58 protein-coding genes, 1 tRNA gene and 1 pseudogene (1 of these 60 cut by a window edge) are annotated in these 54,067 nt (G+C 69.0%); 26 read left to right on the top strand and 34 right to left on the bottom strand.

Annotated elements, in window-relative coordinates:
- The 4 genes and pseudogenes from OXS49_RS04745 to OXS49_RS04760 form a co-directional block, all read right to left on the bottom strand.
- Positions 1-552 (bottom strand): annotated as a pseudogene (locus OXS49_RS04745) (glycosyltransferase family 2 protein); the annotation flags it as partial.
- Positions 549-2,663, bottom strand: coding sequence for a glycosyltransferase family 2 protein (locus tag OXS49_RS04750; RefSeq protein ID WP_267422289.1), 2,115 nt, complete (start codon positions 2,661-2,663; stop codon positions 549-551). The pseudogene OXS49_RS04745 and the gene OXS49_RS04750, both read right to left, overlap by 4 nt.
- Positions 2,569-3,240, bottom strand: coding sequence for a hypothetical protein (locus tag OXS49_RS04755; protein ID WP_267422290.1), 672 nt, complete (start codon positions 3,238-3,240; stop codon positions 2,569-2,571). Before OXS49_RS04755 ends, OXS49_RS04750 begins: the two co-directional genes overlap by 95 nt.
- A gap of 23 nt (positions 3,241-3,263) precedes the next feature.
- Complete coding sequence (locus OXS49_RS04760; RefSeq protein WP_243918771.1) at positions 3,264-3,698, bottom strand: invasion associated locus B family protein; 435 nt, start codon at positions 3,696-3,698, stop codon at positions 3,264-3,266.
- 309 nt (positions 3,699-4,007) lie between these two features.
- On the opposite strand from OXS49_RS04760, the gene OXS49_RS04765 reads away from it, so the two are divergent.
- The gene (locus OXS49_RS04765; RefSeq protein WP_244000435.1) at positions 4,008-4,382 is read left to right on the top strand and encodes a hypothetical protein; all 375 of its coding nucleotides are present in this window, start codon (positions 4,008-4,010) and stop codon (positions 4,380-4,382) included.
- A gap of 12 nt (positions 4,383-4,394) precedes the next feature.
- On the opposite strand, the gene OXS49_RS04770 is transcribed toward OXS49_RS04765, so the two are convergent.
- From OXS49_RS04770 to OXS49_RS04780, 3 genes are all read right to left on the bottom strand, one after another.
- A complete protein-coding gene (locus tag OXS49_RS04770; protein WP_267422292.1) occupies positions 4,395-5,126 on the bottom strand; it encodes a SprT family zinc-dependent metalloprotease in 732 nt (243 codons plus the stop codon).
- 113 nt (positions 5,127-5,239) lie between these two features.
- Entirely contained in the window at positions 5,240-5,791 is a 552-nt protein-coding gene (locus OXS49_RS04775) for a prepilin peptidase (protein WP_244000383.1), read from the bottom strand.
- Between the two features lie 179 nt (positions 5,792-5,970).
- Complete coding sequence (locus OXS49_RS04780) at positions 5,971-6,135, bottom strand: Flp family type IVb pilin (RefSeq protein ID WP_243918734.1); 165 nt, start codon at positions 6,133-6,135, stop codon at positions 5,971-5,973.
- Between the two features lie 318 nt (positions 6,136-6,453).
- Between OXS49_RS04780 and OXS49_RS04785 the strand changes: the two genes are divergently transcribed.
- The 3 genes from OXS49_RS04785 (at position 6,454) to OXS49_RS04795 (ending at position 8,456) form a co-directional block, all read left to right on the top strand.
- Positions 6,454-6,939, top strand: a complete 486-nt coding sequence (locus tag OXS49_RS04785) for a pilus assembly protein N-terminal domain-containing protein (protein ID WP_244000385.1) — start codon at positions 6,454-6,456, stop codon at positions 6,937-6,939.
- A gap of 101 nt (positions 6,940-7,040) precedes the next feature.
- Complete coding sequence (locus OXS49_RS04790) at positions 7,041-7,688, top strand: RraA family protein (protein WP_267422295.1); 648 nt, start codon at positions 7,041-7,043, stop codon at positions 7,686-7,688.
- 93 nt (positions 7,689-7,781) lie between these two features.
- Complete coding sequence (locus OXS49_RS04795) at positions 7,782-8,456, top strand: metallophosphoesterase family protein (protein ID WP_244000389.1); 675 nt, start codon at positions 7,782-7,784, stop codon at positions 8,454-8,456.
- A gap of 319 nt (positions 8,457-8,775) precedes the next feature.
- Here OXS49_RS04795 and OXS49_RS04800 read toward each other — a convergent pair whose 3' ends face one another.
- The 8 genes from OXS49_RS04800 to hemA form a co-directional block, all read right to left on the bottom strand.
- Positions 8,776-9,153 (bottom strand): DUF423 domain-containing protein, encoded by a 378-nt coding sequence (locus OXS49_RS04800; protein WP_267422298.1) that lies wholly within the window; start codon positions 9,151-9,153, stop codon positions 8,776-8,778.
- The gene (yihA, locus tag OXS49_RS04805) at positions 9,150-9,803 is read right to left on the bottom strand and encodes a ribosome biogenesis GTP-binding protein YihA/YsxC (protein WP_267422300.1); all 654 of its coding nucleotides are present in this window, start codon (positions 9,801-9,803) and stop codon (positions 9,150-9,152) included. The genes OXS49_RS04800 and yihA overlap by 4 nt, the downstream gene beginning before the upstream one ends.
- Before the next feature lie 41 nt (positions 9,804-9,844).
- Entirely contained in the window at positions 9,845-11,701 is a 1,857-nt protein-coding gene (gene yidC / locus OXS49_RS04810; RefSeq protein WP_267422302.1) for a membrane protein insertase YidC, read from the bottom strand.
- Entirely contained in the window at positions 11,691-12,287 is a 597-nt protein-coding gene (gene rnpA / locus OXS49_RS04815; RefSeq protein ID WP_267422304.1) for a ribonuclease P protein component, read from the bottom strand. The genes yidC and rnpA overlap by 11 nt, the downstream gene beginning before the upstream one ends.
- Positions 12,288-12,348: 61 nt before the next feature.
- On the bottom strand, positions 12,349-12,483 hold the full coding sequence (gene rpmH, locus OXS49_RS04820; RefSeq protein WP_039893469.1) for a 50S ribosomal protein L34: 135 nt from the start codon (positions 12,481-12,483) through the stop codon (positions 12,349-12,351).
- A 168-nt stretch (positions 12,484-12,651) separates the two neighbouring features.
- Complete coding sequence (locus OXS49_RS04825) at positions 12,652-13,197, bottom strand: adenine phosphoribosyltransferase (protein ID WP_267422307.1); 546 nt, start codon at positions 13,195-13,197, stop codon at positions 12,652-12,654.
- 160 nt (positions 13,198-13,357) lie between these two features.
- Positions 13,358-14,155: an inositol monophosphatase family protein gene (locus tag OXS49_RS04830; RefSeq protein WP_244000401.1), complete on the bottom strand. Its 798-nt coding sequence runs from the start codon at positions 14,153-14,155 to the stop codon at positions 13,358-13,360.
- A 165-nt stretch (positions 14,156-14,320) separates the two neighbouring features.
- On the bottom strand, positions 14,321-15,616 hold the full coding sequence (hemA, locus tag OXS49_RS04835) for a 5-aminolevulinate synthase (protein ID WP_267422310.1): 1,296 nt from the start codon (positions 15,614-15,616) through the stop codon (positions 14,321-14,323).
- 314 nt (positions 15,617-15,930) lie between these two features.
- Here hemA and OXS49_RS04840 point away from each other — a divergent pair, with 314 nt between their 5' ends.
- The 4 genes from OXS49_RS04840 to OXS49_RS04855 all read left to right on the top strand — a co-directional run bounded on the left by OXS49_RS04840 (position 15,931) and on the right by OXS49_RS04855 (position 18,263).
- Complete coding sequence (locus OXS49_RS04840) at positions 15,931-16,110, top strand: hypothetical protein (RefSeq protein WP_267422313.1); 180 nt, start codon at positions 15,931-15,933, stop codon at positions 16,108-16,110.
- Positions 16,111-16,194: 84 nt separating this feature from the next.
- Positions 16,195-17,484, top strand: a complete 1,290-nt coding sequence (gene murA / locus OXS49_RS04845; RefSeq protein WP_244000407.1) for a UDP-N-acetylglucosamine 1-carboxyvinyltransferase — start codon at positions 16,195-16,197, stop codon at positions 17,482-17,484.
- 142 nt (positions 17,485-17,626) lie between these two features.
- The gene (locus tag OXS49_RS04850; protein WP_244000438.1) at positions 17,627-17,986 is read left to right on the top strand and encodes a type II toxin-antitoxin system HigB family toxin; all 360 of its coding nucleotides are present in this window, start codon (positions 17,627-17,629) and stop codon (positions 17,984-17,986) included.
- Complete coding sequence (locus OXS49_RS04855; RefSeq protein WP_276081437.1) at positions 17,868-18,263, top strand: XRE family transcriptional regulator; 396 nt, start codon at positions 17,868-17,870, stop codon at positions 18,261-18,263. The genes OXS49_RS04850 and OXS49_RS04855 overlap by 119 nt, the downstream gene beginning before the upstream one ends.
- Before the next feature lie 26 nt (positions 18,264-18,289).
- On the opposite strand, the gene OXS49_RS04860 is transcribed toward OXS49_RS04855, so the two are convergent.
- Positions 18,290-18,679 (bottom strand): hypothetical protein, encoded by a 390-nt coding sequence (locus tag OXS49_RS04860; protein WP_267422320.1) that lies wholly within the window; start codon positions 18,677-18,679, stop codon positions 18,290-18,292.
- 208 nt (positions 18,680-18,887) lie between these two features.
- Here OXS49_RS04860 and OXS49_RS04865 point away from each other — a divergent pair, with 208 nt between their 5' ends.
- From OXS49_RS04865 to OXS49_RS04880, 4 genes are read left to right on the top strand one after another with little or no spacing between them, the layout of a single operon-like run.
- Positions 18,888-19,337, top strand: a complete 450-nt coding sequence (locus OXS49_RS04865) for a DUF2948 family protein (protein WP_244000411.1) — start codon at positions 18,888-18,890, stop codon at positions 19,335-19,337.
- 19 nt (positions 19,338-19,356) lie between these two features.
- Positions 19,357-20,652, top strand: a complete 1,296-nt coding sequence (gene hisD / locus OXS49_RS04870) for a histidinol dehydrogenase (RefSeq protein WP_267422324.1) — start codon at positions 19,357-19,359, stop codon at positions 20,650-20,652.
- A gap of 10 nt (positions 20,653-20,662) precedes the next feature.
- Complete coding sequence (locus tag OXS49_RS04875; RefSeq protein WP_244000415.1) at positions 20,663-21,145, top strand: UPF0262 family protein; 483 nt, start codon at positions 20,663-20,665, stop codon at positions 21,143-21,145.
- A 23-nt stretch (positions 21,146-21,168) separates the two neighbouring features.
- Positions 21,169-21,639 (top strand): low molecular weight phosphatase family protein, encoded by a 471-nt coding sequence (locus OXS49_RS04880; protein ID WP_244000417.1) that lies wholly within the window; start codon positions 21,169-21,171, stop codon positions 21,637-21,639.
- A gap of 986 nt (positions 21,640-22,625) precedes the next feature.
- On the opposite strand, the gene OXS49_RS04885 is transcribed toward OXS49_RS04880, so the two are convergent.
- From OXS49_RS04885 to OXS49_RS04930, 10 genes are all read right to left on the bottom strand, one after another.
- Positions 22,626-22,952 carry a hypothetical protein gene (locus OXS49_RS04885; RefSeq protein ID WP_244000419.1) on the bottom strand — a complete coding sequence of 109 codons (327 nt, stop codon included), beginning with the start codon at positions 22,950-22,952 and terminating at the stop codon, positions 22,626-22,628.
- 136 nt (positions 22,953-23,088) lie between these two features.
- On the bottom strand, positions 23,089-23,700 hold the full coding sequence (locus OXS49_RS04890; protein ID WP_267422439.1) for a transglutaminase-like cysteine peptidase: 612 nt from the start codon (positions 23,698-23,700) through the stop codon (positions 23,089-23,091).
- 208 nt (positions 23,701-23,908) lie between these two features.
- Complete coding sequence (locus OXS49_RS04895; RefSeq protein ID WP_267422447.1) at positions 23,909-24,040, bottom strand: hypothetical protein; 132 nt, start codon at positions 24,038-24,040, stop codon at positions 23,909-23,911.
- Between the two features lie 179 nt (positions 24,041-24,219).
- Positions 24,220-25,953 (bottom strand): AMP-binding protein, encoded by a 1,734-nt coding sequence (locus OXS49_RS04900; protein WP_267422329.1) that lies wholly within the window; start codon positions 25,951-25,953, stop codon positions 24,220-24,222.
- A 44-nt stretch (positions 25,954-25,997) separates the two neighbouring features.
- Positions 25,998-26,435 carry a hypothetical protein gene (locus OXS49_RS04905; RefSeq protein WP_267422332.1) on the bottom strand — a complete coding sequence of 146 codons (438 nt, stop codon included), beginning with the start codon at positions 26,433-26,435 and terminating at the stop codon, positions 25,998-26,000.
- A gap of 14 nt (positions 26,436-26,449) precedes the next feature.
- Positions 26,450-27,229 (bottom strand): enoyl-CoA hydratase, encoded by a 780-nt coding sequence (locus OXS49_RS04910; protein WP_267422334.1) that lies wholly within the window; start codon positions 27,227-27,229, stop codon positions 26,450-26,452.
- Positions 27,226-28,119, bottom strand: coding sequence for a 3-hydroxyisobutyrate dehydrogenase (gene mmsB, locus OXS49_RS04915; RefSeq protein WP_267422336.1), 894 nt, complete (start codon positions 28,117-28,119; stop codon positions 27,226-27,228). The genes OXS49_RS04910 and mmsB overlap by 4 nt, the downstream gene beginning before the upstream one ends.
- A 238-nt stretch (positions 28,120-28,357) precedes the next feature.
- The gene (locus tag OXS49_RS04920) at positions 28,358-29,419 is read right to left on the bottom strand and encodes an enoyl-CoA hydratase/isomerase family protein (protein ID WP_267422339.1); all 1,062 of its coding nucleotides are present in this window, start codon (positions 29,417-29,419) and stop codon (positions 28,358-28,360) included.
- Positions 29,416-30,561: an isobutyryl-CoA dehydrogenase gene (locus OXS49_RS04925; RefSeq protein WP_267422342.1), complete on the bottom strand. Its 1,146-nt coding sequence runs from the start codon at positions 30,559-30,561 to the stop codon at positions 29,416-29,418. Before OXS49_RS04925 ends, OXS49_RS04920 begins: the two co-directional genes overlap by 4 nt.
- Positions 30,562-30,747: 186 nt before the next feature.
- Entirely contained in the window at positions 30,748-32,244 is a 1,497-nt protein-coding gene (locus tag OXS49_RS04930; RefSeq protein ID WP_267422345.1) for a CoA-acylating methylmalonate-semialdehyde dehydrogenase, read from the bottom strand.
- Positions 32,245-32,357: 113 nt separating this feature from the next.
- On the opposite strand from OXS49_RS04930, the gene OXS49_RS04935 reads away from it, so the two are divergent.
- Complete coding sequence (locus tag OXS49_RS04935) at positions 32,358-33,302, top strand: LysR family transcriptional regulator (RefSeq protein WP_267422347.1); 945 nt, start codon at positions 32,358-32,360, stop codon at positions 33,300-33,302.
- Positions 33,303-33,354: 52 nt separating this feature from the next.
- A complete protein-coding gene (locus tag OXS49_RS04940; RefSeq protein ID WP_267422349.1) occupies positions 33,355-34,518 on the top strand; it encodes an iron-containing alcohol dehydrogenase in 1,164 nt (387 codons plus the stop codon).
- 148 nt (positions 34,519-34,666) lie between these two features.
- Here OXS49_RS04940 and OXS49_RS04945 read toward each other — a convergent pair whose 3' ends face one another.
- Positions 34,667-35,851, bottom strand: a complete 1,185-nt coding sequence (locus OXS49_RS04945) for an ABC transporter substrate-binding protein (protein WP_267422441.1) — start codon at positions 35,849-35,851, stop codon at positions 34,667-34,669.
- 333 nt (positions 35,852-36,184) lie between these two features.
- On the opposite strand from OXS49_RS04945, the gene cpaB reads away from it, so the two are divergent.
- From cpaB to OXS49_RS04980, 7 genes are all read left to right on the top strand, one after another.
- Positions 36,185-36,997 (top strand): Flp pilus assembly protein CpaB, encoded by an 813-nt coding sequence (gene cpaB, locus OXS49_RS04950; protein WP_267422351.1) that lies wholly within the window; start codon positions 36,185-36,187, stop codon positions 36,995-36,997.
- 5 nt (positions 36,998-37,002) lie between these two features.
- Entirely contained in the window at positions 37,003-38,559 is a 1,557-nt protein-coding gene (locus OXS49_RS04955; protein ID WP_267422353.1) for a type II and III secretion system protein family protein, read from the top strand.
- Between the two features lie 20 nt (positions 38,560-38,579).
- Positions 38,580-39,338 carry a CpaD family pilus assembly protein gene (locus tag OXS49_RS04960; RefSeq protein WP_243997789.1) on the top strand — a complete coding sequence of 253 codons (759 nt, stop codon included), beginning with the start codon at positions 38,580-38,582 and terminating at the stop codon, positions 39,336-39,338.
- 68 nt (positions 39,339-39,406) lie between these two features.
- Positions 39,407-40,684: an AAA family ATPase gene (locus OXS49_RS04965; RefSeq protein ID WP_243997791.1), complete on the top strand. Its 1,278-nt coding sequence runs from the start codon at positions 39,407-39,409 to the stop codon at positions 40,682-40,684.
- A 30-nt stretch (positions 40,685-40,714) separates the two neighbouring features.
- A complete protein-coding gene (locus tag OXS49_RS04970; RefSeq protein ID WP_243997793.1) occupies positions 40,715-42,154 on the top strand; it encodes a CpaF family protein in 1,440 nt (479 codons plus the stop codon).
- A gap of 3 nt (positions 42,155-42,157) precedes the next feature.
- Positions 42,158-43,150, top strand: coding sequence for a type II secretion system F family protein (locus OXS49_RS04975; protein WP_243997795.1), 993 nt, complete (start codon positions 42,158-42,160; stop codon positions 43,148-43,150).
- Between the two features lie 46 nt (positions 43,151-43,196).
- Positions 43,197-44,174 carry a type II secretion system F family protein gene (locus tag OXS49_RS04980; RefSeq protein ID WP_267422361.1) on the top strand — a complete coding sequence of 326 codons (978 nt, stop codon included), beginning with the start codon at positions 43,197-43,199 and terminating at the stop codon, positions 44,172-44,174.
- A 33-nt stretch (positions 44,175-44,207) separates the two neighbouring features.
- Here the strand turns inward: OXS49_RS04980 and OXS49_RS04985 are convergent, their stop codons facing one another.
- Positions 44,208-44,441: a GcrA family cell cycle regulator gene (locus tag OXS49_RS04985; RefSeq protein ID WP_243997799.1), complete on the bottom strand. Its 234-nt coding sequence runs from the start codon at positions 44,439-44,441 to the stop codon at positions 44,208-44,210.
- Between the two features lie 387 nt (positions 44,442-44,828).
- On the opposite strand from OXS49_RS04985, the gene sseA reads away from it, so the two are divergent.
- Both sseA and OXS49_RS04995 read left to right on the top strand, forming a co-directional pair.
- Positions 44,829-45,677: a 3-mercaptopyruvate sulfurtransferase gene (gene sseA / locus OXS49_RS04990; protein ID WP_267422363.1), complete on the top strand. Its 849-nt coding sequence runs from the start codon at positions 44,829-44,831 to the stop codon at positions 45,675-45,677.
- A gap of 63 nt (positions 45,678-45,740) precedes the next feature.
- A complete protein-coding gene (locus OXS49_RS04995; RefSeq protein ID WP_267422365.1) occupies positions 45,741-46,217 on the top strand; it encodes a hypothetical protein in 477 nt (158 codons plus the stop codon).
- Between the two features lie 98 nt (positions 46,218-46,315).
- Here the strand turns inward: OXS49_RS04995 and OXS49_RS05000 are convergent, their stop codons facing one another.
- Genes OXS49_RS05000 through OXS49_RS05015 form a run of 4 tightly spaced genes read right to left on the bottom strand, consistent with a single transcriptional unit; the run spans position 46,316 to position 49,547 of the window.
- On the bottom strand, positions 46,316-47,140 hold the full coding sequence (locus OXS49_RS05000) for an FTR1 family protein (protein ID WP_243997805.1): 825 nt from the start codon (positions 47,138-47,140) through the stop codon (positions 46,316-46,318).
- 49 nt (positions 47,141-47,189) lie between these two features.
- The gene (locus OXS49_RS05005) at positions 47,190-48,623 is read right to left on the bottom strand and encodes a 4Fe-4S binding protein (protein WP_267422373.1); all 1,434 of its coding nucleotides are present in this window, start codon (positions 48,621-48,623) and stop codon (positions 47,190-47,192) included.
- A complete protein-coding gene (locus OXS49_RS05010) occupies positions 48,620-48,967 on the bottom strand; it encodes a cupredoxin domain-containing protein (RefSeq protein ID WP_267422376.1) in 348 nt (115 codons plus the stop codon). The genes OXS49_RS05005 and OXS49_RS05010 overlap by 4 nt, the downstream gene beginning before the upstream one ends.
- A gap of 16 nt (positions 48,968-48,983) precedes the next feature.
- Positions 48,984-49,547, bottom strand: a complete 564-nt coding sequence (locus tag OXS49_RS05015; RefSeq protein WP_267422378.1) for an iron transporter — start codon at positions 49,545-49,547, stop codon at positions 48,984-48,986.
- 366 nt (positions 49,548-49,913) lie between these two features.
- Here OXS49_RS05015 and OXS49_RS05020 point away from each other — a divergent pair, with 366 nt between their 5' ends.
- Complete coding sequence (locus OXS49_RS05020) at positions 49,914-52,070, top strand: carbohydrate porin (RefSeq protein ID WP_267422380.1); 2,157 nt, start codon at positions 49,914-49,916, stop codon at positions 52,068-52,070.
- Positions 52,071-52,299: 229 nt separating this feature from the next.
- On the opposite strand, the gene lipB is transcribed toward OXS49_RS05020, so the two are convergent.
- Positions 52,300-53,031: a lipoyl(octanoyl) transferase LipB gene (lipB, locus tag OXS49_RS05025; RefSeq protein ID WP_267422382.1), complete on the bottom strand. Its 732-nt coding sequence runs from the start codon at positions 53,029-53,031 to the stop codon at positions 52,300-52,302.
- 89 nt (positions 53,032-53,120) lie between these two features.
- Between lipB and OXS49_RS05030 the strand changes: the two genes are divergently transcribed.
- Positions 53,121-53,426 (top strand): FliM/FliN family flagellar motor switch protein, encoded by a 306-nt coding sequence (locus OXS49_RS05030; protein ID WP_267422443.1) that lies wholly within the window; start codon positions 53,121-53,123, stop codon positions 53,424-53,426.
- A gap of 123 nt (positions 53,427-53,549) precedes the next feature.
- A tRNA-Leu gene (locus OXS49_RS05035) sits at positions 53,550-53,634 on the top strand.
- 246 nt (positions 53,635-53,880) lie between these two features.
- Here the strand turns inward: OXS49_RS05035 and OXS49_RS05040 are convergent.
- Positions 53,881-54,067 carry the 3' portion of a hypothetical protein gene (locus OXS49_RS05040; RefSeq protein ID WP_243997822.1) on the bottom strand. Its footprint extends 86 nt past the window's final position, so the window shows 187 of its 273 coding nt (coding positions 87-273); the start codon falls outside the window, past its right edge; the stop codon is at positions 53,881-53,883.

Consider the following 54,067-nt stretch of genomic DNA (forward strand, 5'->3'; position numbering starts at 1 on the left):
CCGACGCCGAATCGATAGGATCTCCGGCAAATGGCCGATGGCCTGGGGACCGTGCCGCTCGGCGATGCGGAACGCGGCATCGGCCGGGCTCAGCGGATGGATCTCCGGATCGAGGGCGGTCCGCCGATAGGCCAGGACCGGCCCGAGATAATCGGAGGCCGCGAGACGGTCGGCATCGAAGACCGGCGGCAGGAGCGGCCAGACCGGGCCGCCCGCACGGTCCTGTGTGAGCGCGTCGCCGTAGAGCGCCTGAAGATCGGGCTCGGCGACGAAGATGGCGGCGATCCGCGCCGGGGCGCCGGCCACGAGCGCGCCGTCGCCGATCAGGCGGAGGTCGTCGCCCAATCCGGCCGGAGCCGGAAGGACGCCGTCGAGGATCCGCGCCGGCAAAGTGAGCCGATGATCGATGCCCACCAGCGCCGCCAGCCTCTGCCGGGCGCGCAGGCGCTTGCCCGTCAGTCGCGCCCAGAGGATGGCGCCGGCCTCCCGGGGATGGCCCAGAATCCGGCGCGCCGCGTCGGCGATCCCCCGCCGGGATCGGCGGCGCGTCATTCCAGATCCTCGCCGAAGGTCGTGAGCGACAAGGCCGGATGGTAGAACGGATCGTGGCGGATCACGTCGCGCCAGCGCTCGGAGAAGCGCGCCGCTTCCCGCTCGAACCGGGCGCGCTCGGCGCCAACCGAGGGGCCGCGGCTCACGGATTCGAGATGCGCGAGAGTCGCATCCGGGGTCCAGACACTCTTCCAGCCGGCAGCGCCGAGCCGCAGGCAGAAATCGACGTCGTTGAAGTCGACCGGAAAGGTTTTGGCGTCGAAGCCGCCCACCGCGAGATACTTCTCCCGCGAGACCGCCAGGCAGGCGGCCGTCACCGCGGAAACCTCGTGAGCCACGCGCAGACGCCCGAGATGGCCGGGCGTGTCGCCGGGACGCCGGCGCAGGATGTGGCCCGCCCGTCCGCCGAGCCCGACCACGACGCCGGCATGCTGCAGGGCGCCGTCCCCATAGAGGAGCTTGGCGCCCACGGCGCCGACCTCGGGCCTACAGGCCTGCCGGACCATCGCGTCGAGCCAACCGGGCTCCAGCACCGCCACGTCGTTGTTCAGCAGTACGACCACGGTGCCGGACGCCAGGGCGACGCCGGCATTGACCATCGCGGCGAAGTTGAACGGTTGCGGGTCGATCCGGATGCGCACACGCGGATCCCGGCGCAGGGTCTCGTAATGGGCCAGCACCGCGGGGGCGGTCGAGCCGTTGTCGATGATGATCACCTCGATCGGGGCGTAGGTCGTCTCGTGCAGGACGCCGCGGCAGACGCGCGTGATCAGGTCGAGCCGGTCGCGCGAGGGGATCACGATGCTGACCGTCGGCGCGGGATCCGGCAGCGGCCAGAGCAGCTGGACGGCGCCGTCCCGAAGCGCGGCGGCCGGGACCTTCTGGCATGCGTCGAGCGCCCGTGCCCGGGCGGGCGGGTCGAGGGGGTCGGCCGCATTGCGCGCGAGCGGGCGCGCGACATGAACCACCCGTGCCCGCGCCGAGACGGCGGCGACCTCCAGGGCGAGTTCCATCTGCGCCATCGAACCCAGGGGGGCCGGCAGAAACGCGGCCAGGAACGCATGCAATGCGAGCAGCGGACGGCCGGGATAGCCCGTCGCCAAGGCGAGGTCCGGGCTCCAGTCCGGCTTCAGGCGCGGCCTGCCGTCCGGACCGATGGCGTCGCCGTAGGCAAGGTCGGCGCCCTGAAGGGCGTGCGCCAGGAGCGCCAGGGCGTCGGGCTCCGGGATATCACCCGGCCGCAGCAGGCACAGGGCCTCGGACCCGGCGACGAGATCCTCCGGGCCGGCGCGTTCGTCCCAGTGCCGATGGACGGCCCGCGCATCCGGCGTGTCGGGCAGCGCGCCCTCCCAGATGACGCAGATCGCCTCCGGGCGATGCGTCTGCGCCTGAAGGGCGTCCAGCGTGGCGGCCAGGGCCGCTGTCTCGCCGGGACGCGCCAGGACGAGGCAGCGGATCCGCAGGTTCGCGGCCGACGTGGAAACCGGCCGGGTTCGGGTGGCGGCCCAGGCATCGAACCCTGCAAGCGGCGTCACCGCGCAGGTACCGCGCAGCGTGTCGCGATACCGTCGCTCCGAACCGCGGGCCCGCTGGTAGAGCGCCCCCACGAAGCGCCAGGGGCGCCGCAAAAGACATTGCGCCAGCACGCCGCCCTCACGCCGGACACCGACACGCTCGAGCGCGAAGTCGGGGCCGGCACAGAGGCGGATCTCCCGGACATCCGGCGGGATCAGGCCGAGCCAGTGCGCCACGCCCAGGGATGCCCCCGGCAGCACGAAATCCTGGGGCGCATCGTCGGAGCCGCGCAGGACACGCAGGATCGGGCGGCGCGGCGCCACCACGGCGCCGTCCCGGTAGCTCAATACGATCCAGCCGGTCCGATGGTCGGGGAGAACGAGGCGGCGGTCGAAGGCAGGGTCGTCCGCCGGCTCCAGGCGGAAGCGGGTGGCGCGGCCGAACCGGAGCCGGTCGCGCAGGCTGAGCGATGATCCCGGATCGACGCGGCGCGCCGCGGCGTCACTGGGCAGCGTCGTCGCCTCCGCCCGGGGGCGGCGCCTCGGCCACCGCCGGCTTCCGTCGGCGCGGCTTGGCGGCGGTCTTGCCGCTCGCACCCTTGGCGATCCCGCCCTTGCCCAACGCGCCGACCCCGACCGCGATATCGTAATCCGCCGTTATCGGGGCCGGAACGGCCAGCGGCTCGGCCACGATGGTCGCGAAGCCCTGCGCTTCGCCGGCCCCGACGACTAGGCCGGCGCGCTCGACGCGGTTCGAGATCACCTTGCCGTCGTGGCGAATCTGGAAGGTGACCGGCACGTCGAACCGGCCCGGCGCCCCGGCCGGACCGAGCAGGACGTTCACCTCCACGCCGATCTTCACGGTGATCGAACCATCCGGGAGCCGCGTGCACTCGCGGGCGAGGCGGCCCAGGGAGAATTGCGTGCGCACGTTCGCACCCGCCATGGTCCGCGAGGCGGCGGCATTCTCGGCGACCTCGACGGGGGGACAGTAGGGCGGATCGAGGCTCTCGGCCTTCGAGGGCGGGACCGTGGTGCCGCCGAATTTGAACAGGTTGGAGAAGACGTTGCCGTCCTCGGCCCGGGCCGGCGCCGCGGCGAGCGCGGCGGCGAAGACCAGCACCGCCGCCGCGCCCCGGCACACGCCCCCGGATACGTTCCGACTTCCGATCATCGCACGGCTCCCGAGCGGCCCCGTCATTTCAGGCTGTCGAACCCGGCCGCGAACCCCTTCATCGACAGCGGGATGCCGACGCCCTCCTCGGGCGTCTGGAACACGATGAAGGTCGCCTGCGTGCCGCTCTTGAACTGGCGGATCAGACCGTCATCCATCACCACCTCGGCGACGCAGCCGGTGGTGAGGCAACGGACGAACCCGGCCCGGCCGATATCGGTCTGGTCGATCTTCAGGCCGAGGCCCGAGGGCAGGAGCACGCCCAGCGGCGCCACGACCCGCAGCAGGTAGCCGCGGTTGTCCGCCGTCTTCAGCACGATGACCACCAGGGTCAGGTTCGGCCGGTCCTCGGCGGCGAGATACTGGACCAGCGCGCATTGCTCGGCCTTGGCGCCCGCGGGCGTCTCGCAGCGCAATTGCCAATCCTCGAAGGTCTTGCGCACCATGCCCTGCGCCATCGCGGGCCCCGTGGCGAACCCTGCTGGGGTGAGCGCCGCCGCGACGAGGGCGAGGAAGACCGGCAGCGCGGCGCGCCGGACAGCGCGCCGAAATCGAACGAGCTTCGGGTGAAGCAGCACCACCGATCCCTTCGGAACGCTCCGGCCGCGGACGGGCGGGAGCCGTATAATCGGGCGTGTTCGGACCATGGTCGGCCCCGCGCTGTCAAGCGATCCAGCCCCTGTGTTGCGCAGCAGCGCTATCCGAGAGGGAATGCGAGGCCTAGATAAGTCCCAGTCAGTCCTCAAGCGCCGGATCCTGTAGCCGTGATGCGTCCGCTCGCCCTTTCGGCCGCCTGCCTGTTGGCCGCCCTCACGCAGGCCGGGGCCCAGAGCCTGCCGGTCGGCGAGACCACCTATGTCGAGCGCTCGCTCAATCACTCCGACACGCTGGTCATCGAGCATCCGCCGGTTGCCGTGAATCCGTACGGTCGGCGCGAGGGACAGGCGGCGATCGCGGGCTACTGCCGGGACGGCGGCCTGATCCGCCGGCGCGACGCCTTCGGCAATCCGGTGATCATCCGCCAGCGCGAAATCTGCGACAGCGTCGCCCCGCGCACCCTCAATCCCGGCGAAGTCGATCCGCGGCCGACTTGGCCGGCCGACGCCGACGCCCGCGAGCGCGTGCTGCGCTCCAAGGGCTGAATTCGCGCAGGCTCAGCCGTAGCGATGCAGGCTGGAGCCGTTCCGCTTCAGCCAGGCCTCGGCGTCGTCCACGTTCGGGCAGAGCTCGCGCAGGAGCGTCCAGAACCGGGGCGAATGGTTCATCTCCCGCAGATGCGCCATCTCGTGGGCGACAAGGTAGTCGAGCACCATCGGCGGGGCCAGGATCAGGCGCCACGAGAAGTTCAGTTCGCCGCGCGCCGTGCAGGATCCCCAGCGGCTGCGGGTATCGCGCAGGGTCATGCGGACCGGCCGCTGCCCGAGGCGCGGCGCGTAGCGCTCGACCGCCTCCGCGAGGTCGAGCCGGGCTTCCCGCGTCAGGAAGTCCCGGATCCGGCGCGCCACGTGGGCGGCCTCGCAGCCGACCGCGATCACCGGCTCACCGGCGTCATGCGCGATGCGAACGCCGCCGCGGGTACCCTGCAGACTGACGCGATGCGGCTCGCCGCGCAGCGGGAGCGTCGCGCCCGGCCCGAAGATCACGCGCTCGGGCAACCGGGCGAGCCGCGCGGCGATCCAACCGGCATGGCTTACCGCGAAACGCTGCGCGGTGTTCACCGCCGTCCGGCTCGGAAGCGTGATCACCACCTCGCCGGTGGCGGCTGAGACCCGGAGGGTGATGCGGCGCGCGGTCGGGCGCCGCCGGAGCGCGATGCGGAAGCGCGCGCCCTCGTGCTGGACCTCGAGATGATCTGGATCGGGGCGACGCAGCAGCGCGAGGGGCATGCCCGACTTCTAGCGAGGGTCGAACCGGGGCTCCAGATCCCTGATCCCGGAATCGAAGCGGGCCGGAGATATCCCCCGGCCGCGGCCTCCACGGATGTCCGGCGCGCGGCGCCTCAGCCAGCGAGTGCCCGGCTCCAGACCTCCGTTTCGGGGAGGACCAGGAGGGCGGCGGCAGCCAGGGCGATACCGTAGGGAATGCCGGTCTTCGCATCGTGCAGATGCAGGGCGAACGGCATGCGCGCGATGCGCATAGGCAGCGGATGTGCGCGCGCGAACAGAATGCCCAGCGTCAGGGCGCCGCCGAGGAGCGATGCGACGAGGAGATAATCGCCCAACCCGTCGAAGCCGAGCCACAGGGCCGTCGCGGCCGCGAGCTTGGCATCGCCGCCGCCGATAATGCCGAAGGCGAACAGCGTGAAGGTCGCCACGAGGATCGCGGCCCCCGATCCCAGGTGGAAGCCGATCTCGGTCCAGCTCATCGGGCCCGTCACCGCGAGCACCGCGAAGCCCGCCACCAGGGCGAGCGAAATGCGGTTCGGGATCAGCATGGTCAGGAGATCGCTCGCTGCGGCGTAGGCCATCAGGAACGGAAACAGCACGAGCAGGCCGAAGCCCGCCAGTCCCAGACTCGCTATCGGATAACTTGCGACGCCTGCACCGATCATCTCGGGGCCAACCTACGATGCTGATTGCCGGAAATGGCACGGGGCCGGAACCACCCGACCCTCGGAAGCCGTCTCTTCCCGTGACGGCCGCGGCGGCCGGTCGAGGGAGCCCCCGCCGGCTCGCGCGCGACGGGGGCGGCTCGGACCTGCCGCAGATCGTGGCCGTAAGGTTCGACTTTTTACTGCAGGTTGCCGGAGATCTGGGTGAATTTGGCGGTCAGGTTGGTGCCGAGAGTCCGTAGAGCGGTGATGATGGCAACCGCCACCAGGGCCGCGATCATGCCGTACTCGATGGCGGTGGCGCCGGACTCGTCAGAAGCGAAACGGTTGAACAAGCTCTTCATGAGGGACGATCCTTCGATCAATTCGGTGCGACCAAAACTTACGCGATGACCGACGAAGAATTTTCAGGTCTCGATCGGCGGCTCGCACAACCTGCCGATTTCGCCTTGAAAATCGGTTAAACTCGATTTTGGTCGCACCGATATCTTCAGCCGACGCCAGCGTGGTGAAGGTTCGGTTTCGGGGATCGGCCGCGGATCCCGGCATCGCGCGTCGAACCGGGGACTTGGACGTGCTTAGCGCTTCCTTCACCCGTGTCGCGTATCCACAGGTGCCGGGCGGAGGACCGTCCACCGACCGCTTCCTCGCGAGCCTCTTCGATGCACCGCACCCTGCCGCATGCGGGCCGAGCCGGCCTCCTCCTCTTGATGATGGGCGGAGCGGCGGTGGCCGGCCAGCCCGAGCCGCTGCCGGTGGTGACCGTGCTGGTCGATAACGCCAAAGTGATCCGGCTGCCGGAGAAGACCACGACCGTGATCGTCGGAAATCCGATCATCGCGGAAGTCACGCCGCAGAAGAACGGCGTGCTCGTGCTCACCGGCAAGAGCTTCGGCTCGACCAACCTGATCGCCCTCGACAATGCCGGCGCAATGATCGCCGAAACGATGATCCGCGTGGAGGCATCGCGCGACTCGACCATCACGGTCCAGCGCGGGTTGGACCGGGAGTCCCTGTCCTGCACGCCGAACTGCCAGCCCGCCGTCCAGCTCGGTGACGCGGCGAAATACTTCGACGCTAACAGTGGCCAAGCGGATTCCCGGCGCAAGCTCGCCACGAGCAGTGCGGCGCCAGCGGGCGATCGCTGATGGCCGACGACACCACGCTCCCGTTCAGGCAGGATCGTCCGTAGAGTCGCCGGTCCCTCAAGGGTCCGGGCGGCCGGGACAGGGAAAGGAGATCCGGGCCGATGACAGCCGTGACGCACCACCCACTGCCGCATGCCGTCGATCCCGGCCTGCTCACCGCCCTGCGCGGGGTCGCCACGGCGACGATCAGCGACTGCCTCGACCGCATGCCGGTTCTGGCGGGTCTGCGGCCATTCCATCGCGGCGGCCAGCTGATCGGCACGGCCTTCACGGTGCAGGTTCGGGCGGGTGACAATCTCGCCATCCATCAGGCGCTCGAGGCGGCCCGTCGCGGGGACGTGATCGTGGTCGATGGCGGCGGGGACACGAGCCGGGCCCTCGTGGGTGACATCATGAAGGCGATCGCGGAGAGCCGCGGCATCGCAGGCTTCGTCATCGATGGGGCAGTGCGGGACACCGAGGCCTTCGCCAGCTCCGATTTCCCCTGCTACGCCCGCACCGCGACGCCGCGCGGCCCGTTCAAGACGGGACCCGGCGCGACCAATCTGCCGGTCAGCATCGGCGGCTGGACGGTGACCCCGGGCGACGTGGTGGTGGGCGATGCGGACGGGGTCGTCACCTTCCCGCCCGGAATCGTCCCGAGCCTGCGCGAGGCGGTACGCGCGCAGGCGGCCCGGGAGGCGGACGTCCTCGCGCTGATCCGGTCCGGCCGCTACGACGGACGCTACGCCCGGCCCGCGAACGGCTGAGGCGGTCGGGCGGAACAGCCTGATCTTCACCGGGACATCCGGGGTTTCCGGTCCGGACTTGCCGGCCGGACCGCCCCGTTGGACGATGCCGCCATGGATTCCAGACTCCTCACCTACGCCATCGGCGACGTCCACGGCTGCTCAGCCCTGCTCGACGCGTTGCTGGAGCGGATCGCCGGCCATGCCGGCGACCGCGCTCACAAGCTCGTCTTCCTGGGGGACTACATCGACCGCGGCCCCGACAGCGCGGGGGTGCTGCGCACCCTCAGCCGCCTCTGCTGGGCCGAGCCAGAGCGCGTCACCTGCCTGATGGGCAATCACGAGCGTATGCTGCTCGATGCGCTCCACACGCCGCAGGCCGCCGAGCGATGGCTATACAATGGCGGCGACGCGACACTCGACGCGTTCGGCGCGCACGAGGTCGCCGACCTGCCGCGCGACACCCTCGACTGGATCGAGGCCCTGCCGACCCTGCACGCCGACGCGGCACGCTGGTACGTCCATGCCGGCTTCCGGCCGGGGGCCGAGATTCCGGATCCGGACGAGCACAACCGGCTCTGGATCCGCGAGCCGTTCCTGGAGGGCGACCACGACTTCGAACGGCACGTGGTGCACGGACACACGCCCCAGCGCAACGGCCGCCCGGAACGGCGCAGGTTTCGGACGAATCTCGACACCGGCGCGGTCTATGGCGGCGCACTGACGGCCGGAGTCTTTTCCGAGCTGCAGGGACCGGCGGTGGATTTTCTACAGGTGAGAGCGGCTTGATTGAGCCTTATCGGGCTGGAACCGGGCCGTGGCCGTTTTCGGGCTTCGGCTGACTGTCGGGCCGGTGGCGGACTCATGAGGTCAGCCAGACGCGCGCCGTTTCCCGGACAGGAGGAGCGACAGCGAAGCCTGGTACGAGAGCCATCATGCGAAGCGCCGCATCACAGCGGCACAGGTCGATCCAGATCGACGCTTCGCGACGTCGTGTGCTCGAATCGCGGGTCGCATTTGCTCCAAGCGCCCAAGAAAAGGGCCGTGTCAACCGACGCGACGCGATACGTCGGATCCGACCACACGACTGGACAGAGGGCCCGTCAGCTCAGGCCCGCACCGGCACCAGCGCGCACAGCATCCCCGCGAGCCAACCGCCCATCAGCGCGAAACCGCCGGTGGGGGCCGCCATCGGGAAGAGCGGATGCTGGAGCCACATGCGCACCGCGAGGTCGCCGCATAATAGGATCAGGCCGAGGACCATCAGCGCCGCCGCAACTCTGGCAAGACCCGGCCGCGCCAGCCCGGCGGCGGCGAGACCGATCAGCGCCAGGATCGCGGGGGCGTGGAACAGCAGGAACTGCGCCGCCGTCTTCAGGGAATCGGCCCCGGGGATGTGCGCGGCGGCGGCGCTGAGCGCGACCCCGAGCAGACCGGCGAGGCAGGCGAGCGCAACGAGCGCGCGGTCGATCCCCGAAGGCCTCACGCGCCGCGCTCCACCAGAAGCTTGGCGATCGCCGCTCGCAGCTCCGGCACGCCGGCATCGTCTCGGCTCGACGTCAGGATCACCTGCGGATAAGCGGCCGGGCGCTTGGCGAGCCCCGCCTCGATCCCGGCGATGCGGGCGGCGATTTCGCCCTTCTTGAGGGAGTCCCCCTTGGTCAGCACGACCTGATAGCTCACCGCGGCCTTGTCGAGCCCGTCGAGCACGTCGGTGTCGATCGACTTGAAGCCGTGCCGGGCGTCGATCAGCATGAACACCCGGGCAAGGTTGGCCCGACCTTTCAGGTAGGCATGGATCAGCCGGGTCCAGGCCTCGACCTTGGCCTTCTCGACCGCCGCGTAGCCGTAGCCGGGCATGTCCACCAGCGACAGGCGCTCGCCGATCCGGAAGAAGTTGAGCTGCTGCGTCCGCCCCGGCGTGTGCGAGGTCCGTGCCAGGGTGTTCCGCCCGGTGAGCGCGTTGATCAGGCTCGATTTGCCGACATTCGAGCGGCCCGCGAAGGCGATCTCAACACCCTCCATCGGCGGCAGCCGATCGAGAATCTGGGCGGCCGCGTAGAAGTCGGCGGCGCCGGCAAACAGCAGGCGGCCGGCCTCGGTGAGGTCGACCGCGTCGTCGTTTGGTTCGGTCACGATGTGTCGTCCGTCAGCTGTTGCCGGTCAGCCCTGGCCCGTCAGCTCTTCGTCGCAGCTGTCTTGGTGCCACCGCGCCGGAACGTTGATCGCAGGTTGTCCCACAACTCAACCTTCACGCCGTTGCGGCGCATGATGATGTATTGCTGCGTCACCGACAGGGTGTTGTTCCAGGCCCAGTAGATCACGAGGCCGGCGGGGAACGAGCCCAGCATGAAGGTGAACACGATCGGCATGAAGGTGAAGATCTGCGCCTGGACCGGGTCCGGCGGCGCGGGATTCATCTTCATCTGCACGAACATGGTCACGCCCATGATCAGCGGCCAGACGCCCAGATGGACGAAGTCGGGCGCCGGGAAGGGCAGCAGGCCGAACAGGTTGACGATGCTCGTCGGATCCGGCGCTGCGAGATCGTGGATCCAGCCGAAGAACGGCGCGTGGCGCATCTCGATGGTGATGAACAGCACCTTGTAGAGCGCGAAGAAGACCGGGATCTGGATCAGCACCGGCCAGCAGCCAGCGACTGGGTTGATCTTCTCCTTCTTGTACAGCTCCATTGTGGCCTGTTGCTGCTTCATGCGGTCGTCCTTGTACCGCTCGCGGATGGCGGCCATCTCCGGCTGCACGGCCTTCATCTTGGCCATGGAGACGTAGGACCGGTTCGCGATCGGCAGGAACAGCAGCTTCAGGCAGAAGGTCACCACCAGGATCGAGACGCCGAAATTGCCGAACAGGTGGTAGAAGAAGTCCAGCGCCCGGAACATCGGCTTGGTGATGAAGAAGAACCAGCCCCAATCGATCATCAGATCGAAGTGCTTGATGCCGAGGTCCTTCTCGTAGCCGTTGATGACGTTGACTTCCTTGGCGCCGGCGAACAGCCGCTGCGTCGCGGTCGCCGAGGCGCCGGCCGCGAGGTTCACGGCGTCGCCGCGCACGCTGGCCTGATAGACGTTGGTGGTGCCGTCGGTCCGGTCGGTGAAGGCACCGGTATAGTGCGTGTCCTGATCGGGGATCGCGGCCGCCGCCCAGTACTTGTCGGTGATGCCGACGAAGCCGCCGCTCACGCCGGTCCAGGCCTTGCCTTTGGTGTTGGCGCCACCGTAGGCGCCCTCCTTGGCAAGCTTGTCGTAGGTGAGTTCCTGCAGGCCGTCATTGCCGAGATAGCCGATCATGCCCTCGTGCAGGACGTAGTAGCCCTGAGTGTGCGGCTTACCCCAGCGGGAGACGAGGCTGTACGGGTAGAGCGTGATCGCACCCGAGCCCTTGTTCTCGACCTCGTCGCGGATCGTGAACATGTACTTGTCGTCGACTGCGATGATCCGCTTGAAGACGAGGCCGGCGCCGTTGTCCCAGGTCAGGGTCACCGGCATGCCGGGGGAGAGCGTCTTGCCGTCGCTGGTCCAGAGGGTGTCGTTGGTGGGCAGCGGCCCGGCATTCGCACCGACCCAACCGAACTCGGCGTAATAGGGCGTCTCGGTCCCGGCCGGCGAGAACAGAACGATCTCGGGGCTCTTGGGATCGATGGTCTCATGGTAGTTCTTCAGCGACACGTCGTCGACGCGGCCGCCCTTGAGGGCGATCGATCCCGAGATCGCCGGGGTCTCGATGCGGATGCGCGGCGAGCGGGTCAGAGCCGCCTCACGGGAGACCGGGCCACCCTGCGCGGTCGGCAGCGTGCCGGGGACCGGCGCGGCCGGGCCGCCCTCCTTCGGGGATGGCGAGGGCACGCCGTCCGGGGTCACGCCCGGGGGCTGCTGCTGTTGCTGCGCGGCCTTGTTCTGCGCCTCGATCAGCCGCTGCTGCTCCACGCGCGGACCGGCCACGAAGTACTGCCACCCGAGCAGCACCAGCAGCGACAGGCCGATGGCCACGAACATGTTCGTCTTGTCATTGCCCATCAGGGACACCGCCGCACGCGTTCGGAGTGACGTCAGGGCGGACGCCGGTCGCATCGGACCCGCGCGCGCCTGTGATTCGAGGACCTCTGCCGCGCCCGTACGACGCGCCGATGTCGGCTTGGCCGGACGGCGCGGGCTGGCCCGCCTCGTGCGGGAGAGGTGTGGTCGTGGAAGGCCGAGTGCCGGATTTGCCGGATCGCTTGCCGCGGCCCTGGCCGGGCGGCCGGGGGGTGGCCGGGCGCGTCACCGTGGGGAGCGCGCGCCGTAGATCCTCGGCGAGGGTCTCGAACGGCGCATCCAGAGCGGGACGGCGGGCAATCAGCACGATATCGGCTGGCAGGATCGCGAGTTCGCCCGGCAGATCGGCCGCGACCAGGGCCACGACGGCGCGCAGGCGACGGCGGATGCGGTTGCGCTCCGTCGCGTGGCCGACCCGCTTCGTGATGGTGAAGCCGAGCCGGAGGCCGGGCGGTCCATCCGCTGCCCGGAGACGGCCCTGGGCGCTCATCCGCTCGGTGTGGAAGCGGCGCCCCTCGGCCGCCGCCAGGAAGTCGGGTCGTTTCGTCAGCCGCTCGATCGTCGCCATCGATGGTCCGATCCCGGCCAATCCCATCCTCCGCGGCACGGCCGCGGAGGGCTATCCCGCCTTAGGCCGACAGCTTCTTGCGGCCGTGGGCGCGGCGGCGCGCGATCACCTTGCGGCCACCGGCGGTGGCCATGCGCGCGCGGAAACCGTGGCGGCGCTTACGAACGAGCTTGCTCGGCTGGTAGGTTCTCTTCATGGCACAGAGCCTTCAAAGGTCGAGGCGCGCTCGCGGGCAGCCGATGCTGCACTCGACCTTCACGCGTCCTGGTTGTTTAAAAACACGAAGGGCGCCCAGGCGGGGCGCCACGTCGCGAGTGGCGGGCTTATGGCGGATGGGTCCGGCGAAGTCAACGTTTGGCGGGGCTCAATGACCCTCGAATTGCATGAGGGTGCGCACCTCGACGCCCATGTCGCGCAGGCGTTGCGCGCCGCCGATCTCGGGCAGGTCGATCACGAAGCAGGCCGCCACGATCTCGGCGCCGATCTTCTGGAGCAGGTTCACGGCCGCGGTCGCGGTCCCACCCGTGGCGATCAGGTCGTCGACCAGCAACACCTTGTCGCCGGGCTTCACGGCATCGACGTGAACCTCGATCTCGTCGGTGCCGTATTCCAGCGCGTAGGCGATCGAGACGGTCGTGTGCGGGAGCTTGCCCTTCTTGCGGATCGGCACGAAGCCCGAGGAGAGCTGGTGCGCGATGGCGCCACCCAGGATGAAGCCCCGCGCCTCGATGCCGGCGACCTGCTGGATCTGCCCGCCCGCATACGGATGCACCAGCGCGTCCACCGCCTGCCGGAACGCCCGCGGGTCGCTCAGCAGGGTGGTGATGTCGCGGAAGATGATGCCGGGCTTCGGATAGTCGGGAATCGAGCGGATCGACTCCTTCAGCGCGACGTGGCGGCGGGCTTCCATGCGTTCGGCCTTCCGTGAGGAACCGCGGGCTTAAAGCAGAAGCCCGACGCCCTGACCAGCGCAAGCATCATCCCGAGAGGTGGTCACCGGCTCTCGGAAAAAAGATGATGCAGCATCAGCGGTTCGGGCACCGTCCCTGGGACGACGCCCGAACTGAGACTCAGGCCGCCTGGACCTTCTTGAGGAGGGCGAGGAGCTCCCGGTGCAGGCCCTCGTTGCCGGCAGCGACTGACCGCGGCGCCAGCGGCTCGGCCGCACCGTCCGCCGAGGTCACGAAGCCACCGGCTTCACGCACCAGGATCACACCGGCGGCGAAGTCGTAGGTCTGGAGGTCGCGCTCCCAGTAGGCATCGAGGCGCCCACAGGCGACGTAGGCCAGGTCGAGGGCCGCCGAGCCCATCCGGCGGGTGCCGCCGGCCACGGCCATCACGGCGCCGAGCTCGCGCAGCAGGCGCGGATGGCTGCCGCGGCCGAGATAGGGCGTGCCGTAGCCGACCAGCGCGTCCGCCATGTCCTGGCGGCCGGAGACGCGCAGGCGCCGGTTGTTGAGATAGGCGCCCTTGCCGCGCTCGGCGACGAACAGCTCGTCCTTGATCGGATCGAAGATCACGCCGGCCACGATCTGGCCCTCGCGCTCCAGACCCACCGAGACCGCGAAATGCGGGACGCCGTGCAGGAAGTTCGAAGTCCCGTCGAGGGGATCGACGTGCCACGTGTGGCTCTTGTCGGTGCCCTCGATGATCCCGTTCTCCTCCAGCACGAGGCTGTAGCCGGGCCGCGCCTTCATCAGGGCGTCGCGCACCACCTCCTCAGCCTTGCGGTCGGCCGCCGAGACGAAGTCGCCCGGGCCTTTGCGCGAGACCTGGAGGTTCTCGACCTCGCCGAAGTCGCGGCGCAGGCCGCGGGCGGCCTTGCGCACGGCATCGACCATGACGGTCATGAGGGGTGAGGAGATCATTGGTTCGAGACTTTTCGCAGGGGAGGCTTGGCGCCGTCGTTACAGGGCGGCGCCGGAAAAGACGAGATGGGGGCGGGAGATGGGTGGGGTGCCTGCGCGAGGGCGCCGACTCACCCCCCTCCCCCGCACAGGGTGGAGGGAATGGCGCGGCAAGCCTCGAAAAAACTACTCCGCCGCCTCGACGAACACCGTCCCAGCCCGCGGCAGGTCCAGCGTCTCCCAGGTCTCGGTCAGCGCAGCCGTCAGGCGCGCGATATGCGCCGCATCGTGGAACGGCGAGGGCGTGATCCGCAGGCGCTCGGTCCCGCGCGGCACGGTCGGGTAGTTGATCGGCTGGATGTAGATACCGTGGCGCTCCAGCAGGTGGTCGGCGGCCGCCTTGCACAGCTCGGCATCGCCGACCATCACCGGCACGATGTGGGTCTCGGTCTCCAGCACCGGCAGCCCCGCCGCGCTCAGCGCCGCCTTGGTGGCCGCCGCCTGACGCTGGTGCGCCTCGCGCTCCGCTCGCGAATGCTTGAGATACCGCACCGAGGCCCGGGCCGCCGCCGCCACCGCGGGCGGCAGCGCAGTGGTAAAGATGAAGCCCGGCGCGAAGCTGCGCACCGCGTCGCAGAGCGCGGCCGAGCCCGTGATGTAGCCGCCGACGCAGCCGAACCCCTTGGCCAGCGTGCCCTCGATCACGTCGATCCGATGCATCACCCCGTCGCGCTCGGCGATGCCGGCACCGCGCTCCCCGTAAAGGCCGACCGCGTGGACCTCGTCGAGATAGGTCATCGCCCCATAGCGGTCGGCGAGGTCGCAGATCGCGCCGATCGGCGCCACGTCGCCATCCATGGAATAGACCGACTCGAACAGGATCAGCTTGGGCCGGTCGCCGGCCTCGCGCAGCAGCACCTCCAAGTGCTGGATGTCGTTATGGCGAAAGATCTTCTTCTCGCAGCCAGAGTGCCTCACGCCCTCGATCATCGAGTTGTGGTTTAAGGCGTCGGACAGGATCAAACAGTCCGGGATCAGCTTGGCGATGGTCGAGATGCCGGCTTGGTTCGATACGTAGCCCGAGGTGAAGACGAGGCCCGCTTCCTTGCCGTGCAGGTCGGCCAGTTCGCGCTCCAGATCGACCAGCGGCGAGGTGTTGCCCGCGATGTTGCGGGTGCCACCGGCGCCGACGCCGCAGCGGGCGGCGGTCTCGGTCATGGCGGCCACCACCTCCTTGTGCTGGCCCATGCCCAGATAATCGTTGGAGCACCACACGGTGATCTCGGCGGTCTTGCCGTCGGGCTGGCGCCACTTGGCGGTCGGGAACCGGCCGGAGATGCGCTCGATATCGGCGAAGACACGGTAGCGCCGCTCACCGTGGAGCTGATCGAGGGCGCCGCGGAAGTAGCGCTCGTAGCCGGACCCGGCGCGCGTCGAGCCCGTGGGGGCGAGCATCGGGCTGGGCATCCGGGTCACGGTCATCGAGCGTCCTTCGCGTGTTCGGCCGCGCGGGCAGCGCCAACCGGCGCCGGGGTCCCGCGATCAAGGTCCGGCCTCGGTCAGTCCTTCGCGTGAGGGGGCAAGATACGCGCGGATCTGGAATTGGTTCAAGGTAAGGTTCCGGCATCTCTGCCCTGCATCCGTTGAGAGGGCAGGCCGGACGCGCTAGCGTTGCACCGGTCTCGTACGCCTCAATAGGGTGCCCGTTCCTTGCGACTCTCGCTCTCGTCCTTCGCCAACGGCGTTTTTCGCCGCGCCGGGCCTCCCCCGTCTTCCCGGCGACGAAGGGTCGCGCGGTGACGAACGGCAAGAATGTCCGCGCCGAACGGCTGAAGGCCGCGCTCCGGGAGAATCTGCGGCGCCGGAAGATGCAGGGCCGGGGGCGCGCCGAGGCACAGCCGGCGGCCGACGCGGATCAGACCCACGGGAATAACGCCGATTCGAGCGGTCCTGATTCCGACAAATCCGGTCTATAGGCCACGGCCAAGTCTGGGCGCTGCGGCGCCCGCGAGGATTACGGCCGGCCGCGCGCCAGGAGGTGCGCCGCCCGAGGACACAGCATGGACCGCATCCACATCACCGGCGGCGTGCCGCTCAACGGCATCATCCCGATCTCGGGCGCCAAGAACGCGGCGCTGCCACTGATGATCGCGAGCTTGCTCACCGGCGAGACGCTGGAGCTGATCAATGTGCCGCGGCTCGCCGACATCGCGGCCCTGACGCGGATCCTCGGCAATCACGGCGTCGATCACATGGTGGTCGGAAAGCGCCCCGGGCAGACTACCGAGACCGGCCAGACCATCCGGCTCACCGCGTCCAACGTCATCGACACCACCGCCCCCTACGAGCTGGTCTCGACCATGCGGGCGAGCTTCTGGGTGATCGCACCGCTGCTCGCCCGGTTCGGCGAGGCGAAGGTCTCGCTGCCGGGCGGCTGCGCCATCGGGACCCGGCCGGTCGATCTGCTGATCATGGCGCTGGAAAAGCTCGGCGCCGAGATCGAGATCGACGCCGGCTACGTTGTCGCCCGCACCAAGAACGGCCTGCGTGGCGCCGAGATCACCTTCCCGAAGGTCACGGTGGGCGGCACCCACGTGGCGCTGATGGCCGCCGCGCTGGCCTACGGCACGACGGTGATCGAGAACGCCGCCCGGGAACCCGAGGTGGTCGACCTCGCCGAGTGCCTGAACAAGATGGGCGCCAAGATCCGCGGCGCCGGCACGCCCCATATCGAGATCGAGGGCGTGGCGCGGCTCGGTGGCGCCCGGCACGCGGTGCTGCCCGACCGGATCGAGACCGGCACCTACGCCATGGCGGTGGCGATGGCGGGCGGCGACGTGGTGCTGAAGGATACGCGGGCCGAATTGCTGCATGCGGCCCTCGACGTCCTGTCCACGACGGGCGCCGAGATCAGCTCGGTCGAGGGTGGCATCCGGGTGCGCCGCAACGGCGCCGGCATCGCGGCGGTCGATGTCACCACCGATCCGTTCCCGGGCTTCCCCACCGATCTGCAGGCGCAGTTCATGGCGCTGATGACGCTGGCCAAGGGCCAGTCGCATATCCGCGAGACGATCTTCGAGAACCGGTTCATGCACGTGCAGGAACTGGCCCGCCTCGGCGCGAAGATCCGGCTGGACGGCGACCTCGCCATCGTGGAGGGCGTCGAGCGGCTGAAGGGCGCGCCCGTGATGGCTACCGACCTGCGCGCCTCGGTCTCCCTGGTGATCGCCGGGCTCGCCGCCGAGGGCGAAACCCAGATCAACCGGGTCTACCACCTCGACCGCGGTTTCGAGGCCTTGGAGGCCAAGCTCGGCCGCTGCGGTGCGCAGATCGAGCGGGTGCGGGCTTGAAGCCGACCTGATCCCCGCCGACGACGCAACACGCCTTGAGACACGTCTTGTTTCCATTCCGGGAACACGATTGCGTTCGGGTGTGAACGTCGTGGCGCGCTCCGCCCGGGTGGCTTTCTGGAAGTGGTACCCTCGGTCGGAGGTGCCACTCAGAACGGGGTACGATCACGTTGCGAAGTCGCGCTGGACCGGCCCCGCCGACATCAAATCGGCGTTCGGCAGTTCAGTCGATTTCATCGGCGACAATCGAATCATCTTCGATATAGGCGGCAACAAACACCCTCTGATCATCAGAGTGTCTTACACGAGGCGTGCCGGATTAAGTTCATCGGCACCCACAGCGAGTACGATTCCGTCGATCCGCTCATCGTCGCGGTCAGATGATGCAGGGCATCGCGGATACGACGCAGCACGCAAAGCCGGTTGGGAATGTCAGGCCCATCCGCACGCCTGCGGATCATCGCTGGGCACTTGCGAAAGTCGATCGCTACTTCGCGCATAAGCCGGCAGTCGGGACACCAGACGGCGACCGGCTCGAGGTTCTTCTCACCCTGATCGCCGCGGCAGATCCGGTCGAGATCCTGCATGTCGCCATCACCGATCGGGGCCGCTCGCAAAGCGCGTTGGCCCACCTGCTCGGCTCGCGGGCGCGCGCATCCGAGATCCTGAACCGGAAGCGGGCGCTGAGCCTGGGCCAGATCCGGGCGATCAGCGCGGCCTGGAACCTGCCGATCGCGTTGCTGGCAGCCCCGTACCGCCTGGAGGACAACGCGGCCTGAGCGAGCGTTCAGCCGGCCGGATCCCTTCAGTCGCCGATCTGCCCGCGCTTGTAGCCGAAGCCCGGGATCTCGCAGCCGCAGGGCGCCCCGGGCGGTCTGGCCGGCGCCGGGCATGTCCCGCGGGATGTGATGCAGCTGCTGTCGTCCCACCGGCGGCGCGCGTCGGGGTCCCGATACCGGGGTCGATCGTAGGCGCCGTAGGGCGGCGGCGGGGGCGGCGGAATGTTCCAGTCATCGTCCGCCGCCGGCGGCGGCGGGGGCCGGTGGCGCGGCCTGGGCGCGTACTCGTAGCGGCCCGGCCCGGGCTCTCCGTACATGTAGACTTTCGCATCCGGCCCGACCTGAGCGCTTGCCGGGCCTGCGAGCATAGCCAGTGTCAGGGCGGCCAAGGCCGCGTGCGTGATCCGCTTGTCCATCCCATCCTGCCTCGACTCGCTGGCCGGGATCCTGCGCGCCGGTGCTGGCGCGAACCTGTGCCGCGGTGACGACGCGGCGGGATCGTGTTCATGGCTGCGGCCGTTGCCCCGGCGGGGTGGTGCCGCTACCTACGCCCTGCCGCGCAGTCCCGCTCTGCGCCCCCGCTGCCCTCCCACCCGCGCATTCCGTGTTCCCGAGGACCCTGTCATGGAGCTGCTCAGGCTCGCCGCCCTCGACGCCGAGGACCTGACCGTGATCTCCGCGCATCTTCAGGACGCGATCCTGCGGCCGGAGGATCTGACCTACCTCGCCGGCGAGCAGCGGTTCCTGATGGTCGCGCGGCGCTTCGACTGGACGCCCGACGTGCCGCCCCGGCGGCGGCTGGCCGGGCTTCACATCGAGCGCGTCCTGACCGTGAAGACGCGGGGGCTCAGCCAGGACGACGCGATGCCCATGAGCCTGCTCGCCCTGACCTTCACGCCGACCGACACGCCCTCGGGCCTGATCGATCTCGTCTTCTCCGGGGGGGCGGCGGTGCGGCTGGAGGTCGAGTGCATCGAGGTCCGGATGAAGGATCTCGGCCCGGTCTGGGAGGCAGCCACACGACCCGGTCACGATGTCGACCGGCCGGACGTGGCCCCCGGCACAGCGGCCTGAGAGGAGACGGAGAAATCTGATGGTCCGGCTCGATAGCAGCGATCCGCATTTTGCCGCCGATTTCGCGCGGCTCCTCACGGTCAAGCGCGAGATCGCCGAGGACGTGGATGAGGCCGTGCGCAGTATCATCGGTGACGTCGTCGCCCGAGGCGATGACGCCCTGGTGGATTATACGCGCCGCTTCGACCGGCGCGGCCCGGACTTCGCGGCCGCACATCTCCGGGTGACCGAAGCGGAGATCGCCGCGGCGGTCGCGGCCTGCCCGTCCGAATCCCTGGAAGCCCTACGCCTCGCCGCGGAGCGGATCGAAAGCTTCCACGCCGCCCAGAGGCCGACCGATCACTGCGCCACCGACGCGCTCGGCGTCACCGCCGGCTGGCGCTGGACGGCGCTGGAATCGGTCGGCCTCTACGTCCCGGGCGGAACGGCGAGCTATCCCTCCTCGGTGCTGATGAACGCGCTCCCGGCCCGGGTCGCCGGCGTACCGCGCGTCGTCATGGTGGTGCCGACCCCGGACGGTCAGATGAACCCGCTGGTGCTCGCCGCCGCGCAGCTCGCCGGCGTCCACGAGGTCTACCGGGTCGGCGGCGCCCAGGCGGTGGCCGCCCTTGCCTACGGCACCGCCACCATCGCGCCGGTCGCCAAGATCGTCGGCCCCGGCAATGCCTGGGTGGCGGCGGCCAAGCGCCGGGTGTTCGGTCAGGTCGGCATCGACATGATCGCCGGTCCCTCAGAGGTGCTGATCCTGGCCGACGGCCACGCCAACCCGGATTGGATCGCCGCCGACCTCCTGGCCCAGGCCGAGCACGACGTGGCAGCCCAGGCGATCCTGATCACCGACAGCACCGAGCTCGCCGGGGCCGTCGAGGGGGCCGTCGAACGGGCGCTGACCACCCTCCCCCGCCGCGAGATCGCCCGGGCGAGCTGGCGCGACTACGGCGCGATCGTTCGCGTGCGCGATCTCGAAGAAGCGGTGCCCCTCGTCGACCGGCTCGCCCCGGAGCACCTCGAAATCGAGACGCAGGATGCCGAAGCCCTGGCCGCCAAGGTCCGCAACGCAGGGGCGATCTTCCTCGGCTCGCACACGCCAGAGGCGATCGGCGATTACGTCGGCGGGCCCAATCACGTCCTGCCGACCGCGCGCTCGGCCCGGTTCTCCTCGGGGCTCGGGGTGCTGGATTTCATGAAGCGGACCACGATTCTCGCCTGCACGCCGGAGAGCTTGCGGGCGCTCGGCCCGGCGGCGATAAGCCTCGGCCGGTCGGAGGGCCTGGAGGGGCATGCCCGCTCCGTCGCGATCCGGTTGAACCTGTGAGGGGATGGGGATGGCGGAGAAGCAGCGTGGGCCGAACCGCCTCGCGAAGGTGAGCCTCGACGAGGCCTCCATCGCCCGCGGCAACCCGGATCAGGAGCACGAGCGGGCGATCGCGCTGTTCGACATCCTGGAGGACAATGTCTTCACCATCCCGGGCCGGGAGGGGCCTTATGCGCTGACGCTGGGGCTGGTGGAGAACAAGCTGTCCTTCGCGATCACCACGGTGGACGGTGAGCCGGTGATCACGCACCTCCTGTCGCTGACACCGTTCCGGCGGGTGATCCGCGACTACGAGATGATCTGCGAGAGCTACTACAACGCGATCCGCACCGCCTCGCCCTCGCAGATCGAGGCGATCGACATGGGCCGGCGGGGCCTGCACAACGAGGCGTCGGAGACGCTCAAGCAGCGCCTCGAGGGCAAGGTCGATCTCGACCACGATACGGCGCGCCGCCTGTTCACCCTGATCTTCGCCCTGCACTGGAAGGGCTAGGGCGCCTCCCGCGCCGACCGGCGATGGCGGAGTTCCCTCCCGAGACCACCCCGAAGAAGCGGCGGGTCCAGTCCGTCCTGTTCATGTGCAACTTCAACGCCGTGCGCTCCGCCGCGGCGGAGGCGATCGCGCGCGCCTATTTCGGCAAGTCCACCTATGTTCAGTCGGCCGGCGTGCGCTCGGGCGAGCCCACCGATCCCTTCATGATCGCGGCCCTCGACGAGATCGGGATCGACGCGAGCCGCCACCGGCCCCGCACCATCGAGGAGTTGGAGGACTGGGAGGGGCTGAACTTCGACCTGATCATCACCCTGGCGCCGGAGGCTCATCACCGGGCCCTTGCCCTGACCCACACGCTCGCGGCCGATGTCGAGTACTGGCCGACCCCAGACCCGACGCTGGTGCAGGAAGCCTCGCGCGAGCAAAGACTCGAGGCCTATCGGGACGTCCGCGACGGACTGACCCGGCGGATCAAGGCCCGTTTGAAAGCCTAGTGCATCGATCCAGACGGAGGCGTCAGCCGAGTCTGGAAAAATTGATGCAAACCCAAAGAACTCGTGCTCACTCGCATGAACGAAGTGAATGCGTCAGAGCACCAGCGGTGACGAGCTCGGCTGCTTGCCTTCTTCCCGAGACGTGAATGCAGGCTCTGCGGGAGGGCCGATGCCCTTGTGGCGGTCTCCGGGCTCCGGGCGATCAACCGAAAGCTCCGTGGCGGCGGCTTCCCCGCCTTGCCGGCCCCCCGAATCATCCCGCCAAGGTCTAAGTGGCCAAACTCGCGAACAACCTGTCCGCCCCGTACTCGCACGGGTGCAACCACGCAGCTTATGGTTCCTCGAAAGTGTGATAGCGTATACCCCGAGTTCGATTTACCCGGCCTTGAATTCGGTGTGCGCAATGGCAATTCTACGTCCTCTGATATTCTCACTCATACTATATGCGTCGCTCACAGAACCATCGAATTCTCAATGGAGTCCATTTGGTCGAGTACTCGACGTTACGATTACAAATGATTGCGTGAAGACCTTGGGTGAGATCGCTTTGGCGAAGCCAGATGGCATTTTTTATTGTCCGGTACGGGCTCAGGTGATCGACGCTCAGGTCGAGGATGCAAGTCACTTCTATCTCGTTCAAGCCTACGGACAGCTAGCGATCCACAACAGCTCCAGGAAGCTGGCCGATTGCTGGGCGGCCCATCAGCTCGCACGCGCTCCGAACGGCCGGCACTACATCGAACAATGGATTCGCCACTGGAAGACGTATGGGGTTTGGAACGCGACATACGGTCGACCCGAGCAGAGGATTGCCAACGTTCGAAGCTGCTGCGCCTGCGGGATTTGAACGTGTGGCGCCTTCGGCGCTGGAAACACCCGTCGCCCGAGAGCCGAGCCCAACCGCGCCGCCCTCGAGCACGGCTCAAAAACGATGGTGGGTCGCACTCTCGTCCGCGGAACCGGAAGACACTGCGGCAGAGAGCGCTTCAGCCGGGAATGCTGATCAGCCAAGCGCGGATGCGGCCAGCGAGAAGCGGCTTGGCCCGGGCGACGTCTTCCTCGTCGAGGAGCGGAGAGCCCGTCAGCGCGGCGAGATAAGCCTCCTCGGGGGTCCGGCAGGCCCGAAAGGCGGCATCCGCCGCCAGATCCCGTGCGGTGAGCGCGGACTGGATCCGGAAGTTACGGGCGAGGCAGTCGCGCCAGAGCGCGTGTCGCGTCGCGGTCTCGCCCGTCGCCCGCGCCGGGCAGGCCATCGCGACGAGGAGCACGGCCATCAGGAGCGGAACCGGCGAAAAGACGCGGGGTTGCGGCATCGATTAGGCACTCCGTCCCTGACCAGAGTGCCGTGGACGCGGTTAGCGCCCGGTTAACACGCACCCCGCTCCGACGCGGAATCGTCGTCCAAAAGCCGGCCTGGTTGGCACAGGTCGGGCCGCGTCGAGAGCCGTCTCAGCGGTTCGCGGTCGTGACCGGAGAGGTGACGCCGCCGAGCGACACCCAGGCGACCGCGTCCTGGCTCTCGCGCTTGATGAACACGTAGCCGGTCCTGTGCCAGGGCAGGATCGCGTTGGTCTTGTTGTCGAGCACCAGATCGCCCCGGTCGGTGATCAGGGTCAGCACGGCGTGGCCCTCGCCCTTCTCGTCGATCACCACGGTCATGCGCATCGCCCGGCGCGGCAGCCCGGCCTCGGCCAGGAGGTGGCGCTTGAGCAGCTGGAAGTCCTCGCAGTCGCCGATGCCGTCCTCGGCCAGGTCCCAGCGGTCGGCCACGTGCAGGTGGTCCTGATCGGTCATCGGCTCCACCGCCTTGTTGACCCGGCGGTTGACCGACACGATCGTCGCCCAGGTGGCGGGCGTGAGGCTGATGCGGGCCGGCTCGGTCCGGTCGACCGCGCACTCGGACACGTAGCCCTGGCAGAACGTCACCCAGGCCGCGATCGGCTTCGCATCACCCAGGGTGGTGGCACCGGCCTCCGTGGGCAGGCTGGCGAGGGTCTGGGCCTCGGCCGTGGCGGCGAGACCGAGCAGCGCCGCAGCACCGGCCAGCGCCCCCCGAACCATCCTGAAAAGCCCCGCGCCCATCGAACCCGTCCCCGTTGTCGAGGCCAGAATTGCGCCGCAGAGCCTCCGCGGCGCTGAAAGCGATGCGCGCAATTTTATCGATTCGCCGCAGGGCCCCGGGTCATGCGTGACAGCGTCGACGGGTGGCTTGGGAAGCTCGGCAAATCCGCGCTGTCGGCTTCGGGAAACAGAAACCTTGAGGGATCGTTCAAGGCCCCAGAAGCTTCACGAAGGCGGCGCCGGCTCCGAAGAACGCGGCTCCGGCCGCCATCCCGGCCAAGGCGACCTGCCAAGGGGCGAGCGCCCGTTCGCGCTCCAGCTTCGCTGCCTCGGCTATCAACGTCTTTTGTTCGGCGACGAATTTTTGTGACTCGTCCATCGCACGGAAAACGCGCGTGATCTGCTCGGCAAGATCGAGAGAGTCCGGCGTTGAGGTCTCGGCCGTCGGCCCTGATTCTCAAGCGTTTCGATCCTCATAATCTGAGCACTTACTGACAGGACGGCAAGGACCGGCTCCGCTCACCCCGCCGTCTGATCGAGCTTGCGCTCCGCCTCGCCCTTCAGCTCCGGGAAGTCGGCCTGCGTGTAGGCCCGGCCGCGATGGGGATCCTCGGTGATGCCCACGTGCTCCAGGCGACGCAGCTGCACCCGGCGGATCTTGCCCGAGATGGTCTTGGGCAATTCAGTGACGAATTCCAGCGCGCGCAGGCGCTTGAAGGTGGCGAGCCGCGCGTTGGTGAAGCGGAAGATGTCCAGCGCCGTCTCGGGCCCCGCGGAGGCACCCGCCACGAGCGACACGTAGGCCTTGGGGATCGTGTGGCGCATCGGGTCCGGCACCGGGACAACCGCGGCTTCCGCCACCGCCGGATGCTCGATCAGTACGCTTTCCAGTTCGAACGGGCTGATCCGATAGCCGGAGGATTTGAATACGTCGTCGGCCCGGCCCACGAAGGTGAAGCAGCCCTCCCCGTCCACGAAAGCCACGTCGCCGGTGCGGTAAAGGTCGCCCCCCGCCCCCGACAGGTGGCCCTGGCCGTCGTCATAGCCCTGCATCAGGCCCGCGGGGCGATGCGCGCCCAGTTCCAGGCAGACCTCCCCCTCGGAGGCCGGCTGGCCGTCGGCGTCGCGCACGCGCACCCGGTAGCCCGGGAGCGGCCGGCCCAACGCCCCGGGCACGACCGGCTGGCCCGGCGTGTTGGCCATCAGCGCGGTGGTCTCGGTCTGGCCGTAGCCGTCGCGGATCGTGAGGCCCCAGGCGGTCTTCACGCGCTCGATCACCTCCGGGTTCAGGGGCTCGCCGGCCGCGCAGACCTCGCGCAGGGCGAGTCGCTTCCCGGTCAGATCCTCTTGAATGATCATCCGCCAGACCGTCGGTGGCGCGCACAGGGTGGTCGCGCCGGTGCGCTCCAGCTGCGTCAGCAGCGCGGTGGCGTTGAACGGTGCTTGGTTGATCACCAGGATCGTCGCGCCCGCGTTCCAGGGCGCGAAGAACGACGACCACGCGTGCTTCGCCCAGCCCGGCGAGGAGACGTTGCAGTGGATGTCGCCGGGCTGGAGCCCGAGCCAGTACATGGTCGAGAGCGCGCCCACCGGATAGGAGCGGTGGCTGTGGCGAACCAGCTTCGGCTTCGCCGTGGTGCCGGAGGTAAAGTAGAGGAGCAGCGGGTCGTCGGCCCCGGTCGCCGCGTCCGGCGCGAAGGTGTCGGGCGACCCGAATGCGTCGTCATACGTGCTCCAGCCCTCCATCGCGGGGCCGGTGACGATGCGGATCGCATCCCCAATGTCGAGACCGACAAAGCGCGCGATCTGCTCTGGCCCGGCGACGATCGCCCGGGGGCGGCCGCGGGCGAGGCGGTCGGCGAGTTCGTCGGCGGTGAGCAGCGTGGTCGCCGGGATGACCACGGCGCCGAGCTTCATCGCCGCCAGCATGGTCTCCCAGAGGGCCGGAACGTTGCCGAGGAGCAGGAGCAGGTGGTCGCCGCGCTTCAGGCCGCGCTGACGCAGGTTATTGGCGACTTGGTTGGAGCGCCGGGCAAGCTCGCCGAAGGTCAGGCTCTGCTCGGCGCCGCTGCCAGCCTCGACGATCCGCAAAGCGGCACGGTCCCGGCTCTCGGGGCCGGCCAGCACCGCGTCGAACCAGTCGAGCGCCCAGTTGAACGGAACCGGCTCCGGCCACGCGAAGGCCGAGACGGCGGCGGCGTAATCGGTGCGGTGGGCCAGCAGCAGGTCGCGGGCCTCCTGGAAGCTCGGCATGGTCGTTCCCCCTCCTCGTCGTTGCCTCTCCTGTCCCGGCTTCTTCAGGCCGGGATCAGATCCTCGCCGGCTTCGCCGCGCCCGAGGCGCTGGACCATGGCGGCGTGGAACTCACGGATCGCCCCGGCAATGGCTCCGACGCTGCGGCCGTTGCGGGCGACGTCATCGGCGTTCAGCGCGATCAGGCCGGCCGCGTAGCCGGCTTCGTTATGCTCGAACGGGTCGGCATAGAGCCATGTCCACCAGTCCCGGGCCGGGATCAGGCTCGCACCCGGCTTGACCCGCAGGGCCGCCAGGAAGCGGAAATGGCGGGCCAGCCCCTTCCACCAGACCGCCCGCGTCTCCGGCGCCACATCGAAAGCCAGCAGCTTCACGAGGTGCTCGTTGATGGTCTCCTCGCGGCCCCGCGCCTTCTGGGCGACGATCGCGCTCGGGAAGGCCATCTCGAACCGATGTTCCGAATCGTGGTCCAGGACATCCATGGCCTTCTGCCCGTTCAGGTGTTCTCGAACCGGGGCGGCCGCTTCTCCACGAAGGCGGCCATGCCCTCCTTCTGATCCTTGGTGGCGAACATGGCATGGAACACCCGCCGCTCGAAGCGGATGCCCTCTGTCAGCGTGGTCTCGTAGGAGCGGTTGACCGCCTCCTTGGTCATCATGGCGATCGGCAGCGACATCGACGCGATCGTCGCGGCCGCCTTCAGGGATTCGTCGAGGAGCTGGTCGGCGGCGATCACCCGCGAGACGAGCCCTGAGCGCTCGGCCTCGGCGGCGTCCATCATCCGGCCGGTGAGGCACATCTCCATGGCCTTGGCCTTGCCGACGAAGCGGGTCAGCCGCTGGCTGCCGCCGATTCCCGGCATCACCCCGAGCTTGATCTCGGGCTGGCCGAATTGCGCGGTGTCGGCCGCCAGGATGATGTCGCACATCATGGCGAGTTCGCAGCCGCCGCCCAGCGCGTATCCCGCCACCGCGGCGATGATCGGCGTGCGCACGGCGACGAACCGGTCCCAGTCGGCGAACCGGTCGCCCGCGTACATCTCCGCGTAGGTGGCGTGCTGCATCTCCTTGATGTCGGCCCCGGCCGCGAAGGCCTTGGCCGAACCGGTCAGCACGATGCAGCCGATTCCCGGATCGGCATCCGCCTCGGTCGCCGCCTGGATCACCTCCCGGGTGAGCTGGAGATTGATGGCGTTGAGCGCCTTGGGCCGGTTGAGGGTGATCAACCGGACGCGCCCGCGCGTCTCGGTCAGGATCGTCTCGTATGGGTCGCTCACGACTCGCCTCCCTGCCCGCGCAGCATACGGATGATCGCGGAAAAGTCCTCGCCCCCGTGGCCGGAACTTTCGAACAACCCGTAGAGCTGCGCGGCCTCGGCGCCGAGCGGCGTGGCCGCACCGGAGGCGAGCGCCGCAGCCTGGGCGAGGCGGAGGTCCTTGAGCATCAGCGCGGCGGCAAAACCCGGCTTGTAGCCGGTGTTGGCCGGCGAGGTCGGCACCGGGCCCGGCACCGGGCAGTAGGTGGTCAGCGACCAGCACTGGCCCGAGGAGACCGAAGCCACGTCGTAGAGCGCCTGATGCGACAGGCCGAGTTTTTCGCCCAGCGCGAAGGCCTCGCCGACGGCGATCATCGAGATACCGAGGATCATGTTGTTGCAGATCTTGGCCGCCTGACCGGCGCCGGCCGCGCCGCAATGGAACACGTTCTTGCCCATCGCCTTGAGCAGCGGCTCGGCCCTGGCGAAGGCCGTTTCGGCGCCGCCGGCCATGAAGGTCAGCGTGCCGGCCTTGGCGCCGCCGGTTCCCCCCGAGACCGGTGCGTCCACCGACAGGCAGCCCCGCGCCTCGGCCAGTGCATGGGCCCTGCGGGCGCTCTCGACGTCGATGGTGGAGGAATCGATCAGCAGGGTGCCGGCGGGCACCGTCTCAGCGAGTTGGGTCCAGACCTCGATGACGTGCCGCCCGGCGGGCAGCATGGTGATCACGACGTCCGCGCCCTCGGCCGCTTCCAGGGCCGAGCCCGCCACCGCGACGCCCGCGGCGCGGGCGGCCTCCAGCGAGGCCGACACCAGATCGAAGCCACGCACCGTATGCCCCGCCTTCACGAGGTTGGCCGCCATGGGGCCGCCCATGTTGCCGAGACCGATGAACCCGATGGTCTGCGCCATCCAACCCTCCCTGTCTTGTATCTCGCCCCTACCCACTTCAACGGCAGCCTGACCGGTCTATGACGGGCTCGACGCGCCCCCTCTCCCGTGCGGGAGAGGGTTGGGGTGAGGGATACGCCCTCTCCGGAAAAACCTGATCCCTCACCCTGTCCCTCTCCCGCACGGGCGAGGGGACCCGCGCTCCTATGAAGATCCGGGGGCAGCGCCCCGGAGCCGGGCTGGGGCGAGCGGCCTCACATCACACCGCACCCGTCCGCGACTCCGGAAAAACCGGATCCGCGCGCCGCTCGAGCCAGCGGGCGATCCGGGCGGGGTCGACGGCGTCCAGGGTCGGCGGGTTCCAGCGGGGGGTCTTGTCCTTGTCGATCACCGCGGCGCGGATGCCCTCGCGGAGATCGCCCTCCGCCAGGACGGCGAGCGAGGCATGGAACTCGCGCTCCAGGCAGGCCTCCAGCTTCGCGGAACCGCGGCCGAGGCGCAGCAGGCAGAGCGTGAGGACGAGGCTCGTCGGCGCCTTGCTCAGGAGGGTTTTTCGCGTCGCGGCGGCGAAATCCGAGCCGTCAGCGTCGAGGGCCACCAGAATCTCGTCGACCATGTCGAAGGCGAAACACCGGTCGATCACGGCGCGATGCGCCGCGAGCGGGGTCGAACCGGGATCCTGCGCGAGGCGCACGATGACGTCCCGCACGCCCGCATCCCCGGCATCCGGCGGGAGCGCCGAGAGCGCGTCGATCAGGTCGGGGAGCGCCGCAGAGGGCACCATGGCGTCGGCGAAGTTGCAAAAGATCGCGTCGGCGGCACCCATCGGCTCGCCGGTGAGGCCGAGGTAGGTACCCGTCTCGCCCGGTGCCCGCGGCAGCAGCCACGTGCCACCGACATCCGGAAAGTAGCCGATACCGGTCTCCGGCATGGCGACGCGGGAGCGCTCGGTGACGATCCGGTGGGCGGCATGGCCGGCGAGCCCGACGCCGCCACCCATGGTGATGCCGTCCATCACCGCCACGAACGGTTTTTCGTAACAGGCGATGCGCGCATCGAGCCGGTACTCGTCCCGCCAGAATTGTTCCGCCGCGACCGTGTCGGTGCTGTCATAGAGGGTGCGCAGATCGCCGCCGGCGCAGAGGCCGCGCTCGCCTTCGCCGGTGAGCAGCACCGCGGCGAGGCCCGGATCCGCCGAGAACTGGTCGAGCGCCTGGTCGATCTCACCCACCATCCCGTGAGTCAGGGCGTTCAGGGCCTTTGGCCGGTTAAGCCGCAGGCGCCCCAGGGCGCCGACGCGCTCGACGATCATGTCGCTCATCGGTGCCCCCCGGTCATCGCGCGGGCGATGATCACCCGCATGATCTCGTTGGTGCCCTCCAGGATCTGGTGCACGCGCAGATCCCGGACGATCTTCTCCACGCCGTACTCGGCGAGGTAGCCGTAGCCGCCGTGCAATTGCAGCGCTTGGTTGGCCACCTCGAAGGCGGCGTCGGTCACGTGTCGCTTGGCCATGGCGCAGAGCTGGGTGGCGGTGGGGTTCTTGGCGTCGAGCGCCGAGGCCGCGTGGCGCAGGAAGGTGCGCGAGACTTCGAGGCTGGTCGCCATATCGGCGAGCCGGAACTGCAGCGCCTGGAAGTCGGTGAGCTTAGCCCCGAAGGCGCGCCGGTCGCTCATATAGGCGAGCGCCTTATCGAGGGCGGCCTGCGCGCCGCCGAGCGCGCAGGCGGCGATGTTGAGCCGGCCGCCGTCGAGACCGCTCATGGCGATACGGAAGCCCTGGCCCTCGGCGCCCAGGCGGTTCCCGACCGGCACGCGGCAGCCGTCGAACCGCACCGCCCGGGTCGGCTGAGCGTTCCAGCCCATCTTGCGCTCCTCGGCCCCGAACGACAGGCCGGGCGTGCCCTTCTCCACCACCACGGCCGAGATGCCCCGCGGGCCGGCCTCGCCGGTGCGGACCATGCAGACATAGAGGTCGCTGACGCCCGCACCCGAGATGAACTGCTTCTCGCCGGTGAGCACGTAATGGTCGCCGTCCCGCTCGGCGCGGGTGCGGAGCGCCGCCGCGTCGGAACCCGAGCCCGGCTCGGTGAGGCAGTAGCTCGCGATGGTGTCCATGCCCATCAGGGCCGGGAGCCAGCGGTTGCGCTGGTCGGCGTCGCCATAGGCGTCGATCATCCAGGCGCACATGTTGTGGATCGACAGGAACGCCGCCACGGTCGGGCAGCCGGTGCTCAGCGCCTCGAAGATCAGGGTGGCGTCGAGGCGCGACAGGCCGGAGCCACCGACATCCTCGCGGACATAGATGCCCGCCATGCCCAGCGCGGCGGCGGCCCGCATGGTCTCCACGGGAAAGGTCTTGTCCCGGTCCCAGTCGAGGGCGTGGGGGGCGATGTGCTCGGCCGCGAAGCCGAGGGCCATCTCGCGGATCGCGGTTCGATCCTCATCGAGCCCGAAACGCATGGGCGTGGCTCCAACAGTTCAGACGGGCGCTTTCCCCTCCCCCTTGCGGGGAGGGGTCAGGGGTGGGGGTGGTGCAGGATCGTGCGTTCCGGTGCCGTCTGCACCACCCCCACCTCCGGCTCCTCCCCACAAGGGGGAGGAGAGAACGCGGGCCCCTCCCCCGCGGAGGGGGGAGGGTGATGCGGCTCAGCGCATGGTCGGGATGGAGAACTCCGCGCCGCTCTTGATGCCGCTCGGCCAGCGCTGCGTCACGGTCTTGGTCTTGGTGTAGAACCGGACCGAATCCGGCCCGTGCTGGTTCAGGTCGCCGAAGCCCGAGCGCTTCCAGCCGCCGAAGGTGTGGTAGGCGATCGGGACCGGGATCGGCACGTTGACGCCGACCATGCCGACGTTGACCCGCGCGGTGAAGTCCCGGGCCGCGTCGCCGTCCTGGGTGAAGATCGCAACCCCGTTGCCGTACTGGTGGGTCGAGGGCAGCGCCAGCGCCTCCTCGTAATCCTTGGCCCGCACCACCGAGAGCACGGGGCCGAAAATCTCCTCCTTGTAGATCGTCATGTCGGGGGTCACGCGGTCGAACAGCGAGCCGCCCATGTAGAAGCCGTTCTCGTAGCCCTGGAGCTTGAAGCCGCGGCCGTCGACCGCGAGATGCGCACCCTCGGCAACGCCCTGATCGATATAGCCGGCGACCTTCCGGACCGCCTCGGCGGTGACCATCGGGCCGTAATCGGCCGAGCCGTCATGCGAGGGACCGATCTTGAGCGATTCGACCCGCGGGATCAGCCGCTCCATCAGCCGGTCGGCGGTGGCCTCGCCCACCGGCACCGCCACCGAGATCGCCATGCAGCGCTCGCCGGCCGAGCCGTAGCCGGCGCCGATCAGGGCATCGACCGCCTGGCCCATGTCGGCGTCCGGCATGATGATCATGTGGTTCTTGGCGCCGCCGAAGCACTGGGCGCGCTTCCCCGTCTGGGCGGAGCGGACGTAGATGTACTCGGCGATCTGCGAGGAGCCGACGAAGCCCACCGCCTTGATGTCCTCGTCGTCGAGGATCGCATCGACCGCTTCCTTGTCGCCGTTGACGACGTTGAGGATGCCGGGCGGCAGGCCCGCCTCCAGGAAGATCTCGGCGATGCGCAGCGGCACGCTCGGGTCGCGCTCGGACGGCTTCAGGATGAAGGCGTTGCCGCAGGCGATAGCCGGGGCGCATTTCCACAGCGGGATCATGGCCGGGAAGTTGAACGGCGTGATGCCGGCGACCACGCCGAGCGGCTGGCGAAGGGAATAGACGTCGATGCCGGGGCCCGCCCCTTCCGTGTACTCGCCCTTGAGCAGGTGCGGGATGCCGCAGGCGAACTCCACCACCTCGACGCCGCGCTGGATGTCGCCCTTGGCGTCCGGCACCGTCTTGCCGTGCTCGGAGGCAAGAAGCTCGGCGAGTGCATCGTTCTCGCCGCGAATGAGTTCGAGGAAGCGCATCATCACGCGGGCGCGCTTCTGCGGGTTGGTGGCTGCCCAGGCCGGCTGCGCCGCGGCAGCGTTCTCGATCGCCGCGCGCATCTCGGCCTTGCTGGCCAGCGCGACCTTGGCCTGGACCTCGCCGGTCGAGGGGTGGAACACGTCCGCGAACCGCCCGCTCTCGCCGCCGACGCTCCGGCCGCCGATAAAGTGCCCGATCGTGCGCATGCCGCGCCTCCCTGTGGTGATTTGGTTTTATCGCAGCCTAACAGGATCCCTTGAGCGATAAAGCCGGATGCGCTTACAGCCGTCGTGCATCGATGCACAGCGGGAGTGCGGCCATGGCCAGGATCGGGCCGAACTGGGACGATCTGCGCTATTTCCTCGCGGTGGCGCGCACCGGCACTTTGAGCGCCGCAGCAGCCCGGCTCGGCACCGAGCACACCACGGTCGGCCGACGGATCCGGGCCCTGGAAGAGGGACTCGGCGCCCGGCTGTTCCACCGCAGCAACCTCGGCTACGCGCTGACCGAGGATGGGGCGAACCTGCTGGGCGTCGCCGAGGCCATGGAGAGCGCGTTCCTCTCGGCCAGCGCCACCACGGAGGCCGCCCACGCGGTGGCGGGCACGGTGCGGATCGGCGCGCCGGACGGGTTCGGCAGCGTGTTCCTCGCGCCCCGGATGCACCGGCTCACCGCCCGTCATCCCGGGCTGGAGGTGGAGATCATGGCGACCGCCCGGATCTTCAGCCTGTCCAAGCGGGAGGCCGATATCGTGATCAGCCTGTCCGGACCGCAGCAGGCCCGCGTGGTGGCGCGCCGGCTCACCGATTACCGGCTGTTCGTCTACGGAGCGGAAGCCTACCTCGGCGCCGCGGCGCCGATCGTCGGGATCGCGGAACTCTCCGGACATCCCTTCGTCGGCTATATCGAGGACATGCTGTTCACGCGTGAGCTGAACTATCTGGGCGCCCTGGGCCCCCCGGTCAGCGCCCGCCTGCGCTCCACCAATCTCCTGGCGCAGGTCTACGCGACGCGCGCCGGGGCGGGCCTGTGCGTCCTGCCGGCCTTCATTGCAGCGGCCCATCCCGGGCTGGTGCCGGTACTGCCCGAACAGGTCTCGCTGACGCGCGCGTTCCACATGCACATCCACGAGGATCACCGGAAAGCCGCCCATATCCGGGCCGTTGCAGGCTTCATCGCCGCCGAGGTGGAGGCAGCCGGCGCCCTGTTCGCCGGGCCGGCGGTGTCAGCGGCGGTGGTTTCGCAGGATCCCGCGGGCCCGTAAGATCGGGTGAACCCGGCGGATCAGGACAAGCGCCGGGCGGGAGGAACAAACGATGGTCGCCTCGATCGCCCTGCCCCGGCTGATGCGCGTCGGCGCCGGCGCCTCGCGGCTCTTGCCGGAGGTGCTCGCCCAGCTCGGCCTGTCGCGCCCCTTCGTGGTGACCGACCCCTATCTCGCCGGCAGCGGTCGGGTGGAGGCCCTCACCGAACGGTTCTCCGGCACGGGCACGCGCGCAACCGTCTTCGCCGACACGGTGCCGGACCCGACCGTGGCGTCCGTCGAGGCGGCGCTGGCCGCGCTCCAGGCGGGCGACTTCGACTGCGTGATCGGCTTCGGCGGCGGCAGCCCGATGGACACCGCGAAGGCGGTGGCCGTGCTGGCCCGCCACGGCGGCCACATGCGGGACTACAAGGCGCCCCGCCAGCAGGACGAACCCGGCCTGCCGATCGTGGCGATCCCCACCACCGCGGGCACCGGTTCCGAGGCGACGCGCTTCACCATCGTGACCGACGAGACCTCCGACGAGAAGATGCTGTGCATCGGCCTAGCGTATCTCCCGGTGGCGGCTTTGGTCGATTACGAGCTGACGCTGACCAAACCCAAGCGGCTCACTGCCGATACCGGCATCGACGCGCTGACCCACGCCATCGAGGCCTACGTCTCGCGAAAATCGAACCTGTTCTCGGACGGGCTGGCGCTCCAGGCGATGAAGCTGATCGCGCCGAACCTGCGGCGGGTCTGGACCGATCCCGGCGACCGGGCGGCCCGCGAGGCGATGATGCTGGGTGCGACCCAGGCCGGCATCGCCTTCTCGAATTCCTCGGTGGCGCTGGTCCACGGGATGAGCCGGCCGATCGGCGCGCATTTCCACGTGGCGCACGGGCTGTCGAACGCGATGCTGCTGCCGGCGGTCACGGCCTTCTCGGCGCCGGCCGCCATCGACCGCTACGCCGCCTGCGCCCGGGCCATCGGGGTCGCCAAGCCGGAGGCCGACGACCGGTCCGCCGCCGCGGCCCTGGTGGCGGAACTGGAAGCGCTCAACGACGACCTCGACGTACCTGGCCCCCAGGAATACGGGATCGACCCGGCCCGCTGGGAGGCGCTGCTCCCCACAATGGCGGCTCAGGCGCTCGCCTCCGGGTCGCCAGCCAACAACCCGGTCGAGCCCAGTGCCGAGGAGATCGTGGCGCTGTATCGGCGGGTGTGGGCGGGGTGATACCCTCCTGGGGCAGAGAATATCTTGGAGCGGACATTCGCCCCGCCGCCGTCTTTGCGAGCGGAGCGAAGCAATCCAGCAGCGCCACGCTAAAAGATGTCGCGCTGCCCTGGGTCGCTTCGCTACGCTCGCGATGACGGGGTGAGACCTACTTCGCCGCCGCCGTCAGCGGGCATCCGCTCTCGGCAGGCGACGCGAAGGCCTCCTTCCCGGGGATGGTCGAGATCAGCTTGTAGAGGTCCCACTCGCCCTTCGACTCAGCGGGCTTCTTCACCTCGAACAGGTACATGTCGTGCACCATGCGGCCGTTCGGCTGCACGACGCCGCCATGGGCGAAGACATCGTCCACCGGCAGCACCTTGAGCTTGGCGTTGACCGCGTCGGTCTCGTCGGTGCCCGCGGCCTTCACGGCCTTCAGGTAGGTTAGGACCGCCGAGTAGGTGCCGGCCTGGATCATGTTGGGCATCCGGCCGGTGCGTTTCATGTAGCGCTGGCCGAAGGCGCGGGTCTCGTCGTTGGCGTCCCAGTACCAGCCCTCGGTGAGCGTCAGGCCCTGCGCAACCTTGAGGCCGAGCCCGTGCACCTCCGAGAGGGTGAACAGCAGCGCCGCGAGCTTCTGGCCGCCATCGACGATGCCGTACTCGGCCGCCTGCTTGATCGCGTTCGAGGTGTCGAGCCCGGCATTGGCCAGCCCGATCACCTTGGCCTTCGAGCCCTGCGCCTGGAGCAGGAACGAGGAGAAATCCTGGTTCGAGAGCGGGTGGCGGACGCTGCCCACCACCTTGCCGCCGTTGGCGATCACCACCTTGCTGGTGTCGGTCTCGAGCGCCGAGCCGAAGGCGTAATCGGCCGTGAGGAAGAACCACGTGTCGCCCCCCGCCCGGGTCAGCGCGCCGCCGGTGCCCACCGCCAGCGCCCGCGTGTCGTAGGCCCAGTGGTAGCCGTAGGGCGTACAGGCCTTGCCGGTGAGGTCGCTCGACGCCGCCCCCGTGGTGATGGTGATCTTCTTCTTCTCCCTGGACAGGCCCTGGACCGCCAGGGCCACCGAGGAAGTAGTCAGCTCCATGATCGCGTCGACGCCGTCGCGGTCGTACCATTGCCGGGCGATGGCCGAGGCGATGTCGGGCTTGTTCTGGTGGTCGGCCGAGAGGATCTCGACCGGGACGGTGCCGATCTTACCGCCCATATCCTCCACCGCCATGCGGGCCGCCTCGACCGAGCCCTGGCCGCCGAACTGGGCGTAGAGGCCGGACTGGTCGTTGAGGATGCCGATGCGCACCGCGTTGCCCGAGAACGCGTCCGCGCCGCCCTGAGCAGCCGCCGCGCCGGTCATCGTCCCGAGGGCCGTCCCTGCCAGCGCCGCCGCCAGCACCGCGCCGCCCAATGTCCTGATCATGTCTCCCCCCGATTCACCCGGGCGCCCGCATTCTGAGGCGGTTCCGCATGCAAAATAGATCACGCCGGTGTGAGACTCCACAGCCCAGCTCGGCTGGATGCTGAAGGATTGCGCCGGTTGTGATGCCTGGCCGCGACGGGACCAGGGCAATGTCCGTTTCCGAACTGTTCTGGCGGCCGAGTTATTAAACCTTAACCATAATTACACGATTCCCCGCGCAGATTCAGGTCGTGAACGGCAATTCGGCCGTCTCCGGCTCGTGGCCCTGCGATGAAACCAGCCCGTCTTGCCGTCCTCGGCATCGCCCTCGCGGCGGGCAGCGGAGCGGCGTTCCTGATGAGCGGCGGCGATCCGACGCCGCCTCCGACGCCGATGAAAGTCGAGGCGCCGCCGGTGCCCATGACCGACGTGTTGGTGGCCGCCACCGACATGCCGATGGGTCAGGTGCTGCGCCCGACGGATCTGCGCTGGCAGCCCTGGCCGGACAATGCCGTCAATGCCGGCTTCGTCACCCGCAAGAGCAATCCCAAGGGCATGGAGGAGACGACCGGCGCCTCGGCCCGCTCGGGTTTCCTGGCGGGCGAGCCGATCCGCGCACAGAAGCTGGTGCGCCCGGAGAGCGGCTTCATGGCGGCGATCCTGCCGCCGGGTCAGCGCGCGGTCGCGATCACGACCGACAGCCGCGGCACCAATTCGGCCGGCGGTTTCATCCTGCCGAACGACCGCGTCGACGTGATCCGTACCTTCCACAAGATCACCAAGACGAACGGCGAGAACCGCGATGTCCAGGTCTCACAGACCATCCTGACCGACATCCGCGTCCTGGCGATCGGCCAGCTGATCCAAGAGAAGAACGGCACCAACGTCGTCACCGGCGAGACTGCGACGCTGGCCGTCACACCCGCCCAGGCCGAGAGCCTGACGCTCGCCGGGAAGGACGGGGCACTGTCGCTGTCCCTGCGCAGCCTCGCCGATGCCGGCCAGCCCACCGATCCCACCGCCCCTTCCGACACGCTCCAGGCGCAGACCGATCCCGCACTGACCGTGGTGCGCTTCGGAGTCGCGCGGCAGCAGACGCCGTGACCGCCATGATCGCTCCGCTGCCCCTCGCCCGCCCGGCGCGCCGTCGAGCCTACCGCTCGGCCTGCGCCCTCGCCCTCCTCGCCGCCCTGGCCAACCCGGCCTCGGCGCAGGAGCGACCGATCCATGGCCCGGCGCCGGTCCTGACGGTCGGCGCCGCGGAGGCCGCCTCGACCCGCCGCGTCGAGCTGACCGCCGGCCGCTCCGTGATCGTGGACCTGCCGCGGGACGCCAAAGAGGTCTTCGTGGCCAATCCGGCGGTGGCCAACGCCGTGGTCCGCTCGACCCGCAAGGTCTTCGTGATTGGCATGGCCGACGGCGCGACCTCGATCTTCATCATGGATGCCGAGGGCCGCCAGATCGCCGCCCTCGACGTGACGGTGGCCCGCGACCTCAATCTCGGAACCCTCCGCGAGCTGCTCGGCCAGAGCATTCCGGGCGGGCGGTTCGACGTGCGCTCCTCCGGGGCCTCGGTGCTGCTGTCGGGCTCGGTCAATTCATCGGCGGACGCCCAGCAGGCGATCGACATCTCCAACGCCTTCGTGGGGTTGGGCAGCGCGGGCGGCGCCTCCGGCGGGTCGAGCGGCGGCGTCGCGGCCGGCGCGCGCGGGGCGGTGATCAACAACCTCTCGATCCGCAACAAGGATCAGGTGATGTTACGCGTCACCGTGGTCGAGGTGTCGCGCAACGTCCTGAAGCAGTTCGGCATCAACGTGACCGGCAACTGGTCGGCGCTGAACCCGCTCGGTAACGCCCTCACCTCTCCCGCCCTGGCCAACAACCTGCCCTTCCCGATCACCGGCGGGACGACGCCCACCGGCAACCAGATCCAGGCGTCGGTGCGAGGTGGGGGCTTCTCGCTCCAGGCGACGCTGAAGGCCTTCGAGCAGGCCGGGGTCTCCCGGGTGCTCGCGGAACCGACGCTGACGGCGATCTCCGGCGAGGCCGCGAAATTCCTGGCCGGCGGCGAGTTCCCGGTGCCCTCGGCGGCCTCGAGCTGCGTCGGCGGCATCTGCTCCGCCCCCGGCATCACCTTCAAGCCCTACGGCGTCGCCCTGAGCTTCACGCCGGTTGTGCTGGCCGACAACCGCATCTCGATCCGCGTCGCCACCGACGTCACCGAAATCGATCCCCAGACCAGCTTCAGCTACACCAACGACGGCGTCACGACCGCCATCCCGGGCACGCGGGTCCGCCGCTCCGAGACCACAGTCGAGTTGCCCTCCGGCGGCGTGATGATGACCGCCGGCCTGATCCAGCAGGTGAACAAGCAGGCGATCTCCGGCCTGCCCGGCCTGATCAACCTGCCGATCCTCGGCGCCCTGTTCCGCTCCCGGGACTACCAGCGCATGGAAACCGAGCTGATGATCATGGTCACCCCCTACATCGCCCGGGCGATTGAGCCGAAGCAGGTCAGCCGGCCCGACGACAACTTCGTCGATTCCACCGACGGCCAGGCGGTGCTGCTCGGCCAGATCAACCGCCTGTACGGCAAGGTCGCCCCCACCGGGGCGGCTCCGGTCGGACAGACCTATCGCGGCCGCGTCGGCTTCATCGTCGAGTAGCGCCTTCCAGGATCGGATTCATGATCGGACGCCACCCGCCTATCCGGCCGGCCGCCCACCAGCGCCGCCTCGCCCCCCTGCTCACCGCCTGCGCGCTCGGTGCCCTGGCGGCCGGCTGCAACAACCAGCCGGTCGCCACCACCGGTGCGATCGAGGTCTCGGATTACCGCGCCCGGCACCCGATCGTCCTGACCGACGGCACCCGCAGCCTCGACGTGTTCCCGACAGGCGTCGGTCATCTCGATCCCCGCCAGACCGCAGATGTCGACGCCTTCATGCTGGAATACCGCCGCTACGGGCGCGGGACCCTGCTGATGGAGGTCCCCCGTGGCGGGCCGCCGGACCAGGCCGCTTCCGCCGAGCGCACCGCGGCTTTCCTCACCCGGCTCGCCGCACAGGACCGGGTCGCCCCCCGCGAGATCGCCGTCACCGGCTACGCCGTGGCGGCTCCGAGCCTCGCCGCGCCGATCCGCCTGAGCTTCCAGCGGATGCAGGCCAAGGTCTCGGATGCCTGCGGGCTCTGGCCCAACGATACCGGGACCAGCAACTTCGCGCTCGATTACAGCAACCGGCCGATGTGGAACCTCGGCTGTGCCACGCAATCGACCGTGGCCGCCCAGGTGGCGGATCCCGTCGACCTCGTTCGCGGACGGCCCGAGGGCCGTATCGACACGGTCAAGCGGGTCCGGGACATTGGCCAGTTGCGTGAAGGCAAGGATCCATCAACCACATGGCGGCAAGATGGGCAGACCGACGTAAAATCTCAGGTCGCCCAATAGGCTGGCCGATCCGCCAGCCTCATCTAACCTCGACGCTGCACCCCGAACGCGAACCTGAAAGTGCCGTCATGGCAGACCTGTCCGAGACAGCCGAGCGCACGATCGCCCCGGTGCCCCGGATCACCATCCAGGCGTTCTGCGATACCAGCGAGACCGCCGCGATGATTGAAGGGGCGGCCCTCGACCGGCGCATGCAGAAGGCGCAGGTCAAGGTGCGGATGGGCGGCGGGGCTGCGGCCATCGAGGCCTACAGGCACGCGCCGACGCCCAACGTCATCGTGATCGAGACGCAGGGGCCGCGCTCCAAGCCGATCGAATGCCTCGACGCCCTGGCGGAGGTCTGCGACGAGGGCACCCGCGTCCTGGTGATCGGCCATCTCAACGACGTCACCCTGTACCGTCAGCTGATCCAGCGCGGGGTGTCGGATTATCTGATGGCGCCGGTGGATCCTCTGACCCTGATTGCGGCGATCTCAGACCTGTTCACGGCCCCGGGCGTCAAGCCGGTGGGCCGCACGGTCGCGGTCTACGGGGTGAAGGGCGGGATCGGCGCCTCCACGGTGGCGCACAATTTCGCGTGGTCGGTGGCCCGCAGCCAAGGCGTGCAGACGGTGATCGCCGATCTCGACATCGCCTACGGCACGGCCTCGCTGAACTTCAACCAGGATCCGCCCCAGGGCATCGCCGAGGCGGTGTTCGCCCCCGAGCGCCTGGATTCCGCCCTGGTCGAGCGGTTGCTGTCGAAGTGCAGCGACACGTTGAGCCTGCTCTCGGCGCCCGCGAGCCTCGACCGCACGATCGACCTGTCGGAGCCGGCCTTCGACGCCCTGATCGAGTACCTGCGGGCCAGTGTGCCCTGCGTGGTGCTCGACGTGCCGCATCAGTGGAACGCGTGGACGAAGCGCGTCCTCACGGCGGCCGACGAGATCCTGATCGTCGCGGGCCCCGACCTCGCCAGCCTGCGTAACGCCAAGAACGTCCTGGGCGCGCTCAAGCACGGGCGCCCCAACGACGCCCCGCCGCGGATCCTGCTCAACGGCGTCGGCGTGCCCAAGCGCCCCGAGATCGGCACGCCCGAATTCGCTAAGACCCTCGAGTCTCCCGTCGCGCTGACGATTCCGTTCGAGCCGGCCCTGTTCGGCACGGCCGCCAACAACGGCCAGATGATCGCCGAGATCCAGGCCGGCTCGAAGGTGGCAGAGCTCTTCAACGACCTCGCCGCCCTGACGCTCGGACGCTCGGAGACCCGACGCCACGGGCGCACCAGCCTGTTCGAGCCGCTCCTCGCGAAGTTCGCCGGCGGCAAGTTCCCCGGCGCCAAGCTCGTCGGCGGAAAGGCCTCGTGATGCGGCGGGATTGCGCTCCGGGAATGGCCCATGTTCGGTAGACGCCAGATCGGCGGCGCACCGGCCGCCCCTGCGCCCACGCCTGCGCCGCGGTCGCCCGCTCCCTCACCGGCGGCACCGCAGCGGGACGCCGCGCCCAAGCGGCCCGAGCCGTCCGCCCCCGTGGTCGTCGAGACCACGCGGTCCGAGGATTACTACCGGACCAAGAGCCTGATCTTCGGCGCGCTGATCGAAGCGATCGACCTCACGCAGCTCTCGCGCCTCGACGCCGAGACCGCCCGCGAGGAGATCCGCGACATCGTCACGGAGATCATCGGGCTCAAGAACATCGTTCTGTCGATCGCCGAGCAGGAGGAACTGCTCGACGACATCTGCAACGACGTGCTGGGCTACGGCCCGCTGGAACCGCTGCTCGCCCGCGACGACATCGCCGACATCATGGTCAACGGCGCCAACCGGACCTTCATCGAGGTCAACGGCAAGATCCAGCTGACCAGCGTGCGCTTCCGCGACAACCAGCAGCTGATGAACATCTGCCAGCGGATCGTCAGCCAGGTCGGCCGCCGGGTCGACGACGCCTCGCCGATCTGCGATGCGCGCCTGCCGGACGGGTCCCGCGTCAACGTCATCGCGCCGCCGCTCGCCATCGACGGCCCGGCGCTCACCATCCGTAAGTTCAAGAAGGACAAGCTCACCCTGGAGCAGCTCGTGCGCTTCGGGGCGATCTCGCCCGAGGGTGCCGAGGTCCTGAAGATCATCGGTCAGTCACGCTGCAACGTGGTGATCTCGGGCGGCACGGGCTCGGGCAAGACCACGCTGCTCAACTGCCTGACCGCCTTCATCGAGCATGACGAGCGGGTCATCACCTGCGAGGACGCGGCGGAACTCCAGCTCCAGCAGCCCCACGTGGTCCGCCTGGAAACGCGCCCCCCGAACATGGAGGGCCAGGGCTCGGTCACCATGCGCGATCTCGTCAAGAACTGCCTGCGCATGCGGCCCGAGCGGATCATCGTCGGCGAGGTGCGCGGACCCGAGGCCTTCGACCTGCTCCAGGCGATGAACACCGGCCATGACGGCTCGATGGGCACGCTCCACGCCAACAGCCCGCGCGAGTGCCTGTCGCGTATCGAATCGATGATCTCGATGGGCGGCTTCACCCTGCCCTCGAAGACGCTTCGCGAGATGATCTGCGGCTCGATCGACGTGGTGATCCAGGCCATGCGCCTGCGCGACGGCTCCCGGCGGATCACCCACATCACCGAGGTGCTCGGCATGGAGGGCGATGTCATCACCACCCAGGACGTCTTCCTCTACGACATCGTCGGCGAGGACGCGAACGGCCGGCTGGTCGGGCGCCACCGCTCCACCGGGATCGGCCGGCCGAAATTCTGGGAGCGCGCCCGCTACTACGGCCTGGAGCGTCGGCTCGGCGAGGCGCTGGACGCCGCCGAGGTTGTTGATCGGAGTTGAGGCATGCCGAATCTTGCCGCCATCGGCTCTTCGAACCTTCCGATCGTTGCGGGCCTCATCGGCATCGCCGCGGCGGCGGTCGCCTACGTGGCGATCCTGCCCCTGTTCGACGGCGAGCGCCGGGCGAACAAGCGCCTGAAGGCGATCGGCGTCTCACCGACCGGGGCGGCGTTGCGGGGCGTGGCGGTCAACCGACGCGAGCAGGTCGCCAAGACGCTGAGCGAGATCGAGGCCAAGGCCAAGGGTGCCTCAAAAGCCAGCGTGGAGCTGAAGCTCGCCCGCGCCGGCCTCGATTGGACCAAGCAGACCTTCTACATGATGTCGGCCATCAGCGCCGGTATCTGCGGGCTGCTGCTCTTCGTGCTGACCGAAAGCCCGATCGCGGGGGTCGGTGCAGCCTTCGCCGGGGGCTTCGGCCTGCCGGCCTGGCTGCTGCGCCGCCTGCGGCTCAAGCGCATCGCCAAGTTCAACAAGGAACTGCCCAACGCCGTCGACGTGGTGGTGCGCGGCATCCGCACCGGCATCCCGGTCGGGGATTGCTTCCGCATGGTCTCCCGCGAAGCGGAGGAGCCGGTCCGCAGCGAGTTCAGGACCGTCGTGGAGACCCAGGCGCTCGGCCTGTCGCTGGGCGACGCGGTCATGCGCATGTTCGAGCGGGTGCCGACGCCGGAGGTCAACTTCTTCGTGATCGTGATCAACATCCAGCAGCAATCGGGCGGCAACCTGTCGGAGGCGCTGAACAACCTTTCCACGGTGCTGCGCGACCGGGCCAAGATGCGCGGCAAGATCCAGGCGATGAGCATGGAGGCCAAGGCCTCGGCCTCGATCATCGCCTGCCTGCCCTTCGGGGTGGGGGGTATCACCTCCCTGACGAGCCCCGACTACATCTCGCTGCTCTGGACGACCGATATCGGCAAGATCGCGCTGGTGGGGGCCGCGATCTGGATGTCGATCGGCGTCTTCACCATCAAGAAGATGATCGCCTTCGAGTTCTGATGGCGGGCCCTCACGCCCGCCGCGCGCTTTTCCCGGATCCGATCCCATGATCGACGACATCGCCGCGAAGCTGTTCGATCCCCGGTTCATGGGGACGCTCCTGACCGCCATCGCGGCGGCGGCGACCGCTTTCGCGGTGGCGCAGCCGTTCTTCGAGACCGACAAGCTCGAGAAGCGAATGAAGTTCGTGAGCGACGAGCGTGAGCAGATCCGGCGGCGCGAGCGCGCCAAAGGCGCACAGGTGTCGATGCGGGGCACGCTGCGCGTCGAACCCAAGGCCTACATGAAGTCGATCGTCGAGCGGTATCAGCTGCAACGCTGGCTCGCCACCGACACGGCCAAGCGCAAGCTGATGCAGGCGGGCTATCGCGGCCAGGGAGCGGAGACCGCGTTCCTGTTCTTCCGCCTCGTCGTGCCGGTTGCCACGGTGATCGGCGCGCTGTTCTACCTGTTCGTGCTGGACGCGATCGACGCCTCGTACCTCGTGCGGCTCGGACTGGTGATCGGCGCCGCCTATGCCGGCATCAAGGCGCCGGAACTGTTCCTCGTCAACGCCGCCAAGAAGCGTCAGACCGAGATCCGCAAGGCTTGGCCGGATGCCCTCGACCTCACCCTGATCTGCGTCGAGTCCGGCATGGCGATCGAGCATGCCTTTCGGCGGGTGAGCACCGAGATCGCCACCTCATCGGTGGTGCTGGCCGAGGAACTCGCGCTGATGACCGCCGAGATGTCGTTCCTGCCGGACCGGCGTCAGGCCTACGAGAACTTGGTGCTGCGCACCGGCCTCGATCCCGTGAAGGCCGTGGCGACCGCCCTGGTCCAGGCCGAGCGCTACGGCACACCGATCGGGCAGGCGCTGCGGGTGCTCGCACAGGAGAGTCGCGACAACCGGATGACCGAAGCCGAGAAGAAGGCGGCCGGGCTGCCGCCCAAGCTCACGGTGCCGATGATCCTGTTCTTCCTGCCGGTGCTGTTCGTCGTCATCATCACCCCCGCCGTCATCCAGATCATGCGGACCCAGTGACGCGCAGGGGTGACACCCCGCTCAGCGCAAAGTTCAGCGGATACGGCCCGGACGGGTCGGCTCGAACACGATCCGGCGGTGATAGGCACACCAGCTCTTGCCGTCGGCTACCGGTGCGCCGCAGCAGACCGCCCGGTCGTTCGGCTCGCCGATGATGTACTTGCACACGAAGGCCCCGGACTGCGCGAAGGGAACGCGCAGGTCGGCCGACGGCTCCTTGACGGTCTCGGCGTCGCCGATCTGGGACATGCGAACGAGTTGATTCATGGTGTCGATCGGCTCAATGATGATCCTGCTCGATGGGACCAGGGGCCCCGGCAGATGGAAGGGACGGACGCCTCTCCCTCGGGCAGCGACCCCGGACGCATCCGTCGGGATGGCATCCGAATCGACTCACCCGATGTCGACCGGCGCGATCGGCGTCATCGTGTTGTCGTAACTGGGGTTAAGGCAATTTAAAACAAGACCAATGTGCACGCACTGCATCGGAGCACGGTGCCGGATGCGTAGCTGGCAGGCATATCGCCTGTTCGATTGACATTCACCGGGCTGACGAAACGCCCTGAACGCTCCGAATCGCTTCCCGCCCGGGTGTGCAAGCCGGACCGACCTGTGGTTTGGTTCGGGTTCCCGCGACCAGAGCCGGACTTGCCCATGGCCCAAGCGCCCCTCGTGTCACCCGATTGGCTGCACGATCGCCTCACCGCCCCCGACCTCGTGATCCTCGATGCCTCCTGGTATCTCCCGGCTGCAGGCCGAGATCCCGAGGCCGAGTTCCGCGCAGCCCATATCCCCGGCGCCCGGCGCTTCGACCTCGACGCAATGAGCGACACCGAGTCGAGCCTGCCGCATATGCTGCCCCGCCCGGAGGTCTTCGCCGCGCGAATGCGGGCGCTCGGCGTCGGCGACGGCCAGCAGATCGTGGTCTACGACGGGATGGGCCTGTTCTCCGCACCGCGGGTCTGGTGGATGCTCAAGGCCTTCGGGGTGCGCGATGCCCTCGTGCTGGATGGCGGGCTTCCGGCCTGGGCGGCGGCGGGCTACCCCACCGAGGAGGGCGAGCCGTATCCGCGCGAGCGCCGGCACTTCACCGCCCGGCTCGATCACGGTGCGGTGGCGGATGCGGACGATGTCGCCCGCGCCCTGGCAAGCGGCGTGGCTCAGGTGGTCGATGCCCGCTCGGGCACCCGATTCCGCGGCGAGGAGCCGGAGCCGCGCGCCGGTGTCCGCCCCGGTCACATGCCGGGCGCCTGCAACCTGCATTACGCAGCGCTGCAGCGCGAGGGCCGGATGAAGAGCCCGGAGGAGCTGGCCGCCGTCTTCTCGGAGAACGGCGTCGATCCGGACCGCCCGATCGTGACCACCTGCGGCTCCGGGGTGACCGCGGCGATCATCGCGCTGGCCCTGGAAACGATGGGCCGGCCCGCCCGCGGCCTCTACGACGGATCGTGGTCGGAATGGGGCGCCGATCCGAACCGGGCGGTGGCGACAGGGGCCCCTTGACGGGCGGTCGACCCAATCCGATATATCGAAAGCGCCTCGGCTGGGCGCTCTTCGGAGAAGATCATGCCGCATCACGATACCAACGCCCTGTCGGGCACCATCCAGCACGTCTTCGCGCACCGCTTCACCCTCGAAGCGGGCGGCGCCACGCACTTGGCCGATCTCGGTCCCAAGGGCGCCGACGCGTTCCCGCTCGCGACCGGTCTGCGCGTCACCTTGGAGGGGGAACGCCGGCCCTCGGAGATCAAGGTCACGCGGATCGCCGCCGCGGGCCGGGAGCCGGTGCTGATCCAGCACAAGAAGCCGAACCACCCGCCGGGTGCGGCGCGACCGGACGTGCCGGCCGATCCCGCCAAAGCCCTTGCAGCGGCCGCCGCCGATGGCTGGTCGGTCACCGGGTCTCCGCGCCGGAAGCCGAAGCACTTCGAGCTTCTGGCCCACCGCGGCGACGACGTCGCCACGGAGTTGCACGTCGATTTCGCCGGGACGATCTACAAGCAGAAGCCGGCCGACCCCGCGAAATGGGCCGTGCAGGGCTGACGAACCGGAAGGTAAACCGGACATCCTCCGCCGGAAGCGGCGGGGCTGTCCGGGCCTCCGAAATCCGGGTGCGGGTCGGCCTCCGGGCCGCCCCGCTCTCAGGCAGGCCGCATGGCGCGGCGCTTGTCGGCGGCGCTCCACTGCATCAGCCCGACCATGACCGCGATTGTCGCCACGTAGACCAGCCCCTGCAGGGCAGTCGGCCGATCGGTGTAGCCCACGAGGGCGTGCAGGATGCGGCCCGGCCAGGAAGTCTCGGCGATCACGCCCGAGCTGTTCCAGAGGGTGTGGCCGAGGACGTCCACCACGCCGGCATTGGCCAGGAACTGGGCGGCCTGCGCCGCGAGCCCCGCCGCCAGGAAGATGATCAGCACGCTCGTCACCGAGAACACGTAGCGGCTGGGGATCGCCGCAAGCCCGAAATAGGTCACCGCCGAGAGCAGCGCCCCCGCCCCGATGCCGGCCACGGCACCGAACTGGATATCCGCCCCCGAGGTGCCCGAGGCCACGAGGCCGTAGAGGAACAGCACCAACTCGGCGCCCTCGCGCAGGATCGCGGCGCCGATCACGATGGAGAGGGCGGCGGCCTCGCGCTCGCCCGAGCGCACCGCCGCACCGGCGGCGCGCAATTCGCCAGCCAGTTCCTTGCCGTGCTTGCTCATCCAGGTGTTGTGCCAGATCAGCAGCAGCACCGCGACGATCAGCACCGCGGCGTTCAGGATGTCCTGCCCGCTGCCCTCGAACGCGTCAGAGATCTTTTCCGCGAACAGGGCCACGAGGCCGGCCCCGGCCAGTCCGCCCGCGATGCCCAGCAGCACCCAGCGCATCCGGCCGGGAATGCCGCGGGTCGCCGCAAGCACGATCGAGATGATGAGGCCCGCCTCGATGACTTCGCGGAAGGCGATGACGAAGGCGCCGATCATGGCGGTCTCCAAAGGTTGCGAGGTGTTGCGAGATGGCGCGCGGACCGCGCTACCAGATCCAGAACATGAGCACCCAGTTGACCACCGACAGGGCGGTCGCACCGAGGATGCAGGTGGTGGCCGCCGCCCGCCGGAGGCCGTGGGCGTCGAGGCCGGCGACCCGCCAGGCGAGCCAGACGCTCCACAGGCTCGCCCCACCGAGCATCCCGGCGCGGATCTCCGACACGTAGGGGATCACGATGCCGTCGCCCCGCAGGAACGTGACGGTGAGCGCCGAGAGCCCCAGGAAGACACCGCAGCCCGCCACCGGGATCAGCGTCTGCGTCAGGTGATGAAAACGCCGGAGCGACCAGCCCCCGAGGGAGAGGGTCGCCAGCGCGACGATCCCCGACAGGGCGAGCCCGAGGATCACCGTCGCCGCGCCGATATAGGCCAGTAGCAGTCCGCCATCGAGCAGTGTCATCACGTCGCTGCGGTCGGGATAATTCGTCAGCACGAACCAGGGCGCCGACATCTCCAGCGGCCACGTCACCCCACGCTCGATGAGCCAGGTGGCGGCCCATTGCTTGGCCTCGACGTACCAGGGGCTCGCCGACCACTGGAAGGCGCCCACCGCCAGGGCCAGCATGCCGAACAGGATCAGCACGGTCTGGTTGAAATCCGGCTCGGTGCCGGCCACGTGCACGATCTCGTGATTGGGCGAGCGCAGGGCGAGGCGCACCGCACCGCGATGATTGCTGCACCGCCCGCACATATGGCAGGCCCCGGCGCCGCGCATCGTCTTCACCGGCACGAGCGGTGCGCAGTTGAACGCCTCGGCACCCCGGGCGGGCTTGGGCGAGGCGGCCCAGGCCGCGCGGTCGACCTGGAAGCTGATCGGGGCGAGCTTCGACAGCACCGCGAAGACGCCGTTGACCGGGCACAGATAGCGGCACCAGACCCGCTTGTTGCGCCCGTAGAGCAGCCCGACGACGATCGCCGCCAGGGTCGAGCCGCCGAGCACCGCCAGAACCGGCTTCGGATAGCCGTACACGCTGGTCATCTGGCCGTAGACCGTGGTGCCGGCGAAGGCCAGGAATGGCCAGCCCTGCCACGTGATCCAACGCGGCACGGCATAGCCGCGGCTCCACCGGCTGGCGAACTCGCTCAGCGCCCCCTCGGGGCAGAGCACGCCGCACCAGGCCCGGCCGACCAGCACCATGCTGAGCAGCACGAACGGCCACCAGATCCCCCAGAAGGCGAACTGCGCAGCCAAAGTCAGGTTGGTCCAGATATGGGCGGCGTTGTCTGGCAGCGGCAGCAGGGCGGGCACGATCACCAGCACCGCATAGACGGCGATGATCAGCCACTGCACGGCCCGGAGCGCCCAGCCGTGGCGGCGCATGGCGTCGCCGAGTTGCGCGAGCCGCGCGTCGATCCAGGCGCGGCGTGCGGGACGAGAGGCGGCGGACAGGGCCGCAGGCGCTGTCGTCGACGCACTCATTTGGCGACCAGCGTCGCCTTGGCGTCCGGATGGAAATCGTCGAACACCTGATAGGAGCCCGCATCGAGGGTGCGGAACACGATCGCCGAGGTCGAACCCGCGGCCAGCGCCTTCTCACGCTTGAGCTCCGTGCTCTCGAACTCGACGGGCGACTGGCCAGTGTTCGAGATCTCCAGCTTGAAGCGGGTGTTGGCCGGTACCTCGATCACTGCCGGGAGGATCACGCCGTCGCGCATCTCCACCTTGATCACCGGCATGTCGTCCGCGCGCACGGGCGCGGCCGCGGCCACGGAAGCGGCGAGGAGCAGGGCAGCGAATGCGGCAGCGCGCAGCAGGCGGGACACGAACACCTCCGGAAGCTTAATAGGCGCCCTTCTTGCCGACGCCGGCGAAGGTGAAGTCCTGCACGACCTCGAATGGCTCGAACCACGGGCCGACGCCCGTCTCCTTGTCGACGTGGCGGCCGAAATGGCTGTCCTTGCCGGGCGGCGCGACCGTGACCTTCAGGCGATAGCGACCGGGGCCGAACAGCTTGACGTTGTCGCCGTAATGCGGCCCGTCATTGGCGACCATCGGCATCAGCATCCCCGACACCTTCTGGTCGGTCGGCTTGTCGCCGTCGAGCTTCACCGCCTCGAAGCGCACGTCGAGCGCCGGCACCCAGTCGCCCTCGGCGAAGCCGTTGCGGTTGTCCTTGGCGGCGCGGATGTCCGTCTCGAGATGGAGGTCGGATTGCGCGGCCGCGCGCATCATCCCGGCAGGCTCCATCTCGATCGGCTGCAGGTAGACGGCGGCGACCTCCAGGCCGTTGCGGGTTACATGCGGGCCGATCGGCACCTCCTTGGCCGCGGCGGATCCCGCGATGGCGAGGGCGGCAACCAAGGCGAGGCCGCGGAGAATCGTCGGGGCGGTTGAGGCACGCATGGTTTTGCACATAGACCCTCGTGCCAGAACTTCAAACAGGCATCGCCCCACTATCAAATAATAACAATTCTAATCTGAAGGCCTATTGGCATGCTGGCTCTGTATTTCCCAGTCTCAGTTGCCCACTCGGCTGATTGTAATCTGTCGCGAACAAGACTTTTCTCCCGCCTGTGGCCGGCCCGATCTTGACCGGTGCAGCGATCTCGGGAACGTCATGCGACTGCCACGCTAACGGCTGAAAACGTGGCCGCCGAGCGAACGCCGCGATGCCGCACCTGCGACACCGCGTTCACCGCCCCGGCCCGCCACGGCTTGCGCTGCAGCGAAGTGGGTTTTAGCAAAAGCTATATTGTTGCTGTGAGTCGCATGAGAATCCGTCCCGCGCCCCTGGCTCAAGCGAAATTCCGTCCTCGAATCCCAGCGCTGACCCAGGCGGCAGTTCTCCTGCTGACCCCTGCAGTCATCGCGCCTGCGGGCGCGGCCGACCTCGCGGCGCAGCGACGGGCAGCGGAGGTGTCCGCCTACACCGACTGGTCGGGCGGCTATATCGGCCTCGAGGGCAGTGCGGGCGGCTCATACGGGGCCTACACGTTCGGTCCGACGACGATCGGCGGGCGGCCGGTCCCGGCCTTCAAGAGCGGCGACTCGACGGGCCGCAGCGACCAGGGGCGCAACGCCACCACGGCGGTGGGCGGGCTGTTCGGTGGCTGGAACTGGCAGGCGGGCCCCTGGGTCTACGGCGTCGAGGCCACGATCGACGCGGCGAACTTGAAGCGGCCGGTGCCCTCGACCATCGCGGGCTTCGGCTACGCGGACGTGGACCCCGCGTTCAACGTCGTGCGCGCCAAGACCGAACTCTACGGCACCCTGCGGGCGCGGCTCGGCTACAGCTTCGAGCGCTATCTCGTCTACGGATCCTTCGGCCTCGCCGGCGCGAACGCACGCGTCCTTGCGACCTATCCGGACCTCGATACGGGCAGCCAGAACACGGCGCAGCGCGAACTCGGTTATCTCGGGTTCACCCTCGGCGCGGGGGTGCAATACGCCGTCAGCGACCACCTCGCCCTCGGGATCGACTACCGCTACGTCGATCTCGGCGGCAGCCGACGGTTTCCGTTGGGCATCGTGCCAGGCGATGCGGGCGGCCCGGTCGCGACCCGGGCGAGCTTCACGTCGAACCAGATGTTTCTGCGGCTGATGTGGTTCCCGGACGGGCTGAAGGTGCCGCCCGATCCCGACGAGACCGCCCCGCACGATCCCGACAACGGCGATACCGGCCGCTTTTCGCTGCACGGGCAGACGACCCTGATCGCGCAGAGAGTCCCGGGCTTCCGCTCGCCCTATACGGGGGCGCAGAGCCTGATCCCCGATCAGGCCCGGCAGACCACCACGGCTACGATCTTCCTCGGGCTCAAGCTCACCGACACCACGGAAGTCTATTACAATCCCGAGTTCAGCCAGGGGTTCGGCCTGTCGCGGACGCTGGGCGTGGCCGGCTTCGTCAACGGCGAGGCGCAGAAGGCCGGTGCCCCGTTCCCGAAGCTGCGCTCGAACCGCTACTACGTGAAGCAGACGATCAACCTCGGCGGCGAAACCGTGGAGGTGCCGGACGGGCCGAACCAGGTCGCCACCCGCTACGATGCCGAGCGGATCACGCTGATCGCCGGCAAGTTCGCGCTGGGCGACTTCTTCGATGGCAACATCTACGCGCACGATCCGCGGGTGGACTTCTTCAACTGGTCGATCTGGGGCTCCTCGGCCTGGGACTTCCCGGCGAACCTCCCCGGCTTCACGCAGGGTGTCTATGCCGAGTACAACCGGCCGGAATTCGCGATCCGCGCCGCCTACACGCAGGTGCCCAAGGAGCCGTCGAGCGACGTACTCGACCCGCGGGTGTTCCGCCGGGCGGGGCTCAACGCCGAGTTCGAGCAGCGCTACGTCCTGCCGGGGCTGGACCAGCCGGGCAAGCTGCGCCTGGGGTTCTTCTCGAATGTCGGCAACTCGGCCAACAACCGGGAGGTGGTGACGCTGACGCAACTCGGCGCGTTCGACGACATCAACGACGCGGTCGGGGCAACCCGGCGCCCCCGGCGCAAGACCGGCGGCTACATCAACCTGGAACAGGCGCTGACGCCGGACCTCGGCCTGTTCGCCCGCGCCAGCCTGAACGACGGCCGCACGGAGAACATCTCGTTCACCGATGTCGACCAGAGCTTTTCCGGTGGCCTGTCGCTGAAGGGCAAGGCGTGGGACCGGCCGGACGACACCGTCGGGATCGGCGCGGCGATGAACGGGCTCTCGCCCTCCCACCGAGCGGCCTTCGCGGCCGGCTTCTACGGGCTGCTGATCGGCGATGGCCGGCTCAACTATGGCACCGAGCGGGCTCTGGAGACCTACTACGCCCTGAACCTGACCAAGTTCGTGACCTTGACCTTCGACTACCAGTTCATCAACAACCCCGGTTACAACCGCGACCGCGGCCCGGCCCACTTCTTCGCCTCGCGGCTGCACGCAGATTTCTGACGGGGTGCGACGCCTTATCGGCGGGTGTTGGGCAATCGTTCGAGCGGGTGTTGCGGACGTCATGGTTTCGAAAGGTCGAGACCTTTCGCGGGTGCAGGGCAGCGCCCTGCGATCGGGCTTCGCCCGTGCCAATGGCTTCGCCGTGGCAACCCACCAAAGGGCCGAAAGCCCTTTGGAAACCCGTGATCGGACGCGCAGACGTCTGAGGCTTGCCTCGGCCAGAACGCGCTCACGGATCGCCCGCGCTTACGGACTCCATCGCGGTCACCCCAAAGATCTCCTCGAACGCCGCCCGGAGCTGCATGTCCACCTCGGCCATGCTCACCGGCCGACCGAGATCGACGAGGCTCGTCACGCCGTGCAGGCGGACCCCGCAGGGCACGATCCCGTCGAAATGCGCGAGGTCCGGCTCGACGTTCAGGCTGATCCCATGAAAACTCACCCAACGGCGCACCCGGATGCCGATCGCCGCGATCTTGTCCTCGACCTCCGGCCCCTTCTCGGAGCGGCGCACCCAGACGCCGACCCGGTCCTCCCGGCGCTCGGCACGGACGTTGAAGGCCGCGAGCGTCGCGATCAGCCACGCCTCCAGGCTCGCCACGTAGGCGCGGAGATCGCGGCTGCGGCGGTCGAGGTCGAGCATCACGTAGGCCACGCGCTGGCCGGGGCCGTGATAGGTGTACTGCCCGCCCCGCCCCGTCGCGTGGACCGGGAACCGGTCGGGCGCCACCAGATCCTCCGGCCGGGCCGACGTTCCGGCCGTGTAGAGCGGCGGATGCTCCAGCAGCCAGACACATTCGGGTGCCGTGCCGCGGGCTATGGCCTCCGCGCGCGCCTCCATCCAGGCGACGGCCGCCTCGTAGCCCACGGGCGCATCGCTGACGCGCCAGCCCACCGGGCCGGAGCCGGGCGCGTTTGGGAAGGCGTGCGGGCTGACCGCGAGGCGGGGCGCGTTTACCAATGGTTCACCATCCTGCGTCGATGGTCGAAACCTTCAACATCCGCGGCCGGCGGTTGCAAGGTCTTGGCCGCGAGACGGGATGGCGGGCAGTGGCGGTCTTCGAGACGCTGAAGGTCGATCTGACGGTGGTGCTCGGCCGCACCCGCATGCCGCTGCACATGCTGCTGCGCATGGGCCGCGGCGCCGTGATCGAGCTGGACGCCAGCGACAGCGACATGGTCGAGATCCTGGCCAACGACCATCCGGTCGCCCGCGGGCAGATCGTGGTGACCGGTGACCGCATCTCCGTCGAGGTGACGGAGCTGATCCGCAAGGCGGCCTCGATCGTGGAGCCGGGCGCCAGCATCGGTGACGGTGCGGCCTCGTTTCTGGAGAGCGGGTACGATTCCGCGTGAGTGAAGCGCTTGTCGGCGGCGGATCGATCTGTTATCCGCTGCGCCGCCGACAACGTATCGGCCTCCGGGATCTCCCGAGGGCGGCTCTTGTCGAGCGAGCGGACACGGATCGTCGCGTCCGATGCGGCCATGGCGGAATTGGTAGACGCGCTAGCTTGAGGTGCTAGTCCCGCGAGGGGTGGAGGTTCGAGTCCTCTTGGCCGCACCAATCTTCTCTCTCCTGATAGAGACAAGATCGGCGCCGAACGACGTGACCGGAGCCCTAGGGGCGGTCCCGCACAATCACCGACAGACGTACCACTTGCCGGACTGACTCTCGCTACGGGGACCTTTCGGCGGTCCGCAGCTGATCTCCAGTCCGAGCCCGGCCTCCGATGAACACCCACAGCATCGTGCCGTGGGACAGTGCGGCGCTGCGAGGCGGCAGCCGACAATCGACCCCGCCCGCAGAAGCTCAGCGGCCCGATGGCTGGCCGGACGCGCCGTGCTGGAACCCTGATGCGTTCGGCGGGCCCTTCATCTTGCCGTCCTGGGTGGCGGTGGTGTCCGGCGTGGTCGCGCCGGCTGTCCCGGTGGTCTCCGCCTTGCCGAAGCCCGCGGCATTGGGCGAGCCCTGCATGCGGGGCGTTGTTCCGGGCACG

This window comes from Methylobacterium sp. GC_Met_2 (assembly GCF_026540795.1).
Classification (GTDB): domain Bacteria; phylum Pseudomonadota; class Alphaproteobacteria; order Rhizobiales; family Beijerinckiaceae; genus Methylobacterium.

Excerpts from the sequence above, each read along its gene's own strand:
- OXS49_RS04755 (WP_267422290.1), bottom strand. The coding sequence starts at position 3,240 with ATGATCGGAAGTCGGAACGTATCCGGGGGCGTGTGCCGGGGCGCGGCG.
- OXS49_RS04760 (WP_243918771.1), bottom strand. The coding sequence starts at position 3,698 with ATGGCGCAGGGCATGGTGCGCAAGACCTTCGAGGATTGGCAATTGCGC.
- OXS49_RS04765 (WP_244000435.1), top strand. The coding sequence starts at position 4,008 with ATGCGTCCGCTCGCCCTTTCGGCCGCCTGCCTGTTGGCCGCCCTCACG.
- OXS49_RS04770 (WP_267422292.1), bottom strand. The coding sequence starts at position 5,126 with ATGCCCCTCGCGCTGCTGCGTCGCCCCGATCCAGATCATCTCGAGGTC.
- OXS49_RS04775 (WP_244000383.1), bottom strand. The coding sequence starts at position 5,791 with ATGATCGGTGCAGGCGTCGCAAGTTATCCGATAGCGAGTCTGGGACTG.
- OXS49_RS04780 (WP_243918734.1), bottom strand. The coding sequence starts at position 6,135 with ATGAAGAGCTTGTTCAACCGTTTCGCTTCTGACGAGTCCGGCGCCACC.
- OXS49_RS04785 (WP_244000385.1), top strand. The coding sequence starts at position 6,454 with ATGCACCGCACCCTGCCGCATGCGGGCCGAGCCGGCCTCCTCCTCTTG.
- OXS49_RS04790 (WP_267422295.1), top strand. The coding sequence starts at position 7,041 with ATGACAGCCGTGACGCACCACCCACTGCCGCATGCCGTCGATCCCGGC.
- OXS49_RS04795 (WP_244000389.1), top strand. The coding sequence starts at position 7,782 with ATGGATTCCAGACTCCTCACCTACGCCATCGGCGACGTCCACGGCTGC.
- yidC (WP_267422302.1), bottom strand. The coding sequence starts at position 11,701 with ATGGGCAATGACAAGACGAACATGTTCGTGGCCATCGGCCTGTCGCTG.
- rnpA (WP_267422304.1), bottom strand. The coding sequence starts at position 12,287 with ATGGCGACGATCGAGCGGCTGACGAAACGACCCGACTTCCTGGCGGCG.
- rpmH (WP_039893469.1), bottom strand. The coding sequence starts at position 12,483 with ATGAAGAGAACCTACCAGCCGAGCAAGCTCGTTCGTAAGCGCCGCCAC.
- OXS49_RS04825 (WP_267422307.1), bottom strand. The coding sequence starts at position 13,197 with ATGGAAGCCCGCCGCCACGTCGCGCTGAAGGAGTCGATCCGCTCGATT.
- OXS49_RS04830 (WP_244000401.1), bottom strand. The coding sequence starts at position 14,155 with ATGATCTCCTCACCCCTCATGACCGTCATGGTCGATGCCGTGCGCAAG.
- hemA (WP_267422310.1), bottom strand. The coding sequence starts at position 15,616 with ATGACCGTGACCCGGATGCCCAGCCCGATGCTCGCCCCCACGGGCTCG.
- murA (WP_244000407.1), top strand. The coding sequence starts at position 16,195 with ATGGACCGCATCCACATCACCGGCGGCGTGCCGCTCAACGGCATCATC.
- OXS49_RS04855 (WP_276081437.1), top strand. The coding sequence starts at position 17,868 with ATGCAGGGCATCGCGGATACGACGCAGCACGCAAAGCCGGTTGGGAAT.
- OXS49_RS04860 (WP_267422320.1), bottom strand. The coding sequence starts at position 18,679 with ATGGACAAGCGGATCACGCACGCGGCCTTGGCCGCCCTGACACTGGCT.
- OXS49_RS04865 (WP_244000411.1), top strand. The coding sequence starts at position 18,888 with ATGGAGCTGCTCAGGCTCGCCGCCCTCGACGCCGAGGACCTGACCGTG.
- hisD (WP_267422324.1), top strand. The coding sequence starts at position 19,357 with ATGGTCCGGCTCGATAGCAGCGATCCGCATTTTGCCGCCGATTTCGCG.
- OXS49_RS04875 (WP_244000415.1), top strand. The coding sequence starts at position 20,663 with ATGGCGGAGAAGCAGCGTGGGCCGAACCGCCTCGCGAAGGTGAGCCTC.
- OXS49_RS04880 (WP_244000417.1), top strand. The coding sequence starts at position 21,169 with ATGGCGGAGTTCCCTCCCGAGACCACCCCGAAGAAGCGGCGGGTCCAG.
- OXS49_RS04885 (WP_244000419.1), bottom strand. The coding sequence starts at position 22,952 with ATGCCGCAACCCCGCGTCTTTTCGCCGGTTCCGCTCCTGATGGCCGTG.
- OXS49_RS04890 (WP_267422439.1), bottom strand. The coding sequence starts at position 23,700 with ATGGTTCGGGGGGCGCTGGCCGGTGCTGCGGCGCTGCTCGGTCTCGCC.
- OXS49_RS04900 (WP_267422329.1), bottom strand. The coding sequence starts at position 25,953 with ATGCCGAGCTTCCAGGAGGCCCGCGACCTGCTGCTGGCCCACCGCACC.
- OXS49_RS04905 (WP_267422332.1), bottom strand. The coding sequence starts at position 26,435 with ATGGATGTCCTGGACCACGATTCGGAACATCGGTTCGAGATGGCCTTC.
- mmsB (WP_267422336.1), bottom strand. The coding sequence starts at position 28,119 with ATGGCGCAGACCATCGGGTTCATCGGTCTCGGCAACATGGGCGGCCCC.
- OXS49_RS04920 (WP_267422339.1), bottom strand. The coding sequence starts at position 29,419 with ATGAGCGACATGATCGTCGAGCGCGTCGGCGCCCTGGGGCGCCTGCGG.
- OXS49_RS04925 (WP_267422342.1), bottom strand. The coding sequence starts at position 30,561 with ATGCGTTTCGGGCTCGATGAGGATCGAACCGCGATCCGCGAGATGGCC.
- OXS49_RS04930 (WP_267422345.1), bottom strand. The coding sequence starts at position 32,244 with ATGCGCACGATCGGGCACTTTATCGGCGGCCGGAGCGTCGGCGGCGAG.
- OXS49_RS04935 (WP_267422347.1), top strand. The coding sequence starts at position 32,358 with ATGGCCAGGATCGGGCCGAACTGGGACGATCTGCGCTATTTCCTCGCG.
- OXS49_RS04940 (WP_267422349.1), top strand. The coding sequence starts at position 33,355 with ATGGTCGCCTCGATCGCCCTGCCCCGGCTGATGCGCGTCGGCGCCGGC.
- OXS49_RS04945 (WP_267422441.1), bottom strand. The coding sequence starts at position 35,851 with ATGACCGGCGCGGCGGCTGCTCAGGGCGGCGCGGACGCGTTCTCGGGC.
- cpaB (WP_267422351.1), top strand. The coding sequence starts at position 36,185 with ATGAAACCAGCCCGTCTTGCCGTCCTCGGCATCGCCCTCGCGGCGGGC.
- OXS49_RS04955 (WP_267422353.1), top strand. The coding sequence starts at position 37,003 with ATGATCGCTCCGCTGCCCCTCGCCCGCCCGGCGCGCCGTCGAGCCTAC.
- OXS49_RS04960 (WP_243997789.1), top strand. The coding sequence starts at position 38,580 with ATGATCGGACGCCACCCGCCTATCCGGCCGGCCGCCCACCAGCGCCGC.
- OXS49_RS04965 (WP_243997791.1), top strand. The coding sequence starts at position 39,407 with ATGGCAGACCTGTCCGAGACAGCCGAGCGCACGATCGCCCCGGTGCCC.
- OXS49_RS04970 (WP_243997793.1), top strand. The coding sequence starts at position 40,715 with ATGTTCGGTAGACGCCAGATCGGCGGCGCACCGGCCGCCCCTGCGCCC.
- OXS49_RS04975 (WP_243997795.1), top strand. The coding sequence starts at position 42,158 with ATGCCGAATCTTGCCGCCATCGGCTCTTCGAACCTTCCGATCGTTGCG.
- OXS49_RS04980 (WP_267422361.1), top strand. The coding sequence starts at position 43,197 with ATGATCGACGACATCGCCGCGAAGCTGTTCGATCCCCGGTTCATGGGG.
- OXS49_RS04985 (WP_243997799.1), bottom strand. The coding sequence starts at position 44,441 with ATGAATCAACTCGTTCGCATGTCCCAGATCGGCGACGCCGAGACCGTC.
- sseA (WP_267422363.1), top strand. The coding sequence starts at position 44,829 with ATGGCCCAAGCGCCCCTCGTGTCACCCGATTGGCTGCACGATCGCCTC.
- OXS49_RS04995 (WP_267422365.1), top strand. The coding sequence starts at position 45,741 with ATGCCGCATCACGATACCAACGCCCTGTCGGGCACCATCCAGCACGTC.
- OXS49_RS05000 (WP_243997805.1), bottom strand. The coding sequence starts at position 47,140 with ATGATCGGCGCCTTCGTCATCGCCTTCCGCGAAGTCATCGAGGCGGGC.
- OXS49_RS05005 (WP_267422373.1), bottom strand. The coding sequence starts at position 48,623 with ATGAGTGCGTCGACGACAGCGCCTGCGGCCCTGTCCGCCGCCTCTCGT.
- OXS49_RS05015 (WP_267422378.1), bottom strand. The coding sequence starts at position 49,547 with ATGCGTGCCTCAACCGCCCCGACGATTCTCCGCGGCCTCGCCTTGGTT.
- OXS49_RS05020 (WP_267422380.1), top strand. The coding sequence starts at position 49,914 with ATGAGAATCCGTCCCGCGCCCCTGGCTCAAGCGAAATTCCGTCCTCGA.